Source organism: Candidatus Phycorickettsia trachydisci, from assembly GCF_003015145.1.
Taxonomy (GTDB): Bacteria; Pseudomonadota; Alphaproteobacteria; order Rickettsiales; family Rickettsiaceae; genus Phycorickettsia; species Phycorickettsia trachydisci.
In genome coordinates this window covers 519,043-576,713 of the sequence record NZ_CP027845.1, presented here as the reverse complement: position 1 = coordinate 576,713, position 57,671 = coordinate 519,043, and the positions used below count along the sequence as shown (strand labels likewise).

Sequence of the window (57,671 nt, the reverse complement as noted above, 5' to 3'; positions counted from 1 at the left end):
TGTCCGTTTTTACGTCTGTAATTGTGACGACGTTTTTTCTTAAATACTATAATTTTTGGATGTCTGTCTTGTGCTACAATTTCACCAACAACTTTTGCTCCTTCAACTGTTGGCTTGCCAACCTGCACTTTACCATCAGCATCTGATAACATTAGTACAGATCCAAATTCTATTTTTTTACCTTTTTTAGGGGTAGGTAACTTTTCTACTTTTAATAGGGAACCTTCAGCAACTTGGTATTGCTTACCGCCACTTTCAACGATTGCAAACATAAATTTTAACTTGCATTATTTTTAAACTATAAGAAATAATATTATTTATTGATGGCCAAGTCAAGAATATAAGAATATAATTGTAATGGATTGCTTGTTAGATAATTCTTTTTGACGATTTTTGCGTCATAATCGTCGCGGGATTCTCAAATATATTGAAATATTATCCGGTTTTCCGCGTGATTCTTCCTAAAAATCCTTCAAAAATAATCATCTAGCAAGCAATCCATCAATATGTTATTTAAGTAATATTAGGAAAAATATCAAAAATTATATGATAAAAATATTTTTTATTGATCAAAATGACAATAAAATTGAGGTCGAAGGTATAGAAGGACTTTCACTGTTGGAGGTTGCTCACAAGAATAAAATAGATCTAGAAGGTGCTTGTGAAGGTTCGCTAGCATGTTCCACTTGCCATGTGGTAGTAGATGATGATTGGTATCCTAAACTGAAAAAGCCGAAAGAAGAGGAAGAAGATATGCTTGATTTAGCTTTTGGATTAACAAAAACTTCGCGTCTTGGATGTCAGATTATTATTACTAAAGAGATGGATGGCTTAACGGTAATGCTACCTTCTGCAACAAGAAATATTAAAAACTAGGTCTTATCTTATGAATTTTGATGAATTATTTTTAAATCGTCGTACTTGTCATCTTTTTTCAGATCAGAAAATACCGGATAGTCTGTTGAAAGAAATTTATGATATTTCTAAATTTGGGGCTACTTCATTTAATGCGCAACCTTTAAGAGTGGTATTTGTTAATTCTGAAGCCCAAAAAAAACTTCTTTTAGATGGATTAATGCCGGGTAATATTGAAGCCACTAAATCAGCTCCTGTCACAGCGATTTTTGCTTACGATTTAAATTTCTTTGAAAAATTTAATATTACATTTCCTGGTAATGATGGAGTAAAGGGTATGTTTAGTTCAAATTCTACATTAGCTACTGATACTGCTTATAGAAATTCTACATTGCAGGCGGCATACTTTATGATCACAGCAAGGGCAAAAGGTCTTGAATGTGGTCCTATGTCAGGGTTTTATGAAAAAGTGATTAATGATAACTTTTTTGCTGGCACGAATTTTAAGGTTAACTTTTTGTGTAATTTAGGTTATAAAAAAGGTGAGGATAAATATCCAAGATTACCTCGTCTTGATTTTGATCTAGCGTGTAAAATTGTATAGATGAAACTAATTGTTCTTAACATTTTGATTTTTTGTGCGTCCATTTATTTTGGTGCTCACCTTTTGTATGGACCTAAAAATTATTTTCAATTTGTGGAATTTTCTAAAGCTTTTAAGGAAAAATATCGCAATTATTCTAATCTTAACGCAAATAGGGTAGTGCTTGAATCTAAAGCTTCGCTACTAAATAGAAGCGTTTTGGATCTGGATACTTTGGATGAATATGCCCGCAAAGTTTTGGGTCTTGCAAAACCTAATGAGTTGATAATTCCTGTTAAGAATAGGTTTTAGCCGCATGAGCAAGTTATACTTTATTGCGGGTGAAGCTTCAGGAGATTTTCTAGGAAGTAAAATCATATCAAGTTTGCTCGAAAAAAATAAAGATTTAAAAATTTATGGAATAGGGGGAGATAAGATGCTTTCAGCAGGTTTGAAGGAATCTTTGTTCTCAATGAATAAGATTAGCTTAATGGGTATTTTTGAGGTATTATGGCATGTTTTAGAAATTAGGGGCCTTATCAAAAAGACGGTAGAGCACATACTTAAAGTTAATCCTCAAGTGCTTATTACGATAGACTCTCCAGGGTTTAATTTTAGAGTTGTAGAGGAAATTAAAAAATTAGCTCCTCACATAGTGCGTATTCATATTGTTGCGCCTAGTGTATGGGCTTATAAGCCAGAGCGTGCTATTAAGACTGCTTGGATATATAACCACCTGCTTACCTTACTGCCTTTTGAGCCACCTTTATTTGAAAAATACGGTCTTAAGTCAGATTTTATAGGACATCCTATTTTTGAGCAAGACTTTGATAAAAAAGAAAACTCTGAACTTGCTGATTTTGTTTCATTAAGTAAAGAGCCCATAATCGCTATTACACCTGGTAGTAGGGCTTCAGAAATCAAGATGCATCTAAAAACTTTTACCTCTGCTGTGCTGCAGTCTGATTTTCCAGAAGCAAAATGTATTATTGTTTGCGTGTCAGAGGAGCATAGGTCATTGGTTGATAAAATGTTAAAAGGCACTAGACTTCAGTACATTACTACGCTAGATAAAATTGCAGCTTTCCATATAGCAGATCTAGTTATTGCAAAATCGGGAACAAATACTTTAGAAATAGCTGCGTGTGCAACTCCTATGATTGTTGGTTATAAATTCAATATATTTACGTGGCAATATTTGAAAAGATTGTTGAAAATCAAATATGCTTCTTTGATCAATATATTTGCTGATCATCCAATTATTCCTGAGTTAATTCAGAACAATTGTAATCCTGAAAAGATTTCAGAGAAGCTAAATTCGTTTATCAAAGACTCTACTTTAAGAAAGAATCAGATAACAAGATCATCTCAAATTTTAGAACAAATGGGGCTAAGACAAGATATATCTCCTACGCAAAAAGCTGCTGAACTGATAAGCAGATATATAAAATATTAACAAAATAACCTTATTGCAAAATTATTCACTCTTTTTTATACTCACTATCATAGTAAATTTATAATTTTATGATTTGCTTTTGCTTTGCCCAATATATTACAATAATGCTAGTAGATTAAAGAGTTAATTTATGTCAAATAATAGATCTAGGCCTACATCTCCTCATTTAGGTATATATAAACCCCAAATAACGTCTGTATTATCAGCTCTTCATCGTATAAGTGGAATTGCCACTTTTGGAGCTATGATTCTTATGACGTGGTGGTTTATTTTCGTAGTTTTTAGCGGTTTTTCGCCTTTTTTGATGAGCTTATTTGAATACACAATATTTAGACTTGCGCTTTTCTTAAGTAGTATAGCTTTCTTTTTTCATCTTGTTACTGGTGTAAGGCATCTTTTATTCGATATAGGAATAGGTTTTTCAATTGAATCGATTAATTTTAGCGGTAAGGTAGCTATTGCTCTTTTCGTGCTTATTAGTATTATTTTTTGGCTATTTATAGTGTAAGGATATATGGATTATCAATCAAAATCGATACAAGTAAGAAATGTTGGTGTAGGGAAAAGAGGCGCAGAGAAGTGTTTTGCAGAAAGACTTGCGGCTATATTTGTATTTCTGACCTTTTTTTGGTTTTTACACTTTTGTCATGGAGCGGCTAGCAAGAGCACAAAAATATTGCTTGAAGATTTAAAACTTCCGCATAATTTTTTAGGTGCCATGTTGTTTGTAGTTACTTCTTTCTATCATAGTTTATTGGGAATGGAAGTTGTGATAGAAGACTATATACATAATTTAAAATTGCGGCATGCTTTGATAACTTTACTAAGAATTTTTGTTGTTATTACTGTTGCAAGTTTTATTGTAGCGCTTATTTACTTACTAATATATTAGGTATATGCAAGGATATAAAGTTATACATCATGAATATGATGTTGTAGTTGTGGGTGCGGGTGGTGCTGGTTTAAGAGCTGCTTTAGGTATGGCTCAAAAGGGTTTAAGTACTGCTTGCATTAGTAAGTTATTTCCGACAAGAAGTCATACAGTGGCAGCCCAAGGGGGTATTAGTGCTGCTCTTGGAAATATGGGGCCAGATGATTGGAGATGGCATATGTATGATACAGTTAAGGGATCTGATTGGTTAGGCGATCAAGATGCGATAGAGTACATGTGTAAAAATGCTCCTGCTGCTGTTCTTGAACTTGAGCATTTTGGTGTACCTTTTTCAAGAACACATGAGGGGAAGATATATCAGAGACCTTTTGGGGGGATGACTACAGAATTTGGTCATGGTGCTCCAGCTCAGAGAACCTGTGCTGCTGCTGATCGTACAGGGCACGCAATCTTACATACTTTATACCAGCAATGTCTAAAAAATAATACAACATTTTTTATTGAATATTTTGTGCTCGACTTATTGATGGATGAAGGTGAGTGTAAGGGAGTTTTGGCGTGGAATCTTGATGATGGTAGTCTGCACTGCTTTAGAGCTCACACCGTAGTTCTTGGGACAGGTGGATATGGCAGAGCATATTTTTCTGCAACTTCTGCTCATACCTGTACGGGTGATGGTGGAGGCATGGTTCTTAGAGCCGGCCTTCCTTTACAAGACATGGAGTTTGTGCAGTTTCATCCAACTGGTATTTATGGTGCTGGTTGTTTGATTACGGAAGGTGCAAGAGGTGAGGGGGGATATCTTGTGAACTCTGAAGGTGAAAAGTTCATGGTAAGGTATGCTCCCTTAGTAAAGGATCTGGCATCTCGTGATGTTGTTTCTAGGGCAATTACTATGGAGATCAGAGCGGGTCGGGGCTGCGGACCATTAAAAGATCATATTCATTTATGTCTTAATCATCTTGATCCAGAAGTGATTAATGAAAGATTGCCCGGTATTGCTGAGACTGCTAAGATTTTTGGTGGTGTTGATGTTACTAAAGAGCCTATACCTGTAATTCCTACGGTGCATTATAATATGGGTGGTATTCCAACTAATTACCATACTCAGGTTTTAGACAAAAAAAATGGGGAATTAAAAATTGTACCAGGATTAATGGCAATTGGCGAAGGGGCTTGTATATCTGTACATGGAGCAAATCGTTTAGGATCAAATTCATTACTTGATATAGTGGTATTTGGTAAAGTTGCAGCAGAAAAGGCGGCTGAATTAATTAAACCTAATACGCAACATTCATCTTTAAGTTCTGATATAATAGATACAATTATCACTCGTTTTGACAATATTCGTCATGCAAATGGTAATATAGGAGCCGCTGCTTTAAGGCTTTCAATGCAGAGAACTATGCAAAACTATGCTGCCGTGTTCAGAACCGAGGAAACTTTAGTTCAAGGCCAGGAATTAATAGATCAAGAGCGTAAAAAATATACTGATATTAAACTCTCTGACAGGTCTTTAGTATGGAATACTGATTTAGTTGAAGCATTGGAGCTTGCAAACCTTATGGATCAGGCTGTAGTCACTATGCATGCGGCGCATAATCGTAAAGAAAGCCGAGGCTCTCATGCAAGAGAAGACTATCCAGCAAGAGATGATGCAGGGTGGATGAAACATACACTTATATGGCTTGATCAGGCTACTGGAAAGGTGCAAATAGATTATAGACCAGTTAGCAGTACTACATTAACAAATGATGTAGCATTTATCCCTCCGAAGAAGAGAGTGTATTAAGAATTATCTTTTCCTAATGCATTAAGATTGTTTGATTAAGTTTTGGGTTTTTAGCTATAAGAGCTGCTATTTAGATTTAATTTTTCAATTTTTTCCTAAAAATCACATCTAAATTTCTATTTAATTTCAGTTCGGAAGTGTCATGATCAACTTATGAATGATGAAATGGTAACAAATTTCTAAATTTAATAGTAAACCTAATATATCTTTACCTTATATAGAGCGAAATAGCTATACTTTAAGTACATAGCAATTGAAAAAGGTAATTTATTATGGATGTTGCACATGCAATGGTGCAAAATGCTTTGAGCTCGAATAAACCACGCGAACTCAGGGATCTTATACCTAAAATAGATTTAAATTCTAAGGATGAGAAAGGTAATACTTTATTACATCTTTTAATATCAAAGGGATGGTTAACAGAGATACGCCAAATCATAGGAAAATCTAACTTTAATTTACAAAATCAGGCTGGTAATACAGCTTTAATGCAAGCCATAGATACGGATGACATAGACTGGGTAACAAGAAGGTGGGTGGTACGATATTTAATTCATAAAGGAGCTAACCTAGATTTACAAAATACGCGTGGTGATACAGCTTTAACTTTGGCTGTGGATTATGGTTGGGTAGATGTGGTAGAATATTTAATTCATAAAGGAGCTAACCTAGATTTACAAAATCACGAAGGAGAAACGGCTTTAATAAAGGCTGCAGGTGAATGGGTCAAAAGTGGGGTTGCAAACGATTTGATAGTGGAATATTTAGTTGGTAAAGGAGTTAACCTAGATTTACGAGATGATTGTGGTAATACAGCTTTAATTCTTGCTGCGCACAATGGTAAGGTAGAGATATTAAAATATTTAGTTGATAAAGGAGCTAACTTAAATTTACAAAATGACGAAGGAGAAACGGCTTTAATGCGTGCTATGTATGCCGACACAAGAGACTTAGAGGAAATAAATTTCATGGTAGAGTGTTTAATTAATAGAGGAGCTGACCTAAATTTACAAGATAATGAAGGCTGTACTGCTTTAATGTATGCTGTGCGGCGTAATAGTGGTGATTTAATAGATTACTTAATTGATGCAGGAGCTGACCTAAATTTACAAGATAAAGAAGGCCGTACAGCATTAATGCATGATGCGTTGGATAATAGTGGTGATTTATCAGATTACTTAATTGATGCAGGAGCTGATCTAAATTTACAAGATAAAGAAGGCTATACTGCTTTAATGTATGCTGTGTTTCAAGGTAATGATGAGTTAGTAAATTATTTGAATGAATCAGGTGGTAAAGTAAATGTTAAGGCATATGAAAAATTGTTATCTCAAAATCAAATCTCCAATGAACGTCGTCAACTTTTGGAAAATATCACTATGGAGCAAATAATAACAGAGATTACGAATAAAGAATATGGAGATTTAGAAACTTTATCAAAACAGAGGGATATATTGCAAAAATTACAACCTAAATATCAAGATCGTCAGGATTTAAAAGATGTGACGGAAGTAATCGAGAGGCAAACCGCAGAACTTTTGGGAGATTCTTTGTTAGGAGCTTCTAAAAGTCAAGGGGCTTTAGGAGACAAGAATATAATGGCAAGAGTTTTGGCCTATTCGGAGCGTCCAGCTATTGGTAGTATAGCACAAGTCAGTAAACCAAATAAGGACCCGCATCAAGGTGAGCGGGATGTGCAACATCCGCCAAAAAAATCTAAAACAACATTTGTTGACGATGAAAAACAAAGAAGAGAAAATGGACAAAAGCCCAAAACCCCAGATAGGAGATAAGCATTAACATTGCCTAGATAGCTTGCTGTTTTACCAGTAATTTCTAGTACCAGTAATGATTTCTATGTAAGATTCTCTGCTATGTACTGAACCAATATAAGTAGTAATTGATACGTGTAGAGAGCATGGAACTTTCTCTGGATCAAAAGTTAAAACAAATACGTTTTCAGTAGTCTCAAAAAATATTTCTTGCTCTTGATAACATACCATAACGTTGTGTATAACAAGATCTTCATTGGTTTTGCCTATCCAATCATCGACGTATGCGTCCCTTGGCATCCATTCTACTTTGACTAAGTTATCTCTGATTTCATATTGTAAGTCAAAGGCTCTAGGGACGTAGCGTCTGTTCAAATAGAATGGCATTTCAGGATCTGTCCCAACTTTTAAATATAACTTTTCATCAGTCATTTTTTCATCCATTTCAAAGGAACATAAATTGCCCCCTATTAAGACAAAATCTTCATCCGATCTATGGAAGTGTATATATTCGTCGGTAGCCATTATACCTCTTACGAAATTGCTAATCTCATACATATCCTCGGAAAGTTGTACACACTTACCGAAGGTGACTATTTCTTTGCCTATTAAGGCCATAGTCTTGTAACCAAATAATTCAGTTTCATCATCAACGGTTGCAAGTTTATTTTTAGTGTAAATCACAACTGTTGAAACACGATCTATTGTGTAAGGTGAAGCATGTGAGGCATTGTTAAATCTGACCACTTTACCTAAAGTTGTAGCATTAGCAAGGACGCCTAGTTTTTCAAAATGATTAAGATTACTATCAGGGCAATTGCAGTATAGTCCTACAGGTTTATGCAAACCATATGCAACATCTAAGTATATGCCATCATTATGTTTTCGTGGTAAATATGGCAGTTCTACGAACGCATAGGGTGCTATGGGACTGCCTGGATAAATTGCGTTAGCTACTTTACGCTCGTAGTCAATTTGATATATTTTGATGTCCTCAGGAATGGCTGTGACTTTTATTGTCATTTTTTCCCATTTGATATCGATAATTCTCATCAGGTAACTACAGCCTGAAATTTCTATGGATATTAAGTCGCAAGGTGTCAATTCGAGATAAGTTATAGGCAAACAAAACGATATAGTTTTATTTTCGACCCTTGCATTATTTAAGATACTGAGGGCAAGATGACCTGCTTCGGGCTCCATAAGTGAAATAGGAAGATGCACAAAATGGATTCGGTGATTGGTGGTGAGATTACAGTTTGCATATACTTTATCAAAAGTATATTTTTTGTTGTTATTAAAAAAGCTTAATTGTATTTGGGTGAGTATTTGAGCGTCAGTAAACTGATTTAAAACAAAGTGCTGATTATTTTCAGGTATTATAGAACCTGAGTCAATATCACAAAAAATGTTTCTTCCTCTTTTATGGAATACGAGTTTATCTTCACGTTGATAAAAATCAAAAAAGTAGGAGCAGCGCAATAAATTTATAGCATCAAGAGCTGAAATATTTTTATCAAATATGACCCCAGTAACCGGTATGTCTAAATTAATAAATTCTAACTTTTCAGGAGCAATATCTGCATTTTGACAAATTGTACTAATAATAGAAGCTAAAGAATTGGTGATAAATTTATGATTGATCCAATGACCTTTTTCCCATAGGTAATTATCGGTCCAAACATTGTAGTATGGCCATGCAGGATAAGGCCTTGCATCCCAGGCCCATAAATACATTCCATCTATCATTGGGTCGCTTTGCCAATTAGTAATTGTATTGATAATACCTGCTTTTTGGATTGCGAAATCTGAATGTCCAGTTGAATTCTTAGGTATGTTGCCATCTATACATTTTGGATCAAAGAAAACGTTGGGTTGGTTTGTCGCCTTATCGATAGAGGGATATCCAAATTCAGTAAAGCAGACTTTTTTCATTCTAGGTTGCCAAGGTGTTTGGCTACCATCTGGATTAAAGTGTTCATTATTCCACCAATGTCTAAGATTTTTCCATGCATTTTCTGCGTCCATCATGATCTGGTTACCATGTTTATCAACCATATAGTCAAAGCCTGTATTACTAAACCAGCCGTTTTTTATATCTTCTTCCTCAATTATGGAATTAATGCTGCAAGTAATAGGAGCATAAAAGTCTATACCTACAAATTCTATATTCGGATCGGCCCATAATGGATCTAGGTAATACCACCCGTCTTTTGTGCTGTGATATTCGGTCCAGTCTGCTGCATAAGTAAGTTTAATATCTGGTCCTACAATTTTTTTGACTTCTTGTGCTAGATTAATTAGCTCATCTACTGCTGGAAATCTATTGTCGGCAGTGCGAATAGACGTGATTTGAGTTAGTTCTGAACCTATAACTAAACCATCTACAAGTTCTTTGGTGAACTCGGCGTAATGAAGTATGAATTTATTGTATCCATATTTTTTATTAAAGAAATCATGTACATCTTTTGCATCTCCTGTGACATGCCCCCTCCAAGGTTTCCCTGGTAAATCCATAAAAAACATGGGATAAAGAGTGACTTTGAGATTACGTCTTTTAAGTTCCTCAATATAGCGTTTAAGACTTTCGTCATGAACTGTTCCGCCGTATCTGGGATATAAACCTTCTTTAGCAATAAGTTTAGCCGATGGTCTATAAAACTTGTTTACTTTCCAAATTTCTGATGTTTCTGTATTATAATTAAAGTCTTCTACACCTGGTTTAATCTCACAATCTTTAATATTTAGGCTATTTCCAAACCAACATATCACAAGTCCTACTGATTCAAGATTTGGACAAGTAGAAAATAATTGGTCAAGATTGTAGAGAGCATCTGAAATATTGTCATAGTTATGTGAATTAATATTTTCAACATGAATAGAAAGTCCTTGGTTTGTAAGGAAGTTTTTCCTCTGTATTTTCGTGTCATATACGAATTCGCCACTGCCAGGGATGATTACAACGGATTTGATATCTTCTTGTACTTTATGGCCAACAGAATCAAGAGTTCTTACAACCTCAAACGATAAAGATGGTAGCTTGTTGTTAAACTCGGTTAATGGAAATTGCTCAAACACAATATATGCTAATCCTCGAAATGCGCAAGTTAATTCTCTCTCTGCCTCTGTGATTCGTGGATCGGGCATTTGATCTTGAGTTCCTCTGTAAAGTGTGTGTTTATATTTGGAGATATCCAGCAGCAAATCATTGGCCCAAATTCTTTCAATGCACTCTATTTCTCCTTCACATAATGCAATAGCAAAGTCTGCATGATAAACGTAGTTGGCTTGCTTTCTTCTTTCGGATCTGTCTCGTACTTTTGCTAAGTTAATGATTTGTTCTGTTTCTTGAATATGTGTTGCCCAAATTAGTTGTCCCTTTACCCTTGCTCTTCCGAAAACAACGGGGATAGATCTTCCGGCGGCTCCTGATTCTAGGTGCAATACTTCAAGCTGTTTTTTATAATGAAAATGTTCTTCTTGAGCTGAATCACAATCATCTAAATAACTGCCCAACAATCTTCCTGCAAAGCGACCTATGGTTCTAAGTATTCCTCCTCCTAGTGATCCTCCAATTGCGCCGCCAACATTTCCTAAAAAACTTAAAAAAGACATAAGATATACCAATAATTATGCCTTTTTATATTAGTTTGCTTTGGTAGTACCATTAATACTTATTTTAAGATATATTTCATGTTACTATATATTTAATAATGCCGATTTCTCTATGCTTCGTCTATTTTTGATCTTTTTATTAATTAGTGGTTGTGCTCAACGATCTAGTGAGTTTAAAAAATTTACATCTGTAGATGCCCTAGTTGCATCTGGTGGTTTTTCTAAGAAGTTAGTGAAAGGAGAGAATTTTTGGATCACAACGTTTGGAAAAACTGCAGATATCACTCAACCATATGTTTTTTATATTGAAGGTGATGGTTTAGTGAGTCGTGATGACCCAACGCCGCGTAATTTTATGTTGCTCAATTTAGCAATGCTAGACAAAAGACCTAACGTCTATTATGTATCGCGCCTTTGTCAGTATACCCCAATGCACATGAACCCTAGCTGTCACAAGAAGTATTGGGCAGAACATAGATACTCTGAAGAAGCTGTTAGAGAGTTGAATAGTGTTATTAATCAGCTAAGTAATTCTAAGCCTTTTGATTTAGTGGGATTTTCTGGTGGGGGAACTATGGCAGTTTTAGTAGGGGCGAGAAATAATAATGTGCGATCAATATTAACTATTGCGGCAAATCTTGATCTAGAAACATTTGTAAAATATCACAATATGCACATTAATCACCTGTCTGGTTCATTAAATCCTATGGATTATGTATCTCGCGTGCAACATATACCTCAACTTCATATTTTTGGCAGCAAGGATAAAATAGTCCCAAGTATTATAGGGTCTAATTTCGTTAAAAAAGCTGCAAACAAATGCGTTCAAATGAAAGTAATTCCAGGAGTTGAACATAATTATTATTGGTTAAAACATTGGGATGATATTTTAAGTTATAGGATAAATTGTAATAATTACTTAAATTAATAGTTAAAAATACTTGACTAATTTAGTAGGATAGTATGTAATTAAAATATATTTTATATTTTATTATATGAAACTTACTACTAAAGGCAGATATGCCGTTGCTGCAATCTTAGATATAGCTCTTAGAAAAAGAGTTTTGCCGGTATCATTAACTGATATTGCACTAAAGCAGAATATTTCCATAAGTTATTTGGAACAAATCTTTTCTAAATTACGTGCTGCAGGATTAGTTAAATCCATGAAAGGTCCAGGTGGTGGATATATGATTACTCGTTCATTAGACCAAATTAGTATTAAAGAGGTGATTGATGCTGTAGGTGAAAAGTTGGAAATGACAAAATGCGGCAAAGATTTCTCTAAGGGCTGCGTTGAAAAAGGAATAAGATGTTCAACCCATGATTTATGGGAAGAATTAGGTAATAGAATTAATGGGTACTTACGTGGTATCTCAATTGCTGATTTAATTTCAAAGCACTATGATATACCTAGATCACAATAGTACTACATTTTTAAACCAGAAAGTCTTAGAAGCTCTAAAGCCTTATGCTGATAGCTTGCCACTCAATCCTTCTTCCGTTCATCAATATGGTAGAGAGGCAAGAGCTCTATTTGAAGAAGCTAGATTCGGTGTAATTAATAGCTTAAATGCCTCTAACTATAACTTAGTTTTTACTTCATCGGGTACGGAAGGTAATAATTTAGTTCTCAAAAATTTTTATCAAGATCAAATTATTATCTCCGCTATTGAACATTTATCAGTGTATGAGCATATAAAGTATAATGACAATATATCTTTAATACCTATTAATGATCAAGGCTTAGTTGATTTAGAAGCATTAGAGCAGGCTTTAAAAAATAGAAAAAATTCAAGAGCGCTTGTGTCTATAATTTACGCAAATAATGAAACTGGGGTTATTCAAAATTTGACAGAGATTATTAAAATAGTTAGGGATTATGAAGCGTTGATACATAGTGATTTTAGCCAAGCAGTGGGTAAAATGCATGTAAATTTGAATAATTATGATCTAGATTTTGTGACCATCTCGGGACATAAATTTGGTTCGATGGTTGGTATAGGCGGGTTATTTTATAAAAAATCTCATCATCTTATTCCTGATATGATAGGAGGAGGGCAAGAAAAGGGGATGCGCTCGGGAACTCAAAATGTTTTGGGCGCTCTAAGTATGGCTATCGCATTAGAAGATGCTATTTTAGATTTAAAGGAAGAATATATACAAGATTTGCGGGATACTTTAGAGCAGAAAATTTTAGATTTTGATCCAGAGGTTCAGATTGCAAGTAATAAAGCTTTAAGACTACCAAATACTTCAATGATAATTATGCCGGGGTGTCAAAGTCAAAAACAGATTGTATACTTTGATTTAAATGGATTTGCTGTTAGTGCGGGATCTGCCTGTTCATCAGGTAAAATTACTTCATCTCGGGTTTTAGAAGCTATGAACTATGGCGTGGATAGTGCTTGTGGAATTAGGGTTTCATTAGCAAAAACTAATACTATGGATGAAATAGAAAATTTTGCGCACAGTTGGAATAAACTATATAAAAGACAAATAACATCAACAGGTACACAATGAGTAATATAAAACTACCTATATATTTAGATTACCAAGCCACAACTCCTCTGGATGAGAGAGTGTTTGAAATTATGGTTCCTTACCTAAAAGAAAAATTTGGTAATCCGCATTCAAGAAGTCATGTATTTGGATGGGAGGCAGAAGAAGCGGTTGAAAAAGCAAGAAACCAAGTTGCAAGCGTCATTAATGCAAATCCTCGTGATATCACCTTTACTTCAGGTGCAACCGAATCAAATAATTTGGCTATAAAAGGTTGTGCATACTTTAACCACAGTAAAGGAAAAAATCATATTATAACACTTAACACGGAGCATAAGTGCGTATTAAATACATGTCGTAAGCTGAAATTAAAAGGTTTTGATGTAACGTATTTACCGGTTGAAAAGAATGGGATTGTAGACCTTGCGAAGTTAAGAGATGCTATAACTGATCAGACTATTTTAGTATCTATCATGGCTGTGAATAATGAAATAGGGGTTATTCAGCCTTTAAAGGAAATAGGAAAAATTTGTCGCGCAAAGGGTGTATTTTTTCATTCAGATATCGCGCAAGCCTATGGTAAAATCCCAATTGATGTAGAAGAATGTAATATTGACCTTGCAAGTATTTCATCACATAAGATTTACGGTCCTAAAGGAGTGGGGGCTCTATACGTTAGACGTAAGCCTCGGGTGCGTTTAGAGCCAATTATTGATGGAGGGGGGCAAGAGAGAGGTTTGAGATCTGGAACGCTTGCACCTCATTTGATAGTTGGATTTGGGGCGGCGGCTCAGATCGCAAAAGAAGAGATGGAAATTGAGTATAAAAGAATTAAGGAATTATCTTCTCTATTTTTAAAGAAAATTTTTGATAATTTAGATGAAGTTTATCTCAATGGTGATAAGGAAAAGCGTTATGCTGGTAACTTAAACATAAGCTTTTCGTGTGTTGAAGGTGAATCTTTAATTTTAGGAATTAAAGACCTAGCAGTATCTTCAGGTTCTGCTTGCACATCTTCATCTCTAGAGCCTTCTTATGTTCTTAAAGCTTTAGGCGTTGAGGAAGAAATGGCACATACTTCAATTAGGATTGGTTTCGGGAGATTTACTACTAGAGAAGAGGTTGAATATGCTGCTAATTTAATAATAGAAAAAGTAAAGCATTTAAGGGATTTAAGTCCACTTTGGGACATGAAATTAAGTGGTATAGATTTAAAACAAGTTAATTGGACAGGACATTAATTAAGTAAAGTATTATGGCTTACAGTAAAAAAGTATTAGATCACTATGAAAATCCTCGCAACGTTGGATCACTTGATCAAGATGCGCCTAATGTAGGTACGGGTCTTGTTGGGGCTCCTGCTTGTGGTGACGTAATGAAACTGCAAATTAAGGTTAATAATAATGGAGTGATTGAAGATGCAAAATTCAAAACTTTTGGTTGTGGTTCTGCTATTGCCTCAAGTTCGCTTGCGACGGAATGGATTTTGGGTAAAAACGTAAATGATGCTTCTAACATTAAAAACACTGAAATTGCGGAATATCTATCGCTTCCACCTGTGAAGATGCACTGCTCGATGCTTGCAGAAGATGCAATTAAGGCGGCTATAGCTGATTATAAAGCAAAGAAAAAGTAGAATGCGTAAGCAAGTTATCTCCATTAGTCAGCGTGCTGCGGATAAAATCAAAGATCTTATTGCTCAGCGAAAAGGAGAGGCTATGGGAATTAGAGTAAGTGTAAAAAGCGGTGGATGTTCGGGATTATCCTATGTGATAGAATATGCAGATGATAAGCTATTATTTGAAGAAATAGTAGAAGACAAAGGGGTGCGTGTTTTATTAGATCCAAAGGCAATAATGTATGTTATAGGATCTGAAATGGATTATATAGAGGACGACTTTAAAGAAGGTTTTGTTTTTACTAATCCTAATGAAAAGATGAAATGCGGTTGTGGTAAATCTTTTAACGTATAAGAAATGCAAAATTATTTTCAAATTTTAAAATTACCAGAAGTTTTTGATATTGATTTGGCTGAGTTAGAGAGAAATTATTTTAATCTGCAAATAGAATATCATCCAGATAGGGCTCTTAATATAGAAGACAGAGGGGAGTTGCTAGTTATGTCTACGAAGCTTAATGAAGCTTATGAGAACCTCAAAGATGATTTCAAAAGGGCTAAAGCACTGCTTACAGTGTTAGGTGTTAATTTTAATGATGAAGAATTGAAGAGCAATTTGGACAAAGAATTCTTGCAGGCTAAGCTAGATGAGTTTGAGTTTATAAACAGTGCTCAGGATACTAAAGAATTATCTGAAATGTTGATTGCAAAATACTTAGAAAAAAAGGAATTAATTACTTCTTTAATTCATGCCTTTAAGTCAAGGGAATTGGATACCGCTTCTAAACGGACTATATCATTGAGATATGTAGATAACATCATCGATCAAATAAAAAATAAACTTCAAAACACTCAGCATGTATGAGCTTATTGCAAATACAAGATCCTAAAAAAAATCGCCTAGAAGTAGTTGTTGGAATTGATTTTGGTACTACAAATTCTTGTATAGCATTTTCTGATGATGCTAAACCTTTTGTATTAGGAGGTGACCAAAAGCTATTACCATCCGTATTATCTTTTGATGAAGGTAAATGGCAAGTAGGAAAGGCGAGAGGTATTAGTATTGCATCTATTAAACGAATTCTCGGAAAAAGCTATGACCAAATCATGGCATCCGATGCTATTGACCCTAAATTAAAAGAGATAATAAGCCATAAAGATGGAACTTTAAAAATTAAAGTAGATGGTAAATATTTTGAGCCAATTTATCTAGCAAGCTTAATATTTTCTGAATTAAAAAAAATCGCAGAAAGACACCTAAAACAAGAAATAAAAAAGGCAGTTGTCAGCGTTCCAGCTTATTTTGATGACAGACAAAAAAGTGCAATAAAGCAAGCAGCAAATATGGTTGGTTTGGATGTCATAAGACTGATCCAGGAGCCAACGGCTGCTGGTTTTGCATATGGTATCCAGTACAAAGACACTAAGGGTCAATATTTAGTTTATGATCTAGGTGGGGGGACTTTTGATGTATCATTGTTAAATATACAAGGCAAGGTTATACAGGTTATAGCTGTTAGTGGTGATGATATGTTGGGTGGTGATGATATAGATCATGCAGTTGGAAAGCATTTAGATATATCTCTTAAAACAGCTAAAAAATTAAAAGAGTTAGTATCACCGAGTAAAGATGCTACGGTAGATAAAACCAAGCTTACCTGGGAAGAGTATGAAAAGATAGCAGCGCCTATTATTGAGAAAACTATTAAACTTACATCATCTGTCGTTGGGCTTAGTAATAATTTAAGGGGTATCATTTTGGTAGGGGGTTCTAGCAAATCTCCCTTGATCAAAAAGATGCTTTCAAAGTTTGAGGTCGAAATTTTAGAAGGCATAGATCCTGATCGAGCGGTAGCGCTTGGTGCTGCATTGCAGGCTGAAAATCTGTCAAGAGCAAAAAGCCACATTCTGATCGATGTGTTACCTCTTTCTTTGGGTATAGAGGTTATGGGAGGTTTGAATGATAAAGTTATCATGAAAAATACTCCCATCCCAACTTGCGTAAAAAGAAACTTTACTACCTATGCTGATAATCAATATGCTATTAAATTTCGCATCATCCAAGGAGAGCGAGAATTTGCTAAAGACTGCAGGGAAGTAGGTTTTTTTGAACTATCAGGACTATCTCCGATGCCTGCGGGTCTTCCTAAAGTAGAAGTAAATTTTATGATAGATGCAGATGGTCTTCTGTATATTAATGCGTCAGAGTCAATAAGTGGTGTTAACAAAGAGTTAGTTGTGGAGATGCAAAATCTTAATCAAGATGTTACAGATATTTTGCAAGAAAGTTTTGAGAAGGCAGAAGAAGATTTAAATGCCAGAATCTTAAAAGAGCAAATTTTAAAAGCAGAAGACCTTATAAGTAAGGTTCATAAAATTTTGCATAAGTTATCCAAGGATCATGACTTAGGTACTTTTATCCAGAGGCTTCAAGATGCGATAGAATCTGAAGATACTAAACGCATCAAGGAAGCGTATGAAACTCTGGAAGCAAAATTCACTCCTATTTGCTTAGATCACTTTAACAATCAGATTAGTAAATTGCTCCAAAATACTAAGATATCTAAATTTGATTAGCTACTTCTAGCTTGAGCCTTTTCTAGAAAATCATTAATGATTTGTAGGTCCTGCTGACTTAATTCCTCTTCAACGCCAATTTGTTTAATCTTTTCGAGTTTGATAGTTGTTTGAATAAGCTTGTTAATTAGATCTGTAATCATCTTCTTGTCTTTTAATGCTAGTTCCTTACTAAGATCATGTTCAATTTCAGCAATCAGTGTTGAAATCAGCTTAATACAGCGGTCAAATAAATTATCTTTCATGCTTCTTCGGCTACTTTGTCGCCATTTTGAATACGAGGTAAGTTGGCCATAGCTCTTTTTTCATTGGCTGACATGAAATTAATATTATTTAAGTTAGACCAGAGTTTTTGACGTTTTTCTGTCAGCACTGATATGGAATCGCGGTCAAAATCGACGATAAATTCATCTTGGAACCAAAAAGAAAGCCAATTAGTAAGACCATCTGCAATTTTATCTAGTAGTGGTATAAGAGTTTCTTCCCAAAGTGCAAGACGGGCTTCTTGCATATTGCTATAGGTATTATCGCCGTTTATTCCAAGCAGTTGAGGAGGGACGCCGAAAGCAAGTGCAATCTCACGTGCAGCTGAATTACGAGATTCAATAAAGTCCATGTCTTTAGGACTAATGCTCATCTCTTTCCAATCTAGTCCTCCTTCCAGGAGCATAGGCTTACCTGCATTATTAGATCCGTAATATTTGTCGTTAAGCTCTGATCTAAGTCTTTCAAACTGATCTTCTGAAAGATATCCTCCATTATTTACAACTAATGCTCCGCTAGGACGTGCGCCATTTTTAAGTAAAGTATGGTTCCATTCTGTAGATTTATTATGTAGATCAATTAATTTACTTGCTGGGTCGAGGCATGAAAGGCCATATATAGGATCGGTAGGATGGTAATTCTTAATATGTAATACCTGACTATGCTTATTGACAGAATCTACAGGATAATATTTTGTGTTATTGTTTGTTATATATTTATATCCCACAATAGACCCTTTCTCGCATATAACTTGTACTGCCTGAGGATTTAAGGAATGCAGTTCAACGGGTTTGTTGTTATTACTTATAGCCAAAATATAGCTATTTCCGAATAAGAGTTTGTTTGCGATAATTTCGGCAAAAAACTCAGCGCCGGCCTTCATCGGATTAGGTTTTTTAAGTAGTCTTGCTAAATGATGGAACGTTACTTTTTCAAACCCGCTGGAAGTTTTTTGCATCACAACCCAAGGTACATGCCCTGCAGATTGGGCTATAACATTCACGCATCTATTAACAATGACGTTATTACGATAGCTTTCTATCCCAGCTTTTGGCTCATACGGATCTGAGAAATAGAAATTTTCAAGATAGTTCGTAGTACTTTTTTTAGAGTGAAAAAATTTTTGAATGTATTGAAGCATAAGAATATACGATTTAGCGAATCTAAACTATTAATATCTCAAAACATGTGCAGCATTAAGTAGCTATTGGTAATTTTAATATATTTGTAATTAATTTTTGTATTTCGTACTGATTATTAAGGGTTCGAAGGGTTTGATAAAGTATAATAGATGTATGATAATTTAATGGATAATTGTATGGTATTTTCTAATGATACACTTCAAGACTACAGGAAAAAAAGGGATGAATTAGAGGATTTTATGAAAAAAAAGAGTGAGGCAGATCCTTCTCATGTCAATTATTATAAAATAATTAAAGACCATATAAAAGAAGTTGATCAAAAGATACAAAGCTCATCTGAAGATCAGGTACTAAGTGATAATTTTTTGCAAATATGCTCAAGAGGTATGCAAAGTATAATTGAGGCCGAAAAAAGGGATTTCGGAGAGTTCAGGATGGGGGTTATTAAGGCTATTATAAACAATACCCTAACTAATCTAAATCAATCAGTTTTAGACAACTCATTACAAGATTACGAAGAAAAAAAGCATGAATTGGAAAATTTTGTAAAAAACGAGAAAACTAAAAATCCTTCTAATAGTAAGTATTATGTTTTAATTAAGGATTACATCAAAAAAATTGATGAAAGGATAGACAAAGCTCGTGAACTTAAAGTGTTGGACGAGGGTTTATTGTTTCAATGTTCACTTAGTATGAGTAATATGGTTAATGATGCTCAAAATATTTCATACTTTAGGAAAAAGAATGAAATTCAGATTCTTGCCAGTGCTGTAGAGAATAATATTAGAGATTTAGATGAAAAAATCTTTAAAGAAAAGGGAGTGAAATTAGCTACTTCAACAGCAAAAACTAAAAAATATGGAATTTTAACTCCTCAAAATTTTCTACCTTTAAGTAAATTAAGTAACGTGGCAAAGGAGTTGAAAATACCATCCGTTAAAAAAGCTGTTGAAGGTTTTGTGACAGCTGTGAAAAAAATTAAGGACGTTAAACTCACAAAAAAAGCATCAAGTGAACTCGTTTTTCCAGTAAAAGAAAAAGAATCTAGGCCTAAAAATATAAAATTGAAAACGGGACGTTGGGTGGGGATAAAAAATGCCATCAAAAAATTTCAAGGAGGTAGAAGTAAGTAGATTTATATCATTAAGTTCTTAATAATTTGGATATTTTGCTTGATATTGCCATCTTTATAAAGATAACTACCAACAACAAATGTATTAGCTCCTGCACAGCAATTTGGCTAATGTTTCGTATATTCACACCTCCATCAACGCTAAGTAGAGCGTTATATTTTCTTGACTTAATAAAATTTAGAACAGCAAAATTTTTTAATATATTGAAACATAAGAGTATACCGTTTAGCTATTCCAAATTATCGAGAGCGCAAAATATATGTAGGATTAAGTAGGTAGTTGTAATATTAATATATTTGTAATTATTTTTTGTGTTTTGAGTTGATTATTAAAGGTTTGAAAGGTTTGTCAAAGTATAATAGGTATGTAACAATTTAATAGGTAATTTTTATGGCAGATGAAAAAGAAAGAATATTAGAGGAGTTAGAAAGTATTGTCCAAAACATGGAAAAGGATGGTCGATGGGGAAGTATAATGTCGAGAGATATATTAGAGCAATATAAAGAATTGAGTAAACTAGATAAGGATGGAACATTATTAAGGGAAGCTAAAGATGTTATTCGTGATATTGTGGCTAGGGAAGTTGAAAAGAGTCTTTATGGTACTAAATTACCTTTGGATTATTGGACTTCTAGCCCAGTGGCGGAGGAATATCAAGATCAAAGTAGTCTCATTGAAAAATTTCATAAGCTTATAATGGAAGCACAGAGAAAAACTGCAGAACCTGCAGCAACAAAAATACAATCCGTATTTAGGGGTCGTCAAGCTAGAAAGTTAGCGCCGCAGAAAAGGAACGAAAAAGAAGGGGAAGGGATAGCGAAGAAAGTAGAAAGAAATAATGAAAGACCAGTGATAACAAAAACTAAAAATTTTGCTGAAACAGTAAGATCTGCTGTAAAAAGCATACCAGAAAAGGGTAGAGGAGGATAGTAAATTTACATTATCAAACTCTTGATATTTTGGATATTTTGTTGAATGTTGCCATCTTTATAAAGATAACTACCAACAACAAATGTATTAGCTCCTGCATCAGCGATTTGGCTAATGTTTCGTATATTCACACCTCCATCAACGCTCAGCAGTGTGTTAGCTTGCATTTTACTTGATAGATAACTTATTTTATTAAGTTGAGATTGAATAAAGGTTTGTCCTCCAAAACCTGGATTAACGGACATTACAAGAACTAGATCAATAATATCAATTATATATTCTAAGTTTTGAGGCAAACTTGAGGGTAGCAGAGCAACTCCAGCCTTAATTTTAAAGTTTTTAATTTGTCTGATTGTTCTATCAATATGTTTTACGGCTTCAAGATGAACGGTCAATATGTCGCTACCTGCATCTACAAAAGCCTGAATATGTCTTTCTGGATTTTCCATCATAAGATGTACATCCAAAGGTAGTTTTGTTATTTTCTTTAATGCTTCAACGGAGCTAATACTGAAGCCTAAATTAGGTACAAACGCCCCATCCATAACATCAATATGCAGCATATCAACACCTCCTTCTTCAAGTTCTTCTACTTGTTTTTGTAGGTTCAGAATATCTGCGGAAAGAATTGAAGCTGATAAAGAGCGTTTTTGCATGTATTAATTTCAAATAAATTTTGCCACATTATCACAATACTAATCCTGACATTGTAAAAAATCAAGTTTTGCACCTTGCACGTTGATGTTAAATTAGTTAAATTGGAAGAAGGTAGTGCTATCTATTTAAAATATTAATGTTTAATTAAAATGACAATTTACGGCAACGATAAGAAGACAGTGATTTGTTCTTTTTGTAGCAAAACACAAAATGACGTAAAGAAAATAGTGGCAGGAGCTAGTGTTTTCATTTGTAATGAGTGTATAGAGCTTTGCGCAAGCATTATTAAGGAGGAAAACACTCGAATGGTTAAGACTATCTCAAATAGCATACCTACTACTTACGAAATTTATAAGACGCTCAGTCAATATGCGATAGGGCAAGAGCATGCTAAAAAAGTTCTCGCGGTTGCCGTACGCAATCACTACAAACGCTTAGAGCATGCAGAGACAATTAATCCTCACAAAGTAGAATTAAATAAGTCTAATATTCTTTTAATTGGCCCAACCGGTTGTGGTAAAACTCTTTTGGCTCAAACGTTAGCAAAAACTCTTAACGTACCTTTTGCTATCGCTGATGCAACTTCCTTGACTGAAGCTGGATACGTAGGTGAAGATGTTGAGAATATACTTCTTAGATTGCTGCAGGCTGCCGATTATAATATTGAAAAAACCCATCAAGGTATAATTTATATTGATGAAATAGACAAAATTGCTCACAAGGCTAGCGGCACTTCAATTACACGTGACGTATCAGGTGAAGGTGTACAGCAAGCATTACTAAAAATAATAGAGGGTACGGTAGCATTTGTTCCTCCACAGGGTGGTAGAAAGCATCCACAGCAGGATTGTATTCCTATAGATACAACAAATATACTATTCATTTGTGGAGGTGCTTTTAAAGGTATAGAAAAAATAATCAGTACTCGTAAATCAAAGTCTTCTATAGGATTTAATGCTGACGTAATGAAGCCTACGCAAGATAACTATTCTGAGATTATTAAAAGCGTTGAGGCGGATGACTTGGTTAAATTTGGCATGATACCAGAGTTTATTGGTAGGTTGCCTGTAATATGTACTTTAGAGGATCTTGATCAAAATGCTTTAGTTGAGATATTAACTAAGCCAAAAAATGCTTTGGTCAAGCAGTATCAAACTTTAGTTGCTTTTGACGGAGTTGATTTACAATTTGAACAAGCTGCTTTAGAGAAAATAGCCTCAAACGCTTTAAAGAAAAAAACTGGTGCAAGAGGCCTCAGGGCTATTATTGAGAAAGCTTTGTTAGACACTATGTTTGATTTAGAAAATTATCAAGATAGCACCATCGTAATTACAGAAGAAGTAATTGCGGGTACTCAAAAACCTATCGTGCAAAAGAAAAAGAAGTTAAAGAAAACCAGCTAATTTCGTGAAAGAGGAAGCCTTTATCAAAAGGTGTGGTATAAGTGTTGATAAAAGTATTGCTCTTCCTCGAGATGCATCTACCAAAAGTTTTTATAGACTTTATATCAACCAAAATAATTCACCTGAGCATTTTAAGGGTATCGGTACAGCACTTTTAATGCATTATCCTAATGCAGGAGAAGTGTTTGATAAGTTCTTAGAAGTTGCAAAAATTTTCTCTCACCATGGATTGCGCTGTCCTTATATTTTTGATTATGATTCAGAGTGTATCTTGCTTGAGGATTTTGGGGATACGTCTATAAATAAATTTCTTGCAAATCGATCATCAAAAATTAAAATCCAGACTTATACAAATATCGTCCAAGATCTATATAAGTTGCAACAAATCTCTACTAACGAATTTCAAAATGCAAGTAAATTATCAAAAGAAACTTTGTTAAGGCAATTATCAAACCTATTTCCATGGTATTTAAGGTATTTGAATAAGTCAGAAGATTTCATGAATGAATATATTGTTGAATGGCAAAAGATTTTAAACGTATTGCCTAATTTAGGAGAAGTGCCAATACATGGAGATTTTCATGTCGACAATCTATTTATTTTGCCCAATAATAAAATCGGGATCATAGATTTTCAGGATCTGAGTCTAGGTCATCCTGTATATGATCTTGTTTCATTGTTATCTGATGCAAGAATTGAAGTTGAGAATAACTTAAAAACTCAGATGCTAGACTTATATATCAAGTTAACAAATTTTGACCCTGATAAAGTAAAAATCTCTTTTGATATATTAGGGGCTCAGAATTGTAGTCGTATATTAGGTCTATTTGCCAAAAAGGCCTTGAAAGATGGTGACATAAAGTATCTAAAATTCATACCTAGATTAGAGAGGTATTTGTACTATCATCTAAAACTACCAAAGTTGAACAAAATAGCAAAGTTAATGTTGCAACATGCCTATTTATGTGCAATGCCCTAAAATTCTATATGATGAATTTTTTATTCTTCTGGATAAGTCTCTTCTGAATCTATATAATGATATTCACTAATATATGACTACCTTATTTTTGAAAAACTATGATACATAAAGTTTTAATTATTGGATCTGGCCCGGCCGGATGTACTGCCGCTATTTATGCAGCGAGAGCTAATTTAGAGCCAACTATGATTTGCGGATTCGAAGCTGGCGGGCAGTTAACTACCACAACTGATGTAGAAAACTTTCCAGGCTTTGAGGATCCTGTACAAGGTCCTATCTTAATGCAAAAAATGATGGAGCAGAGCAAAAAAGTTGGAACTAGGATTATACATGATGAAGTTATTAAAGTTGATTTTGATAAGAAGCCTTTTAGCGTGTATACAGCTAAAGAGGAATATTTAGCACATAGCATAATAATTGCGACCGGTGCAAGTGCTAAATGGTTAGGGCTTGAGTCGGAACAAGAATTTCGTGGATTTGGTGTATCGGCTTGCGCGACATGTGATGGATTCTTTTTTAAAAACAAACACGTATTAGTTGTGGGTGGAGGTAACAGTGCCGTAGAAGAAGCATTATATTTAACTCATCATGCAAGTAAGGTAACACTTATTCATCGTAGAGACTCGTTAAGGGCTGAAAAAATTCTGCAGGATAGGTTATTTAAAAATCCTAAAATTGACGTGATTTGGAATTCGGAGCTTGCTGAGGTTTTGGGAACAAAAGAGCCTATTAAATCAGTTATTGGTGCTAAAATTAAAAATACTCAAACCAATCAAATTATGCAATTAGATATAGATGGTATATTTATTGCAATTGGTCATAAGCCTAATACTGATTTGTTTAAGGATTTTTTAGAGATAGATTCAGCAGGATATATTAAAACCAAGCCAGGTACAGTAAGTACAAATATTGAAGGAGTATTTGCCGCCGGAGATGTGCAAGATAAGATTTATAGGCAAGCTGTTACAGCTGCTGGCACTGGCTGTATGGCCGCCCTTGATGCAGAGAGATATTTAAGCAATTTATAAAGTTAAATTTGAAGATATAAGGTGACAGGCTGTAACTAAATATATTACGTCTAAACATTTTGAATTTTCTAATCTTAAAATTGATATATAGTACTTATAAGGAAAATATGACAATTACATAGCATCCTGTAAGCTTAAACTATTAATCAATTAAATTTAAATGTATGACTAAGGTATCAGAAAAGCTGAATCAATTTTTAGCAAATTCATTAGTATTATTTGCAAAATTGCATAACTATCATTGGAATGTTAAGGGCGTAGAGTTTTATGTTATCCATAAAAAGACTGAAGAATTATATAAATTCATAGAATCACTATATGATGATTTCGCAGAACGTATTTTGCAAATAGGGGGGACTCCAATTGTTACCCTAAAACAAGCTCTTGAAATGGCAACAATTGTTGAAGAAAAAAAGACAAGTTTTGATGCAAAATACGTAGTAAAAAATATTGTAAAGGATTTTGAATTTTTAGTAAAAGAATTAAAAATTCTTGCAGATTTGGCCAAAGAAGATATAGTTACAAATCTATATGTGGATGAAAAAGCTGCTTTCTTAGAGAAAGAGATCTGGACTTTAAAGTCTTTTGCTGCTTGAGAAAAATAGACATATCAGAGTATATTTGGGTATACAAATAAGTATCCCTGTCGATTTACGGAAGGATACTTATAATATTTTTAATTAGCTTCTTCCGGAATAATATCGCCAGTGATGTCGGTACTAGAGAACAAATATTTATCACAAAAAGTTGACATGTCTATATCATCATATTTATCCGCTGCTGCTTTTATATCATTTATATGATGCTGGTATCCTTTTTCTTCAATAAGCCACTTTATTACTTCTCTATTGCCAAGGGTGCCAAAATCATATTTATCGGATTTGTATCTTGTAAATCCTTTATCTAGATTAGAATCTTGAGATAAGTTTTTTTCATAATTTTCTATTACTGAGGATACGTCTATTAGTCCATGATAATTTTTTAAGCACAGTTTAAGAACTTCTATCATACCTTTCTTTCCAATCTCTGTAATAGTATCATCATGTGATGGTGATTGAGGATCTATATCAGGAATTTTCAAACCTTTAGATATTAAAGATTCAAGCATATTGAAACGATTATACTTATCAAAGGCAGTTAGAAAATCTACAGCAACGGGATATTTCAGTATTTCTGTTACTAAAGTGGGAATTTTTTCCAAAGTACCGTGCTTAATAGCTAAGTCTAGAGGAGTTTCGCCATTAATATCCCCGCAGCTGATAAAGTTAGTTAGTCTATAAACATATTTAAGATTTTGATTATCTGAGGCTGAAGGTGAAAAATCCGTTCTATTTTGACATAACCACTCAGCTATTTCAGGGTTCGAAGTTGCTGCTACATGAAGAATATTTCTGCCATTTTCATCTACAGCAAAACGTAAATATCTTCCAGTTTCATCAAACTTAGATAAAGTTTCTTTCATGCGCTCAAAATCTCCTGCTTTGACAGCATTAAATAATTGTTCCTTGACCAGATCATAGTCGATAGGTTTTGTAAATTGTAAAGATTGAGATTTCATTTTAATAATCTACCTTTTAGTTAAATTTTATACTCCTAGTATAATTAATTATATTACAATAGACAATATTTATTTGAAACAATTATCTTTTTATAGAATTTTTAAATATATGAAACCTTCTTTAAAAAGCTATATTACACTTCTTTGCTTGTTGTGGGTATAATTTCTTGCAGCTGTTTTGCGAGTTCAGAAATGTTACCAGGTAAATGAGATAAAAACACAGCATTACTTTTTGAATTACCTCCTATATCACGCATCATATCAAAATACTGAATGAGCATAATCATCTGCATAATTTTTTCACTTCTTAGCTCTGGAGTATTTTTTTGTAGTTCTTCAACCGAGCGTCCTAAACCGTCAATAATGGCTTTACGTTGACCTGCTATACCAATACCATGCAAAATATTAGATTCAGATTCTGCCTCAGCCTGTTTGACTCGCATAATCTTTTCGGCTTCTGCCTTTTGTGTAGCGGCCATTCTCAAGCGTTGAGCTGTATTGATCTCATTCATGGCATTTTTAACGTGTTCATCAGGCTGGATATCTGTTACAAGCGTTTTAATAATTTCGTATCCAAAATCAATCATTGTGTCATGCAGCTCCCTTTTAACGTCAACCGCTATTTCATCCTTTTTAGAAAACACGTCATCTAATAAAATAGCTGGTACTTTTGCTCTGATTGCATCAAAAACAAAAGATTGAATTTGGGCTGTATGATTTTCTAACTTATAAAATGCATCAAAGCATTTGTCTTCAATTGCTTTATATTGAACTGAAACGACAAGCTTTACGAAAACATTATCAAGGGTTTTTGTTTCAACTAATAAGGTTAGTTCTCTAATTTTAAGATTTACAAAACCTGCAATGTTATCTATGAAAGGAATTTTAAAATTAAGTCCAGGATGAGCAAGTTTAGTGAATCTACCAAAGCGTTCTACTATTGCTATAGTTTGCTGAGAAACAACAAAACATACTAAATTAAATAGGATGAATAAAACACCCAAAATAATCAATATTTGAGCCATAAAATACCTTATTAATGTTAATTTTATTCATTATAAACCTTATATCTTTAGTTGTCTAAATATATTGCAAAAAAAATTGTAATAGTTATTAAAATTTAAAATGGCTGCTTGCGGTTTGTTCTAGTTTTGGTATAATGCTTAGATGTGCTAATCAAAAGATTGTGATTAGATAGACTAAGCTACCATAGCTTTAAAAAAATAGGCCCCTTCGTCTAGCGGTTAGGACGTTACCCTTTCACGGTGAAAACACGGGTTCGATTCCCGTAGGGGTCACCATTTTTGAATGTAGATTTATGAAGACAGTTAGTTCATTAAAAAAATTAAAAATAAGACACGAAGACCTTCAAACGGTTAGAAGAGGGAAGAGAATTTACGTTATTGTAAAAAACAAAAAAGGAGTTAAAGACTTCAATAAGAGATTTAAAGCAAAACAGGGATACTAGTATCTATATCAACATATTATCCATGTTGATTAACAGATTGTATTCCTAGCCCTCTTCTTAAATTCCCTTGGCATCGTATTCACATATACTTTTATCACCTACTTTATTACTAGAGCATTAATCCTAATCCATAACTGATTTTTAGATGACCAGCAAATGCTTATTCTCAAGTTTATGCTTGCAATTTCACTCATTTGTAGGTAGAATGGCTAACGTACTTCATCTTTGCGCCCTTAGCTCAGCAGGATAGAGCAACGGATTTCTAATCCGTAGGTCAAAGGTTCGAATCCTTTAGGGCGTGCCACTTTTTAAAATTACTCTCCCCAATTTTTTATTTATATCAATTAAATTAAGCGTCTTGTTTATTTAAGCGTAAGAAGTTTGTTTATTCCTTAAATTGTGTTAAAATTAAAATATTTTACAATTAATTTTTATGGTTAAACTTATGGATAAGCCAAAAGCACTCACTTATGTCGAAGTTACAGAGGGTAGTGAGGTTGATGTGAATCAAGTATACGAAGGATTTCGCAGAGCTATTAAGCTCTATGATCTAGAGGGTATCAGGGATATTTATAATACATTTCCAAATCAATCCCGAAAAGTTATGATTAATGATTTTGATGGAAACGGCTATCCTCTATTACATTTTACTTTAAGCGCTGAGTGTGATGAAGATTATTCTCAAGATGATCCTAGCCTAATACAAAAAGAAAGTAAGGTATTATCTATAGTAAAGGAATTAGTGACATTAGGAGTCGATGTGAATGAAATATACGACTACGAAGACCAAGAATTCGAAGAAGACCAAGAACTATTAGAAGATTCTGACCAACACATTTATCCTTTATGCTTTGCTGTGCGTAAAGGTTTGATTCCGGTAATAGAATTTCTCTTAGAACACGGAGCCATTTCGCCTTATGATTATGACAGAGAGTTTAAAGAGCCCCAAACACCTTTGAATTGGTCTATGGAAATAGTTCGAAGATCTATTTGCAAAGAAGACGATCGCTGCAATCTTTCTATGATACAATCCTCTAAATATCCTACGAAAGAGATAATAGAATTGTTATTAAGATATGGAGCAAATATAGACGATGCAATAGGAGATGGTGGTTACACTTGGACGCTTTTAGGTGACGCTGTCCAGTGTGGTGATGTAGAGATGGTTAAGTTCCTTATAGATAAGGGAGCTAATGTTTCTGCTATACAGAATGAGTATGGAGATGGTACTTTAGCCCTTTTATTTCGTGAAAAAGATATAAATAATATAGGTGAAATTATAGATCTGTTATTAGCACAAGGAGCCGATCCTGCGAAGCCTAACGAATTAGGATGGTCTCCTTTAATTCTTGCCACACTTAAGGGGAATGAAAAAATTTTAGAAAAATTATTATCTCACGTAGATCTTTTAAAAGATGGTGAAAGCCCTATGGAGATAGGAAAAGGATTGCTCAAAGAATGTATCGAAAATAAACCTATATCGGCTCAAACCATTAGATACTTTGAGAGGGGCATAGATATGCCTAATTGCTTTTTTGATTTCCTATTTCAAAAGCATGATGATGCATTAGAGATATTTTTTCATGAGGATACAATAAGTGCCCTAGATCGTTCTTCTGAACCTAATCTCAGAAGTTTTATATCAGATTGTTTTAAAAAACAGAATTATAAAACAGTTGTGTATTTATTAGAGGTACATAGTCCTAATGAACGTATATCTATACCCCTTGAGATAGATGAATTTGTTCAATTATTAGATGAATCATTTATTTATAATCCAGTAAAGAATTTTTATTCTACGCGAGAAACGATTAAGAGGCTAATAAGTTACGATACAACAGTTACAGATGAACTAATTACACTAATGGTACAAATGACATTAATTAAATTAAAACAGCACGATACATTAAATAAACTAAAAATTTATATGGACTCACTAAATCCTAAATTACGTCATCATTTAAATTCGATCACGAAAGAAGTTAATCATGAAAAATTGTCCAGCGAATTTAAGTCTTTAAAACCGATAAAAGTTATAATGCAAAAATTAGGTGCAAAACCTACCAAACCTGATTTTGGACACGAGCGGGAGTTATGTGATTATACTGAAAATATACTGGAACAATTTAGTTCAGGTTTTTCCGTAGTAAAAGCAATTTATAACCCTTCCTCTTTTTATCTTTTCTTTACTCGCAATCAAAGAAGATTTGAAAAATCTGAAGAACAACCGGAAGTAAATGAGAAAGTTAACAATGATATGGAGAGTATAATTTCTAATACTTTGAGTTATTTAGATTTTGAAAAGGCCGCAGACTTCAGCCTTATTCTTGGCAAGAATTTTTCAAAAAATCTTGCCAGTTTTTTTACTACAAATAAAGAACTTGTTTCAACAAATTCTGGATTTGATGTAGACGAACACGACCTTTCATGTACTTCTCCTGTAGAAAAGCTTCCAAAGATAGGAGAACATGATGAATCATAATTGTTATACTTAAATCAGTTAATAGTATTAATATTGGGAGTAAGATATGAACGAATCAAAGGCATTTAATTATATAAAAATTGAGCAGGGGGTAGATGTTACAGAGAAACAAGTATATGAAGGTTTTTGTGAAGCAATCAAAGTTTGCGATGCGCAAGGTATCCGTGATATTTATCATGAATTTCCTAGTTTGGCAAAAAAAGTTATAGATAACGAATTTGATCACGAAAACTATCCCTTAATATATTTAATCTTAAGAAGCAGTTTAGGCTACCATTCCGAAGAGGGTTTTGGCTTATTACAAATCGAACAAAATACGTTAACAGTATTAACAGAGCTAGTAAAATTAGGGTTGGATGTGAATCAGGAATGGGACGATGATGAGCATTATCTTAGTGGTGATTGTGATGATAATTATAGGCTTTTGGATTATGCTGTATATGGGGGTTTTATTTCAGTAACAGATTTTCTTTTAAAACAAGGTGCTGCTTCGCATTATCATTGTGAAAGAGAATTGAAGGGAGCTATTAGAACACCCCTAAACCATGCTATGGATACATTTGTAGACGCTCTTGAAGCAAAAGCAACAAGTAATTTGTCTATGATAGAATCTTCTCAATATCCAGCGAAAAAAATGATAGAGCTTTTATTAAATTATGGCGCTAATATAAATGATACAATAGGATTTGGCACTGATTATTCGACCACTTTAGGTAAGGCTGTATGGGATCAGAATATAGATATGATTAATTTTTTGATAAGCTATGGGGCTAATGTTTCTGCTATACAAAACGAGGATGAAGATAGTATTTTACATCTTTTGTTTTTACAAGACATTAAGGATAATACGGGTCAAGTGGTGGATGTATTATTGGCAAATGGGGCGGATGCTATGAGACCTAACAAATATGGATGGAACACTATCGCCTTTGCTACACTTCATAAAAATGAAGAGATTTTAGAAAAATTATTACGAGGTGCAGGTCTTTTAGAGGTGGGCAAGAGTCCTATAGAAATAGGTATAAAATTAGTTAAGGAATGCGTTAAAAATTTTCCAGTATCAGATGATAATGCAAAATATTATGATATTCATCTACGTCGTGAATCGGGCAATCATCCAATTAAAATATTTGACTTTTTATGTAATCTAATTTCAGAGGGCCATAATGATTTGTTAGATACATTATTTAATCATTTTGTAACAAACTATGTTCATCCATTAGGTAGAATTTGTATAGAAAGCTGCATAACAAAACATAACTATAAGGCTGCGGTGCATCTTTTAGAAAAAATGCCTGAAAGTTTTGATACCATGCATTATCGTGGCAGGTCTAGTCTTCTTCTACTATTAGATGAATCATTTATTTATAATCCAGTAAAGAATTTTTATTTTGCGCTATTAGCGACTCGGAAGATACTAAATGAGAGTATAATAAAATCAAATGGATTAATAGTGAGATTAATTAAATTAGAAGATCACGAGGTATTAAAGTTAAAAACTTATATCGATTCATTAAATCCTAAATTATCTCATCATTTAAATTCGATTAAGAAAGAAGTTAATCATGAAAAATTGTCCAGTGAATTTAGGTCTTTAAAACCGATAAAAGTTATGATGCAAAAATTAGGTACAAAACCTATTAAGCCCGATTCTGGGCCTGATCGAGAGTTATGTGATTATATTGAAAATATACTGGAACAATTTAGTACAGGGTTTTCCATAGTAAAAGCAATTTATAACCCTTCATGTTTTTATCTTTTCTTTACTCGCAATCAAAGAAGATTTGAAAAATCTGAAGAACAACCGGAAGTAAATGAGAAAGTTAACAATGATATGGAGAGTATAATTTCTAATACTTTGAGTTATTTAGATTTTGAAAAGGCCGCAGACTTCAGCCTTATTCTTGGCAAGAATTTTTCAAAAAATCTTGCCAGTTTTTTTACTACAAATAAAGAACTTGTTTCAACAAATTCTGGATTTGATGTAGACGAACACGACCTTTCATGTACTTCTCCTGTAGAAAAGCTTCCAAAGATAGGAGAACACGATGAATCATAATTGTTATAACAATTTAGTATGGTCTAACTCTTGATTTTTATATAAAAAGCTCTAACTCTATAAATGATAATACATCAAGAGTAAAAGCTATGAATCTAGATAAATTTACAGAAAGCGTTCAAGCAGCTATCTTAAGTGCTCAAAATTTAGCAATTAAGCTGGAGCATCAGCAAATTTTACCTTTACATTTGCTAAAAAGTCTTTTAGATGATGAAACTGGCGTGGTAGGAGCATTATTTTTGCAAATGGAAAAAAATCTTACTGGTTTTACCAACCTTGTATCAAACGAAATTAATAAACTTCCTAAGGTACATGTCCAAAGTGGCGGAAAGGTATATTTTGCTACTGAGACTATTAAAGTGATAGAAGATGCAAAAGATTTAGCTCAAAAATCAGGGGATAGCTTTGTTACTGTAGAGCGACTTTTTGAAAGTTTAGTTTCATCAAGAGGGGATGTGGCTACCTTACTCAAAAATTATGGAATTACTTTGACGAACCTTCGAAATGCAATCATGCATCTTCGCAAAGGTAGGACAGCTGATTCAGCTCACGTTGAGCAAAGCTACAATGCTTTAGCCAAATATGGCCGTAATGTGACAGAGCTTGCTTTGAGTAATAAGCTTGATCCCGTGATAGGCCGTGAAGATGAAATACGAAGAGCTATCCAGATATTATCCAGAAGATCCAAAAATAATCCTGTATTAATTGGCGATCCAGGTGTTGGTAAAACTGCTATTGTAGAAGGTCTTGCTCAGCGTATTATAAATAATGATGTGCCTGAGTCTATTGCTGGATGCCAAATCTTTGAGCTTGATATGGGGGCACTCATTTCCGGCGCAAAATTCAGAGGTGAATTTGAAGAACGCCTTAAAAGCGTTTTGAATGAAATTAAGGAATCAGAGGGAAGGATCATATTATTTATAGACGAGTTGCATTTATTAGTAGGAGCTGGAAAAACCGATGGAGCTATGGATGCTGCAAACCTTTTGAAACCAATGCTTGCAAGGGGTCAACTTCATTGTATAGGAGCAACTACTTTAGATGAGTATAGAAAATATATAGAAAAAGATGCCGCTCTTGCCCGTAGATTTCAGGCGCTATATGTGACTCAACCATCTTTAGAAGATACCATATCTATTTTACGCGGGTTAAAAGAGAGATACGAATTACACCATGGTATTAGAGTTTCAGATAGTGCAATTATAGCTGCTGCAAATCTATCAAACAGATATATAACGGATAGATTTTTACCGGATAAAGCTATTGATCTGATAGATGAGGCAGCAAGTAGGCTAAAAATTCAAATCACTAGCAAGCCTGAAGAGTTAGATTTATTAGATAGAAAAATTATTCAGTTAAAAATCGAGGCTGAAGCTATGAAAAAAGAGACTAGCCAGTCAGCAAAAGCAAGATTAGAAGAGCTATTAACACAGATTGCTACTCTTGAGGCTAAAAAACATGAACTTGATAGCAAATTCGCTGTAGAAAAATCTAAAATCAAAGCAATTCAAAAAATTAAGGAAGATATAGATAAGGCAAGACAAGAATTAGAAAAAGCTGAACGCACGAGTAATTTGGCAAGGGCAGGGGAGCTTAAATATGGTATTATCCCAGACCTGGATAAAAAACTTGCCGAATATGAAAATAATAAATCCAGTGGTCTCGTGAAAGAAGTTCTGGATGAAGAAGACATCGCCACCATCATCTCTAGATCCACGGGTATACCTATAGATAAAATGCTATCTAGTGAAAGAATCAGGCTTTTATCTATGGAAAAGGTGTTATCGGAACGTGTTATAGGACAACAAGAAGCAATAGCTGCAGTTAGTGATGCGATAAGAAGGGCTAGAGCTGGAGTACAAGATGAAAATAAACCACTTGGTTCATTTCTATTTTTGGGGCCAACTGGTGTAGGTAAAACAGAGCTCGCAAGAAGTTTAGCCTGGTTTTTATTCGATGATCCAAATGCGTTATTGCGTATAGATATGTCTGAGTATATGGATAAGCACTCTACATCTAAGTTAATTGGAGCTCCTCCAGGGTATGTAGGTTATGAGCAAGGTGGGGTACTTAGTGAGTCTGTTCGTAGAAGGCCTTATCAGGTGATATTGTTTGATGAAGCTGAAAAAGCTCATGTAGAAGTATTTAATTTATTGTTGCAAATACTTGATGCTGGAAGACTTACAGATTCACAAGGTAAGATCATAGATTTTAAAAATACGATTGTTATCTTAACATCTAACCTTGGTTCAGAACTAATGTTGGAAAAACCTCTTGAAAAAGTGAAAGATGAAGTGATGGGACAAGTGCGCAGATTTTTTAAACCAGAATTTTTAAATAGGCTAGATGAGATTTTGTTATTCGAACCTTTGAAACAAGGACAAATAAGGCAAATTGCTGCTATACAGTTAGAAAAGTTTAAATCAGATCTATTAAATAGACATCAGATTCATTTAAATTATGATGATAAAGTGATAGATTATCTTGCTCAAAAAGGCTTTGATCCAATATATGGGGCTCGTCCCTTAAAGAGAGTTATACAAAAACTTGTACAAGATAAAGTTGCAAAAATTATTTTAGCTGATGAGGTAGGTCCTAAAAAAAATATTGATCTGTCTTTTATAAAAGGTCAAATAGAATTCAACATATTATAGGTGGCCATTTATCTTGCGTGTTAAGTGCATATCTAATTTTTGCTCCATCTCAAAATAAAACCTATAATAAAGTTTTCCTAAATCATAAAAAAATGTTTTGGATAAATAGGAAAATTACCTTGATATATACTAATTGTATTTATCACGCTATGTAAATAAGAATGCTTCAATATTGGGAATAGGGGTCCAAAACGGGGAACATTTGCAAATATTGAAAAAATATCTCAAGAATGCAAAAATTTATGGAATAGATATTGATCAGAATGTTTGTAAAATGGATTTAGGCAAAAATATTAAAACTTTTTGCTTTGACGCAACAAAAGAATAGCTAATTAATAAAAATTTACGAACTAATAGAATATTTTAAGTCTTTAGCTGATTTGTTGAACGTATATCATATTAATAAAAATGACAGTTTACGATAGTGTAATTGTAATCAAAAAATTTGGTGTCCCCAAATCAAATGTCTCTTATAAAAGAGTAGTTGTTGGTACTAAGCAACCTATAATTCCTATGATAGATATAGCTAAGGAACAAGGCGTCTATTATGGCAATGATGATTAGTAAACAGAGTTTTCAAAAATAAGTATTCTATTTTAAATCTTTATCGCAAACATTTTGAAGATGAATTTTCAATTTGTTAGATAGTTTGAATAAAACATAACCGAGTATTTTTGAAGTATTATAGCAGCGCTTTAAATTTTTTCTCCTTTAAGATCTAAAAAAATAGATATTTTTCAATCAATAGTTTTATCTTTAACGAGTGATATAAAATAACTATGAAAGATATATAAACTGACTTTATGCGGAAAACTAAGCTCAAAGATTGGGTTTTAATTTTAATTACTTTTGCTTTTTTGCTGTTTATAGGGGATATAATATTTAAAATTCAGATTACAACTTTTCAAAAACAAGTTCGTGAAACTATAAAAGAAGAGTTATATTTAAACGAAATACGTCACAATCTTGTCCAATTCTTAAAAGTATATACGGCATATAAAGATAAAATTCCCTTAAAGCTAGTTCGTTATGGTAGAGACAATGATGGTGGTTATATCATCCCAGAAAAAGCTTTGGAGCAAGCTGATGTACTGATTGGTTATGGTATTGATCAAGATAGTTCTTTTGAAGAAGATTTTGCAAGAATTTATAAAAAACCTTCGTATGGTTTTGATTGTGGAGTGGATTATAAGGGGGGCAAGAATCCTTTATTCACTTTCATCAATGAATGTATCTCAAGTGATAAATTTTTATTTTACGATCAAAAATCTTCTAATAGAATTTTATCTTTTAGTCAGCAGTTGGATAATCTTCAAATAAAAGATAAAAAAATTTTCATCAAAATGGATATAGAAGGTGGAGAGTATGAAGTATTTGATGAAATATTGGAATATAAAAATAACATTACTGGTATAGCTTTGGAATTACACCTAGATCTAAGTAAAACTGGCTTACTAAAAGCTTTGAAACTGTTAAGAGATTTAAGGCAAAATTTTGTTTTATTGCATGTTCATGGTAATAATTATTGTCCGGGGTATTTGATTGATGCTAATTCTTTGGGTCCAATACCCACTGTACTTGAGCTAACATATATCAATAAATCTCTTGTAACTAATTACCATATAGCCGCAAATCAATCTCATCCAACTTTGATAGATGCGCCTAATGACCCAACTAGAAAAGATGTATATTTTGAAATTTTGTCATCTAAAGCATGTTGTGAGTGAATTTTCTGGAATTGATAAAAAGTTTAAAACGAGTTATAATTAAATGTCTTGAGATATAATGGTCACGTTTTTAGAGTTTTTTGATTAAAGCGTAAAAAACCTCGATAATTCTACAAATGCCAGTTTATCTTTAACAAGTTATAGAAAATAAATTATATGTCTAACGATAATATAGACGATTTCGACATCGATCCAGATAAAAAAGATCCCAAAAATTTAGATAAAAATTTACGTAAGAAGAATCCAGATAGTGTTTTCAGTGACAACGCTGTAGGAGCTTTTTTGGATCCAGAAGAAGAGCAAATTGATTGTGGAGATGGTTTGACTATTTCTACTAGTTCTGTCAATACATTAGATGATGATGAACAGCAGACTGATACACGAGATGATCCAGTACGTGTTTATCTTCGAGAAATGGGGGGAGTAGAGCTTTTATCAAGGGCAGGAGAGGTTGCGATTGCTCAAAAAATAGAAGCAAGCCAGGAGCAAATGATGAATGCTCTATTTAGAATACCGTTTTCTATGCGTCAACTAATTAATCTTCATGCTGAACTTGTTGAAGGGTCATCGCTTCGTGAAATAATAGACCTAGATCCAATAGATGTGAATGAAGATACTGAAGCAAATGAGGAAAACCCCGCTCAGGCTATTGAGGAGCAAGTATTGCAGGCTACAGTTGAAAAATTTGAAGAAGTGGTTGCTGCTTGCGAAAAATTGATACAAGTAGCTCAAAGTAGCTATATGAAGTATAGAGATATTGGACAGTTTATTATGGGGCAGGAGTATATTGTTGGAACTAAAGAACTTTCTGAGCAGATTCAAAGTCTGCACTTAAATCAGAAAAAAATTCAGCAATTACTGGATATTTTCTATAACCACGATAAAAACCTTGCATCGTATGCTATGAATTTTAGTAAAATTGCTGAAAAATATGGTATTAATAGGACCGATTTTTTAGACCATTACATACCTAAAATTTACACTCATCTTAATAAAGTTACTGCTAATTTATTTGATAAACCAGAATGGAAAAAATTTGTTTCAGAACAACAGGAATTTATTGATGTTACGATAGAAAGTATTAAAGCTATAGAGCAAGAAGTAAGCCTGCCAATTTATGAGTTTAGAAATCTTTTTAGTGCAGTTTATGAGGGTAATCTGAAGACTATTAATTCTAAAAAGGAAATGGTAGAAGCAAATTTGCGTCTTGTTATTTCTATTGCTAAAAGGTATGCAAATAGAGGTCTGCAATTCCTTGATCTTATACAAGAGGGAAATATTGGTCTAATTAAAGCGGTAGATAAATTTGATTATCGCAGAGGGTATAAATTTTCTACTTATGCAACGTGGTGGATTCGTCAAGCAATTACCAGGTCTATTGCGGACCAAGCAAGGATTATCCGTATTCCTGTGCATATGATTGAAACAATCAACAAAATCATCAGAGCGTCAAGGCAAATACTAAATGAATTAGGGCGTGAGGCAGAACCTCATGAAATTTCGGAGAAGTTAGGTATTCCTGTTGATAAAGTTCGTAAAATCATGAAAATGTCTAAGGAACCTATTTCTCTTGCACAGCCTATAGGTGATGAAGATGAGGGGGGTAGTTTGGGGGATTTTATTGAAGACAAGAATACAGTAGTTCCATTTGATTCAGCAGCACGCGCTAACCTAAGTGGTATCACAACATATGTATTAATTAAGAAGCTAACCCCAAGAGAGGAGAGGGTGATTAGGTCTCGTTTTGGTATTAAATGTAAAGAGCAAACCTTAGAAGAGATAGGTTCCGACTTTAACGTTACGCGAGAGAGAATTAGACAAATTGAAGCAAAGGCTTTGCGTAAACTGCGTAGTGATGATAGCTCTCAGCGTTTAGGACAATTTGCTACAAAAATTGCTAAAGAAGGAGCCTATGATGATGAGGAAGAAGATTCAGATGATTTATTGATCTCCGGCTAGATTTGTGATTTACTTATTTTTTTGAATCTAAAAATTATATGTCAGTTACTCAGAACGTTATTAAAAAGACAGCTAAGCTTGCTAAATTAAGATTTGAAGGAGATGAGCTTGCAAAATTTGCCCAAGAGTTTAACTCCATATTAGACATGGTAGATAGCCTGCAGAACGTTGATACAAGTAACATGGAATGCTTAGAGTCTTTATCTAAAAAACAAATTACATTAAGGGCGGATGAGATTAAGGATGGTAATTTGCAAGAAGATTTGTTCAGTAATGTCAAAGGTCCTAATGCTCCACTGGCCAAAAAATTACATTGTTTTGTTACACCTAAAGTAGTAGATAGTGAAGAATAGATGAGCGATTTACATAAACTAACGATCAAGGAAGCTATTAGCGGATTAAAGTCAAAAAAGTTTTCTAGCCTAGAGCTAACAAAAGCTCATCTTGCGCAGATGGAGAAATATAAACGTTTAAATGCCTTTGTTGAAGAAAATGCAGAGCGTGCTTTAGAATCAGCTAAAGAGTCTGATAATAATATAAAAAACGGCACTTTTCGAAAATTAGAGGGAATACCACTCAGCATTAAAGATTTATTTTGTACTAAAGGTATAAGAACAACAGCATGTTCTAAGATGCTCAGTAACTTTGTGCCTACATATGAATCTACGGTATCTGGCAAAGTCTTAAATGCTGGAGCTGTTATGCTTGGTAAAAATAATTGCGATGAATTTGCCATGGGTTCAGGTAACATTACTAGCTATTTCGGGCCTTGCATCAATCCTTGGAGCTTTAATGTAAATAAAGACCTTGTACCAGGTGGATCTTCTGGTGGATCTGCGACAGCGGTGGCTGGATTTATGTCTATGGCTAGCCTTGGTACAGATACGGGTGGCTCTGTGCGTCAACCTGCAAGCTATACAGGTACAGTGGGTATTAAGCCTACTTACGGTAGATGTTCAAGATTTGGTATGATTGCATTTGCAAGCTCTTTAGATCAAGCTGGTATACTTGCGCGTAATGTATATGATGCAGCCTATGTTTTGGAAGTTATGATGGGTTTTTGTGAAAAGGATTCAACTTCTATAAAAAAAGATGTACCAGATCTTTTAACCCCTCAAACTAAATCTGTTAAAGGTTTAAAAATCGGTTTACCGGTTAACTTATTGAAAAAAGAGGGTTTAGATCCACAGATTCTTGATATGTGGCTTAAAAGCGCTGATATCTTAAAATCTCAAGGAGCAGAACTTGTTGATATAAACCTTGATTACATAGATCATAGCCTTGCAGTTTACTATATTGTAGCTTGCGCTGAGGCATCATCTAACCTAGCTAGATACGACGGCATTAGGTATGGTTTTACTCATTTTGATGAAGATTTAAATAACATGTATGAGCTAACACGCTCTGAAGGTTTTGGTCAAGAAGTAAAACGTCGTATTATGCTTGGTACTTATGTACTTTCTGCGGGATTTATGGATGCATACTATAGAAAAGCTCAGCAAGTACGTAAATGTATTTATAATGATTTTATGAATGCGTTTAAGAATGTAGATAGCATTTTGATACCAACTGCACCAACTGAGGCTTTTGCTACTGATTATAAAGAAACAAATCCAGTTTTGATGTACTTAAATGATATTTTTACCGTACCTGCAAGCCTAGCTGGTTTGCCAGCTATGTCAATTCCAGCGGCATTATCTAAAAATGGTCTTCCATTGGGTATGCAAATAATTGGCAAACCTTTTGATGAAGAGATGATAGTCAGAGTTGCAGCTGAGTTAGAGCGTGGCATTAACATTAATTTTATACCAAAAGGTTTTTAGTATGAGTTTAGGTAATGGTTGGGAATATGTTATAGGTCTTGAGGTTCATGCTCAAGTTAAATCTAATTCTAAATTATTTTCTTCATCTCCTGCAACGTTTGGTCAAACTCCTAATTCTTGCGTAGCTTTGTTTGATGCGGCTCTTCCTGGCATGCTTCCAGTGCTAAATGAGCATTGCGTGAGGCAAGCTATTAAGACTGGTCTTGCGATAAATGCAACTATCAATAAGGTATCTGCTTTTGACCGTAAAAATTACTTTTATCCAGACTTGCCGAGCGGTTATCAAATTTCTCAGTTTTACCATCCTATAGTTTCTAATGGATATCTAGATATAGAAATTGGTGATCAGGTTAAAAGAATTAGAATTGAGAGAATACACTTAGAAAAAGATGCTGGAAAAAGCTTACATGACCAAGATCCTACCAAGACTTTTATTGACCTAAATAGAGCCGGTATTGGCTTAATGGAAATAGTAACAGCTCCTGATTTGAGCTCACCAGAAGAAGCTGCTGAGTACTTGAAAAAATTGCGTAGCATTTTAAGGTATTTAGGTACTTGTGATGGTGATATGGAAAAGGGATCTATGCGCTGCGATGCTAACGTATCGGTTAGAAAAAAAGGGGCCCCACTAGGAACTAGGTGTGAGATAAAAAACCTTAATTCCATTAAAAACATAGTAAGTGCTCTTGAGTACGAAGCAGAAAGACAAATAGAAATCATTGAAGCTGGAGGTGTGATTGAGCAAGAAACCAGGCTTTTTGATGCTGAAGTTGGAGAAACTCGCTTAATGAGATCAAAAGAAGATGCTTTAGATTATAGATATTTCCCAGATCCTGATTTACCACCATTGGTTTTAGAGCAAGACTATATTGATCAAGTCAAAAAAGAAATGATAGAATTGCCCGACGCTAAGAAGCAAAGGTATATTGATTCTTATGGTTTAAGCAAGTACGATGCTGGAGTTTTATCTGCTGATAAGGCTGTTGCTGACTATTTTGAGATAGTCGCTAAAAATTCTGATTATAAGCTTGCTGCTAACTGGATTATGGGAGAATTATTTAGCTATCTCAATGATAACGACCTTGAAATCGTTAATGCTCCTATTAAGCCAGAGCATTTAGCTGAGTTGATTAATCTAATTAGTGATAAGACTATCTCGGGTAAGATTGCAAAAGATATCTTCAAAGATATGACGACAAGTAATATGACTCCTAAAGAGATAGTGAAAGCTAAGAATCTTGGGCAAATTTCTGACCCGAATCAACTTGCTGAAATTATAGATGAAGTGGTAAAAAATAATCCCGAGACCGTGCAAGAATATTTATCGGGTAAAACAAGACTATTCGGCTTTTTGGTAGGTCAGGTGATTAAGGCAAGTGGTAATAAGGCCGACCCTGTGCTTGTAAATAAGTTGCTACAAGAAAAGCTTCAAAAATTATGAAGTTATACCTTCAAAACACATTATCAAAAAAAAAAGAACTTTTTGAACCATTAAATAATAAAGCTGTAGGAATGTATGTATGCGGTCCTACAGTTTATGACTTTATACATATTGGTAATGCAAGATCCCTTGTTGTTTACGATACATTATATCGTCTTTTGTCTTATATTTATGGTAAAGATCATGTGATTTATGTTCGCAATATTACGGATGTAGATGATAAGATTAACAATCGAGCAAAGCAATTAGGAATACCAATTTTTGATCTGACAAAAAAGACCATTGCAGATTTTTATGAAGATGCATCTTATCTAAATTGTTTATCTCCAAACATAGAGCCAAAAGCAACAGACCATATGCCTCAGATGATTGAGATGATTCAGCGGCTTTTGGATAATGGTTGTGCTTACGTCAAAGAAGGTAATGTATATTTTGATGCTAAGAGTTATAAGGATTACACAAAGCTATCTGGACGTAAAATAGCTGAGGCTAAATCTGGTACTAGGGTAGTTGCTGCTGATGATAAGATACACCTTGAAGATTGGGTTTTGTGGAAAATTGGCAAACATGGCGAATATGAATCACCATTTGAAAGTCCCTGGGGCAGGGGCTATCCCGGATGGCACATTGAGTGCTCTGCTATGTCTTACCAATATTTAGGCAGCGATTTTGATATACATGGAGGTGGTATTGATTTAATCTTTCCACATCACACAAATGAAATTGCTCAAAGTTGTTGCGCATTGCCAGGATCTAGATTTGCACAATTTTGGGTTCATAATGGATTCTTGAATGTAGAAGGGGAAAAGATGAGTAAATCTTTAAATAATTTTATTACAGTGCAAGATGTAAGAAATCAAGGTATAGAAGGGGATGTATTAAGGTATGCTCTTCTTAATGCGCACTACCATAAACCGCTAAATTTTTCCAAACAATTACTTAACGAAGCAACCAAAAATATTTCTTTATTGCGTAGAGTGACGCAAGATGTAAGACCAGAAAAAAGCCAAGAAGCAGATGATTTTTTTGCTGCGTTATTTGATGATTTAAATACACGAAAAGCTTTGCAATATCTCGTCTCTTTAGCTAAAAAGTCTGATCTTAAGTTAAGCAGCTGTATAAAATATTGCGCAAATTTTATAGGCTTACTTGAAAAAAATGTTAAGCTAGAAATTAGTACCAAAGAAATTGAGCAATTAATCCAAACTCGTCTGCAAGCCAAAAAAGATAAAAATTGGGCTTTGGTTGATAGAATACGAAACGACTTAAGAGAAAAGGGAATAATATTGCAAGATTTAAAGGACGGCACTACATCTTGGTATAAAGAGTAATGGGGTTTCAAATATCAAGCAAATTTAAGCCAGCAGGCAGCCAACCAGATGCCATTAGCGCACTAACAAAAGGTTTGAGAGAAGAGCAAAAGGATCAAGTGCTGCTTGGTATTACCGGATCTGGTAAGACTTTTACTATGGCGAACGTCATACAAGCCGTAGATCGTCCAACTTTGATTATGGCCCATAATAAAACTCTTGCTGCTCAAATTTATCAAGAAATGAAAGAATTTTTTCCAGATAATGCAGTAGAGTATTTTGTTTCTTACTATGACTATTACCAGCCAGAAGCATATATTCCAAGTTCCGATACTTATATAGAAAAAGATTCATCCATTAATGAGCAGATAGATTTATTGCGGCACTCTGCAACAAGATCGCTACTTGAGCGTAGAGATGTTGTAGTGGTTTCATCAGTTTCTTGTATTTATGGTTTAGGCTCTCCTGAATTATACCAAGAAATGACAATGCGTCTGCAAAAAGGACATAATTATAAAAGATCTGAATTACTGAAAAGGTTAGTACAATTACAGTACGAACGCCACGATACAAATTTCGAGAGAGGTAGTTTCAGGGTTAAAGGTGATAATATAGATATTTTTCCAGCCCACTACAGCGAAAAAGCATGGAGACTTAGTTTTTTTGATGAACAATTGGAAGAAATATGGGAATTTGATCCTTTAACAGGTCAGAAGCTGGCTCCACTAAGCCAAGCGGTAATTTATGCGACTTCGCATCACGTAACCCCTCAGCATGTTATCGAAAAAGCTGTAGAGCAAATTAAAGAAGAGTTAGTAGAACGCTTAGAATTTTATAAGGCAAATTCAAAATTTATTGAAGAACAACGCTTAAGGCAAAGAGTGGAGTTTGACATAGAAATGATGATAAGCACTGGTACTTGTAAAGGTATTGAGAATTATTCCAGATATTTTACTGGTCGCAAAGCTGGCATGCCTCCTCCGACGTTATTTGAATACCTTCCTCCTGATGCATTATTATTTTTGGATGAAAGCCATGTAACAGTCCCTCAAGTAAGGGCTATGTATAATGGTGATAGGGCTCGTAAATCAGTGCTCGTTGAGCATGGTTTTAGACTTTCTTCTGCCTTAGATAACAGGCCTCTTACTTTTGATGAGTGGGAGAATTTTAGGCCTCAAACTATATACGTATCAGCTACTCCCGCATCATTTGAATTACAAAAAACCGATGGTAAATATATAGAACAAATCATAAGACCTACAGGTCTTCTTGATCCGTTATGTATTATCCGGCCAGCTCAAAATCAAGTTGAAGATTTAGTTAAAGAACTAAAGGTTGTAATAGAAGCTAAGGGTAGGGTGCTCGTTACTGTTTTAACAAAAAAGATGGCAGAAAGACTAACGGAATACCTATTAGAGCAAAATTTTAAGGTTACATATCTTCATTCAGAAATTCATACACTAGAGCGTACAGAGATTATTAGAGATCTTCGCAAAGGTGATATTGATATTATAGTTGGCATTAATTTATTGCGAGAAGGTCTAGATATTCCGGAGTGTATGTTAGTTGCGATTTTAGATGCAGATAAAGAAGGATTTTTGCGTTCAGAAGTTTCGCTAATTCAAACTATAGGTAGAGCGGCACGTAATGCTAATGGAAGGGTTTTGTTATATGCTGATGTTATTACTCAATCTATTAAAAATGCTGTTGATGTTACCCATAAGCGCAGGAGTATCCAGGAGCAGTATAACAAGGAGCATAATATTAAACCTATAACCATAGATCGCAGTATTAAAGCATTAATTGAACTGGAGAAATTGGATAAGGTAGTGGATAGTAGCGATCATGAAATAATCCATAATGAGAAGAAGCTAAAGTCATATCTGACGAAACTTAAAAAAGAAATGCTCAAGGCTGCAAGCGACCTCGATTTTGAAAAGGCTGCTGAATTGAGGGATAAAATTAAAGCTTTAGAGGATGCTGCGATGAATTTAAGTTAAATTTATCACCACACCCTTTTCAAGATGTATATTTTGTGATTTAATACATTTTAGTAAATTGCAAAGTGTCTATGTTCCTGCGATATATATTTTTTCTTTTTTTCTTCTCAAATAGTTTAGCCATTCCGATTTATAACATTAAGGATGTGGATTTTTTTCAATCTACTACTGGTGGAAATAAGATAGCCGCAAATTATTTAAAAAAAAATCTTTCTCGTTACGAGCTAATGCAAGATATATATGAAGCTAAAAAGCCTTCAATTATGCATTACTACGATAAACCTTTAATTCCCAAAGTTATGCATCACGTTTGGGATGGAGATCTGCCCCCTTTATATCAGAATTATCTTGATGAATGTAAAAAGGTTCATCCAACCTGGGAATTCAAGATATGGACCGACAAAGATATTAAATCTCTCAAATTAAACTATCAAGATGTCTATGATAAGGCGCGAAATTACGCCGGCAGATCCGATGTAGCAAGATATGAGATTTTATATAGATTTGGAGGGGTTTATAGGGATATGGATGTTAAGTGCTTAAGGCCCATTGATGATCTTAATCACATGTACGATTTTTTTGCACCTATTGATTATCCAAGAGTGGGGTGGCAAATGATATTAAATAATGGGGTGATAGGAGCTGGACCGAAACATCCTATTTTGAAAACTACTTTGGAGGTATTGAGAGATAAGTATGATGATTTTTGGAGAGAATTTGACGAAGGAGAAAATGACATAGATCTTTTTGAAGCAATGGTACCCCAAACTTCTATGCTACCCTTAACGGAAGGTTTTGTTGCTCATAGTAGTATAAATGACAAAAGTATTGCACTACCTACAACATACTTTTGGGCTTTTGCAAAAGTTAAGTACCATACGTTTTGGAGTGGTTTAAAATTAAGGTTTTTTGGTATTAACGAAGAACTTAAATCTACATTTCATGAATTAAAGCCAGAAACTTTAATGCATCACAACTTACTTAAAGAAGAAATTTTTACCTCTAGTTTTGAATACGGAAATGGTATGTATGATCCTCAGGTGAGAAAATTTTTTCACGATTTACAAAAACCAGATCAGCGTAAGATAAAAATATTTCAACAGGTATATAACCATAACCAGCCTTCAAGAGTAGGATTTAATAAAAAAAGCAAGATACCTCAAATTGTGCATTTTGTTGTTTTAGATGAAAATGAATTAAAAGTTTTAGAGCAAAATTTAGAAAACTGGCAAGTTTTAAATGCTAATTTTGAATTTAAAATTTGGGATCAAGATAAAATAAAATTAGAATTCAAAAACCTTAATTTATCTGATAAAGACAATTTAAGGTTCTATGTTGGTCTAAAAATCTTAGAAAAATTTGGAGGCACTTATGCTGACTTTAGAGCAAAGCCTCACAAACCAATATTTGAATTGAATAATAAGTATAACTTTTATTCAGGGCTTGTTCCTTTAACCCATGGAGGATCAAAAATATCTATCTCGCAAAAACTAATTGGATCAAGTATTAATCATCCTATTATATCTACAACGCTAGATAAACTTAACGCTCAAAATTTAGAAAAAATCAATGAAATTTTAGTACAGCAAGTATATCAAAAAATACACCTCTATGATGCAATTAGTGCAAAAAATATTGTACTACCTGCCGTTTATTTTGAACCGTTTGCAAAGTTAGAAGCAGATTCAAGGTGGAACAAAATTTACAGATCTATTTGGCGGGTTAATAGACCTTTTTCTCAGCTAACAGATTTTGTGGTGGTAGAATAAAATAATGCTTTTACGTTTAACTGTTTTGTTTTTGATATTAAATAGATTCTCTTTCGCTGTTCCTTATAACAATGTTATTGATGTAGATTTTATCCAATCTATGACGGACGGCAATGAAGTTGCTACCAAATTTTTAAAACAAAACGCTGTTAATTATGAATTTTTGAAAAATACCTATGAGGCTAAAAAGCCTTCTAAAATGCCTTATCTAGATAAACCCTTAATTCCTAAAGTAATGCATCATGTTTGGGATGGTGATCTGCCTCCTTTATATCAAAATTATTTTGATGAATGTAAAAAACTTCACCCAGATTGGGAATTTAAGTTTTGGAGCGACGAGGATATTAGATCTCTTAACTTAGAAAATCAAGATCTATATGATAAATCTAGAGATTACGCTGGTAGGTCCGATATTGCAAGGTACGAAATTTTGTATAAATTTGGTGGTGTTTATAGGGATTTGGATGTTAAATGTTTAAGGCCTATAGATGATTTAAATCATAAATATGATTTTTTTGCTCCGATTGAATACCCTATCACTTATTGGCCTGCGGTAATAAATAATGGCATCATTGGAGCCAATGCAGGTCATCCCGTATTAAAAAGAACCCTTGATATTATTCGCCAAAACTATGATACACAATGGGAAGTATTTGATTTAGGAAATGAAAAAACTGCTGACGAATTATATATGATGGTAGCAAAAGTATCAATGCTCCCACTAACTCAAAGCTTTATAGAGCAAACTAAACCCGATGACAAATCCATAGCATTACCTGCGAGTTATTTTTATGGTATATCCAATGTCTCATACTATACATTTTGGGAAGATGTTAAATCAATCATGCAAAACCGCTCTCCAGATTTTTCTACAGCTTTTCGTTTTTTTAAACCCGAAACCTTGATGCACCATAACGTCAAAAAAGAAGAAATATTTTCATCAGATTTTTTTGAGGGCAATTGTTTTAAAGATCCTCAAATTAAGAGTTTTTTAGATAGTTTATCTAAACCTAATAAAAGGAAATTGAAAAGTTTTTTGCATGTATATAATGATTTGTATCCTTCAAAAATTTCGTTCAATAAAGTTAGCAAAATAACGCAAGTGCTACATTTTGTAATTTTTGACAGAGCTGAATTAAAGATTTTAGAAACTAATCTTGATGATTGGAAAATGCAAAACGCTGCCTTTGAATTTAAAATTTGGGATCAAGATAAAATAAAATCAGAATTCAAAGAATTTGATAATAGTGATAATTTCAGATTTTATATAGGTTTAAAAATTCTTGAAAAATTTGGTGGCAGTTATGCCGATTATAGAAGCAAACCCCATAAACCAATATTTGAGCTAAATAATAAGTATAATTTTTACGCAGGATTTATGCCGTTGATTGATAAAGATTCAAAAATATCGCTTTCTCAAAAATTAATAGGAGCAAGTCCAAAACATCCTATTATTTCTAGTACGCTTAGTAAGGTTAATTCGGAAAATTTATTTCAAATTAATGACGTTCTAACAGCACAAGCTTATGAAAAAATTTATCTATATAATGAGGTAAATGCAAAAAATATAGTTTTTCCTGCCATTTATTTTGAACCGTTTGCTGATTTACCGAAGGATACTTTGTGGAATAAGATCTATAGGTTTATTTTCAGGATACCTAAGGCTTTTTCAAAATTAACGGATTTTGTAGTAGTAGAATAATTTTATGTTTTATCTTATTTTTTTATTTTCTTTATTGAACTATGTATCTGTTGCTGAGCCTTATAATAATATTTTAGATGTAAAAGATTTTGTAAAGTCTGTCACTGATGGAAATGAAGTTGCGATTAAATATTTAAAGCAAAATCCTGAAAATTTTAAGTTCTTCCAAGAACAATACGAACTTAAAAAACCCTCTAAGATGCCTTATTCTGAAAAACCTCTTATACCTAAGGTGATGCATCATATTTGGGATGGTGATCTAACTCCCTTATATGCTCATTACTTAAATGAGTGTAAGGTATTACATCCAGACTGGGAATTTAAGATATGGGGAGCAAAAGATATTGCTGATCTTAAATTAGAGTACCAAAATCTATATGATAAAGCTAGAAATTACCCTGGAAGATCTGATATTGCGAGGTATGAAATTTTGTATAGATTTGGGGGAGTTTATAGAGATATAGATGTTAAATGTTTAAGGCCAATAGATGATCTTAACCACAAATATGATTTTTTTGCTCCAATTGAATTTCCTATGACCGATTGGCAAGGAGTACTTAATAATGGCATTATAGCAGCTAGACCCAAACATCCTATCTTAAAATCAACTCTTGATGTCATAAGTAAAAATTCGGAGCAATATTGGGAAGAATTTGACCAAGGTAATGCTAAAATAGATCTTTATCAAAATATAGTAGCTAAGGTCTCTATGTTACCTCTTACCGATGGATTCAAACAACAAAGTCAGTCTGGTGATAAATCTGTTGCGCTGCCTGCATCATATTTTTGGGGATTGGGGCAGGTAAAATATCATAGCTTTTTTACAGGATTAAGATATATGATATCTAAAGATAGTAGCGAAGTTATTTCTGCATTTAATTCAATAAAGCCAGAAACTTTAATGAACCATAATTATTCTAAACAAGAAATTTTTGTATCAAATTTTGATTATGCTACCAATATGCACGATCCGCAGCTTAAAAGATTTTTCCGAAGTTTGTCAAAAGCAGATCAAAGAATTATAAAAAGTTTCAAACAAGCATATGATTCTGTCAAACCTTCATATGTAAACTGGAACAAAAAAAATAAAATTCCTGAAGTCCTTTATTTCCTTGTTTTTGATGATAAAGAAAAAGAAAAATTAGAAGAAAATTTACCTAATTGGAAAGTCTTAAATGCTGATCTAGAGATACAAATCTGGGATAAAAAAAGGTTAGGAGATAATTTTAAGGAATTAGATATTTCTATACCTAAGGATTTAGAAGAGTGCTTTAGATTCTTTGTTGGCTTAAAGATTTTAGAAAAATTCGGAGGCAATTATGCTGATTTTAGAGCCTATCCAAGAAAACCCTTGTTCGAGCTGAGTAATAAGTATAATTTTTATGCAGGATTGATGCCTTTAACTAAATTAAACTCTCAAGTTTTGTTTTCCCAAAAATTAATAGGAGCAAGTCCAAATCATCCAATTATTTCTAAAACTTTAGCAACAACAGATTTAAAGGACCTGTCTCTTTTAGAAGAAATAAATGCAAAATTAGTACGGCAGGCCCATACAAATCTTTACCTTTATGACGAAGTGAGTGCTCGTAATATTATTTTGCCAGCAGTATACTTCGAGCCATTAGCAAAGTTGGAAAAAGACTCTTTTTGGGACAGGGCTTATAGGTTTATTTTCAGAATACCTAGAGCTTTTTCAAAATTAACAGATTTTGTGGTAGTAGAATAATTTTTATGTTTTATCTTATTTTTTTGTTTTCTGTATTAAGCAATATATCTCTTGCTGAGCCTTATAATAATATTTTAGATGTAGATTTCTTTAAAGCTATAACTGATAACGACAAGGTAGCGACTAAATACTTACAAAAAAATCTCCCTGATTATAATTTAATGAAGAGTATTTATGAGACTAAAAAACCATCGAAGATGCTTTATTCTGAAAAGCCTCTTATACCAAAAGTGATGCATCAAATATGGTTTGGTGGTGATATACCCGCCTTGTATTTACATTACTTAAATGAATGTAAAATATTGCACCCGAATTGGGAATTCAAAATATGGAATGTAAAAGATATTAATGACCTCAAATTAGAATATCAAGGTTTATACGATAATGCTAGAAGTTATGCTGGACGAGCTGATATAGCAAGATATGAAATTTTATATAGATTTGGAGGAGTATATAGAGATATGGATGTTAAATGCTATAAACCTATAGATGATCTGAATCATAAATATGATTTTTTTGTTCCGATTGAATTTCCTACAGTCGATTGGCAGATGGTATTCAACAATGGAATTATAGGATCAAAACCTGGTCATCCAATTTTAAAAACGACTCTTGATCTAATACGTACTGAATTTGATAAACATTGGAAAGATTTTGATTCAGGAGATGAACCAATAGGAAAACTTTCTATAATGATTTCCAAATCTTCTATGCTACCTCTGAAGGATGCATTTGTTACTCATGTGACTTTAGAAGATAAAGCTATTGCATTCCCTCCAACATATTTTTGGTCTCTGGCGAGAATGAAATATCATACATTTTGGAGTGGTTTGAAATATATGATTTGGAAAGATAGTCAAGATTTGCCTTCCGCATTTCATGAGTTAAAACCTGAGACTTTAATGCATCACAACTTGCTCAAAGAAGAAATTTTATCATCAACTTTTGAATATGGAAATGGCATGTATGATCCACAAGTTAAAAGATTTATTCAAAATCTCAAAGGATTTGATGCTGTCAAGTTTAGAAGCTTTAAGCAACTATATGATGATCATAAACCTTCTAAGATAGGATGTAATCAAAAAGGTAGAATGCCTTATAGTGTGCATTTTGTGGTTTTTGATAAAGAAGAATTAAAAATTTTGGAAAAAAATCTTATCAATTGGAAACTTCAAAATGCAGATTTTGAGTTTTATATTTGGGATAAAGACAAAATTGCTTCCGAGTTTAAAGATTTAAGCGTAAGTGTACCAAATAATTTGCAAGAAAATTTTAGGTTTTATTTGGGCTTAAGAATTTTAGAGAAATTCGCTGGAGCATATGCCGATTATAAGGCAATACCTCATGCACCTATTTTTGAATTAAATAATAAACATACGTTTTATGTTGGTCTTATGCCTTTTACAAGTAAAGACTCAAAAATTAGGTTTTCGCAAAAGCTTATAGGAATCAGCCCGAATCACCCTATTCTCATTGAAACCTTAAAGCAAATTGATCCAAAAAATTTATCGACTTTAGAGAAAATAAATGAAATTTTGGTAGATAAAACCTATGAAAAAGCATACCTATATGATGCTGTCAATTCTAGGAATATTACTCTGCCTGCAGTTTATTTTGAGCCGTTTGCGAAGTTAGAAAATGAGTCATTTTCTAATAAGTTATCCAGGTTTGTGTTTAGAACAACAAAGGCTTTTTCAAAACTAACAGATTTTGTGGTAATAGAATAAATTTTATAAGTTATATAATATGTTTTTGCGTTATTTGATATTTTTACTTTATATAAACACTGCTTTAGCGCAGTATAATAATCTTCTTGATGTTGATTTTATTCAATCTCTGACAGATGGAGATGAGGGAGCAAAAGAACTAATCCAAAAAAATCCAAATAATCTTAAGATCTTAAAGGAGCAATATGATTCTAGAAAACCTTCTTTGATGCCTTACTCAGAAACACCTTTAATACCTAAAGTTATGCATCACGTTTGGGATGGAGATTTGAATCCTATTTATAGAAATTATCTGGAAGAATGCAAAAAAATTCATCCTGATTGGGAATTTAAGTTTTGGAGTGATAAAGACATAAGAGAATTAAACCTAGAAAATCAAGATTTATATGATAAATCGCGAAATTATGCTGGGCGTTCCGACATAGCAAGATATGAAATTTTATATAGATTTGGAGGGGTTTATAGAGATATAGATGTGAAATGTTATAGGCCAATAGACGACTTAAATCATAAATATGATTTTTTTGCGCCGATTGAATTTCCTACAAATTATTGGCAGGTAGTACTCAATAACGGAATCATAGGAGCCCGTCCTAACCATCCTGTTTTAAAATCTACACTTGAATTTATTAGGACTCATTTTGATGAACGTTGGAAAGCATTTGACGAAGGAGAGGAAAAAATTGTGAACAAGATATCTATGATGGTTGCAAGGACTTCAATGTTGCCACTGACTGATGGATTTATAAAAGAATATGAACATAACGATAAATCAATAGCATTACCTGCCAGCTATTTTTGGGCTCTTTCTAATATCAAATATCACACAATATGGGCAACTCTAAAATACATGATTTCAGGTAATAATTTTGATTCTCCTTCAGCTTTCAAATCATTAAAACCTGAAACTTTGATGTATCATAACTTTATCAAGGAGGAAATTTATTCTACAGGGTTTGATTACGCAAGCGGAATATATGATCCTCAAATAAAACGTTTTATTAAGTCTTTAAATAATTCTGAAAAAAGAACATTTAATGTTTTTAAGCAAGTTTATAATGAACATGCTCCATCAGCGGTACGAGGAGTTAAAAAGAGTAAAATGCCCGAAGTAATACATTTTATAATTTTTGATAATGAAGAATTAAAAGAGCTTCAGAGTCATCTACAAGACTGGCAGATACGTAATGCTGCTTTTGAATTTAATATTTGGACTAAGGATAAAATTTTCAACACTTTTAGTGAATTAAATATTGAAATTCCTGATAATCTTAAAGAACAATATAGGTTTTACATAGCCTTAAATATTTTAGAAAAATTTGGGGGTGCATATGCAAATTATTCTGTGATACCTCATAGACCTATATTCGATCTAAATAATAAATATAATTTCTATGCAGGACTAATGCCTATAATAAATAGTAATGCGCAACTTTTATTTTCACAAAAAATGATAGGTTCAAGTCCTAATCATATAATATTGTCTAAAACTTTAGAGCAAGTAAAATTAAAAGACTTATCTACCTTAGAGAATATAAATAGGACTTTAGTAACTCAAACATATAAAAACATATACCTATACGATGATATAGGCGCTAGAAATATTGTATTTCCAGCAGGTTACTTTGAGCCCTTTGCAAAATTAGATGACGATTCCTTAATGGATAAGTTAACTAGATTCATATTTAGAGAAGAAAGAGCTTTTTCTACACTTCCTAATTTTGCCGTATTACAGTGAGTTATAGCGAAAGATCTTTTTGATAGGTCTCTTGAAAGTATTTCACCATTATTCCGATACTGCATGTTACTAAAAAGGCAAGATATATGCCCATAGAATATACGTTACCTGTAGCGTTTATTAACATCATTGCAACCATTGGAGCCGTACCTCCAAAAATTGCCGCAGCTATATTATAAGATAAAGCTATGCCCGTTAATCTAAAGCTAGTTGGAAATATTTCTACTAATACTGTAGGAATTGGTCCCATATAACTTCCAAGAAGTATGCCAAAAATTATCTCGGCACTTAAAGCGGACCAAAAATCTTTCATTCCAAAAAGCAAAAAGATAGGATATATACATAAGGCTATCATGATACCACTAAAAGTCAGTACTGGTTTTCTTCCTATTCTATCCGTAATTAAAGCTGATATAGGCATAACAACAGTCATTGTTACAATGCCTGTGATATGGATTACGGTTGTCTGCCATGTGCTGTAATGTAAAACCTTATGCAAGAAAGTCTCTGTATATACTGTAAGAGTATAAAATGGAGCTGTAACCGTTATATACATCAATGAGCTCAGTAGTAAAGCTGGCCAGTTTTCTTTCAAAGTTTGTTTAGTTGGGATTGCTGAAATACGTCCTGCTGATTTAGCCTTAATGTAAAGAGGACTTTCGGTTAAACGTTTTCTAATATAAAGACCAACAAGTCCTATTAAAAAACCTGCAACAAAAGGTATACGCCAAGCCCATGCTCTTAATATGTTTGCTGGTATATAAAGTTTCATAAAATATGATATAAAAGACCCTAAGAGGATTCCTAAACACATACTGACAAATGGTATACTACCGATTAATCCACGATATTTACTTTTTGGTGCGTGTTCAACTAAGTATGAGATACACACGCTAAATTCTCCTCCTAAAGACAATCCTTGTAATAGACGCATTGAAGCAAGTATTATAGGTGCCATTATTCCAATTACCTGATAACTAGGTAAAATTCCTATAACTGCCGTAGGAATTGCCATGCTCATAATGCTAAGACTTAAAGCTACCTTACGTCCAAATTTGTCTCCTATAAAACTGAAAATTAATGCTCCAAGCGGTCTGATTACGAAACCTAAGGCAAAAATTGCAAATGTAATAATGTGTTTGGTAGAATCTGATGCTCCTCCTAGGAAAGTGTCACCTATAATGTATGCAAATTGAGCATATAAAGCGTAATCATACCATTCAAGTGCGTTGCCTAACATGCCAGAGATAATAACTTTTTTCATATATGAGTTTTAAAATTATAAAAATAAATTGTTCTGCATAAAAATTTTTCTTAAGTATGCTGCCGAAACTATAACTTAGATATTTAGATTGTTCCAAATAATAAAAGCTCAAAAAATATATTAAAATTAAGGTGTATTAAACTTACACATAGCACTTCTAATAAAGCAGTTTCTTTGGTAAACATCGTTAATGTTTCTATGTGTCTTTGGGTTTTTAAAAATATCTGGATGAGATTTTCTATAAATTTTTAACTCGGCGCTTTGTTAATAATCTCTCTAAAATGCGCTTTCATTCTACGACGATTAATATTTTTAATCAACCTAGTTTTAAAAGATATATACACATATCCTTTGAAGTATCTTTCACAAGGACTTTAAATAAGTGTGATAAAAATATCACACCATGAGTAATTCGTAAAAAAAAACAAATTGTGGCAATTTAGCTACTTGTTTTTACGAAAAAATATTTATAGTCTTTCAGGTGTACCTTAATTAACACATAATTAATTTTTAATATGAAACAAATTACTTTAATTCTTGCTACCTCTATGCTAATAGCTGGAAGCTCTTTTGCTGCTTATGAAGGACATCATGGTCATCATAAAAGTCCTCACCACAATCATCAGCATAAATCTAAACCGGCTGAGTCAAAGTCTAAAGCAGTAGTCAAGAAGGAAGAAGCTAAAGATGCAGTTAAAAAAGACGAAAAAGAAGAAAAGGATAGCGTAACTTCTCCTTTAAAAATTAATGCTTTGTTCGATTTTACAACTGGCACAAGATGGCAAGGAGGAAAAATAGATAATAAATATAAAAAGCTTACAGCGCATAATAAAAAACTATTTTTTGGATCAAATGCCAGCGTAATAGCAAATATCGAGCAAAAAACCGATGATTTAACATATGGTGCTAAAATTGTAATTAGTACAACCGCTGCTCCTAAAATGAGTGCATCTTACAATGGCTCTCACTTATATATTGAAAGTGCTGATTTTGGTAAAATTGAAGCTGGTGCACCAATTAACGTAAATAAAAGTATGTTAATCGATGCTGGTTCAGTTGCTGCTAATATGGCTGGAGCATCATGGTCAACTTTTATGGTGCTAAATCCTCAAGGTTTAGCAGGCTTTGATATAAATAATGAAGATTTTTATTTGTCTGAAATTAAATCCTCTGACTTAGGTGCTGTTGATAGGGAACCTTCAAGAAAAATAAACTACTATACACCGAAAATTAATGGTTTTCAATTTGGTGTAACATGGTGTCCCGACACAACAAATGGAGGTTCACATAAAGCACACGAAGCTAAGGCGTTTAATTCTAGAAAAGTTCAATACATTGATGGTACTGGTAATAGAAAATTCTATAGCATCCGTCATGGCGCAACTAACGCTTTTGCTCTAGGTGCAACTTACGAACAACAAGTAAATGAAGATACTTCTTGGAAAGTTGCTTTAACAGGTGAGTTTGGAAAAGCAATACAAGCGGCAGCTTACGAGCAACAAGGTGCGAATCCAGCCGAATTAGTCGATCCATCTGCAGTTAACAATACAAATGATAATATTCTAACTGGTGATCATAAATTAAAAAATCTGAAAGCTTATAATATAGGCGCTCAAGTCACAACTGGTAAATATAGTTATGCGGTTTCTTATGGTAATTTAGGAAAAAGTTTCACATCTAACAACGATGCTAAATTTTCCAAAAACGGAAGCAGAAGAAGCTATTTCTACTCTGCTGCTGTAGCTTATACTGAAGGTCAAATGAAAGTTAGCTTAACATATAGAGGTAGTAGCACTAGAAAAAATATAGCTAATGTCTTTGCTTTAGGTAGCGATTATCAGTTTAAAGAAGGCTTACAAGGTTATGCCGAACTAGCTTACGGTTATGGTAAAGGTAGAGGTAAAAAGGTGGAAGCTGGTCAATGGGTTGATGCTCGCCAAAAATTAAGAGGCGCAACTCTTTTACTGGGCTTAAGAGTTAAAGTTTAATTCTTAAAGCAAATACCTTGCAACTATGAATCCTTTGAAGCTGATTTTAGCTTCAAGGGATTTTTTTTATCTGGAAAA

47 protein-coding genes and 2 tRNA genes (1 of these 49 running past the window's edge) are annotated in these 57,671 nt (G+C 33.6%); 41 read left to right on the top strand and 8 right to left on the bottom strand.

The features are described 5' to 3' along the window. Positions 1-272: the 5' portion of a 50S ribosomal protein L21 gene (gene rplU, locus phytr_RS02515; protein WP_106874322.1), read on the bottom strand. 46 nt of this gene lie to the left of the window's left edge; 272 of the gene's 318 nt are visible here — the first part of the coding sequence; the start codon lies at positions 270-272; the stop codon falls past the left edge of the window. 274 nt (positions 273-546) lie between these two features. On the opposite strand from rplU, the gene phytr_RS02510 reads away from it, so the two are divergent. From phytr_RS02510 to phytr_RS02475, 8 genes are all read left to right on the top strand, one after another. Then, entirely contained in the window at positions 547-876 is a 330-nt protein-coding gene (locus phytr_RS02510; protein WP_106874321.1) for a ferredoxin family 2Fe-2S iron-sulfur cluster binding protein, read from the top strand. Between the two features lie 10 nt (positions 877-886). Beyond that, positions 887-1,459, top strand: coding sequence for a malonic semialdehyde reductase (locus phytr_RS02505; RefSeq protein ID WP_106874320.1), 573 nt, complete (start codon positions 887-889; stop codon positions 1,457-1,459). Beyond that, a complete protein-coding gene (locus phytr_RS02500) occupies positions 1,460-1,750 on the top strand; it encodes an FtsB family cell division protein (protein ID WP_106874319.1) in 291 nt (96 codons plus the stop codon). 4 nt (positions 1,751-1,754) lie between these two features. Beyond that, positions 1,755-2,894 (top strand): lipid-A-disaccharide synthase, encoded by a 1,140-nt coding sequence (lpxB, locus tag phytr_RS02495; protein ID WP_106874318.1) that lies wholly within the window; start codon positions 1,755-1,757, stop codon positions 2,892-2,894. A 130-nt stretch (positions 2,895-3,024) separates the two neighbouring features. Beyond that, positions 3,025-3,402: a succinate dehydrogenase, cytochrome b556 subunit gene (gene sdhC / locus phytr_RS02490; protein ID WP_106874317.1), complete on the top strand. Its 378-nt coding sequence runs from the start codon at positions 3,025-3,027 to the stop codon at positions 3,400-3,402. Positions 3,403-3,408: 6 nt separating this feature from the next. Beyond that, on the top strand, positions 3,409-3,786 hold the full coding sequence (sdhD, locus tag phytr_RS02485) for a succinate dehydrogenase, hydrophobic membrane anchor protein (RefSeq protein WP_106874316.1): 378 nt from the start codon (positions 3,409-3,411) through the stop codon (positions 3,784-3,786). 4 nt (positions 3,787-3,790) lie between these two features. Further along, positions 3,791-5,578: a succinate dehydrogenase flavoprotein subunit gene (gene sdhA, locus phytr_RS02480; protein WP_106874315.1), complete on the top strand. Its 1,788-nt coding sequence runs from the start codon at positions 3,791-3,793 to the stop codon at positions 5,576-5,578. A gap of 272 nt (positions 5,579-5,850) precedes the next feature. Next, positions 5,851-7,371 (top strand): ankyrin repeat domain-containing protein, encoded by a 1,521-nt coding sequence (locus phytr_RS02475; RefSeq protein ID WP_106874314.1) that lies wholly within the window; start codon positions 5,851-5,853, stop codon positions 7,369-7,371. Between the two features lie 30 nt (positions 7,372-7,401). Here phytr_RS02475 and phytr_RS02470 read toward each other — a convergent pair whose 3' ends face one another. Continuing rightward, positions 7,402-10,965, bottom strand: a complete 3,564-nt coding sequence (locus phytr_RS02470) for a glycoside hydrolase/phage tail family protein (RefSeq protein WP_106874313.1) — start codon at positions 10,963-10,965, stop codon at positions 7,402-7,404. A gap of 112 nt (positions 10,966-11,077) precedes the next feature. Here phytr_RS02470 and phytr_RS02465 point away from each other — a divergent pair, with 112 nt between their 5' ends. From phytr_RS02465 to phytr_RS02430, 8 genes are all read left to right on the top strand, one after another. Next, complete coding sequence (locus phytr_RS02465; protein WP_106874312.1) at positions 11,078-11,893, top strand: alpha/beta hydrolase family protein; 816 nt, start codon at positions 11,078-11,080, stop codon at positions 11,891-11,893. Positions 11,894-11,960: 67 nt separating this feature from the next. Beyond that, positions 11,961-12,392, top strand: a complete 432-nt coding sequence (locus tag phytr_RS02460) for an Rrf2 family transcriptional regulator (RefSeq protein WP_106874311.1) — start codon at positions 11,961-11,963, stop codon at positions 12,390-12,392. Beyond that, positions 12,370-13,488 carry a cysteine desulfurase family protein gene (locus phytr_RS02455; protein ID WP_106874310.1) on the top strand — a complete coding sequence of 373 codons (1,119 nt, stop codon included), beginning with the start codon at positions 12,370-12,372 and terminating at the stop codon, positions 13,486-13,488. Before phytr_RS02460 ends, phytr_RS02455 begins: the two co-directional genes overlap by 23 nt. After that, positions 13,485-14,708, top strand: coding sequence for an IscS subfamily cysteine desulfurase (locus phytr_RS02450; protein WP_106874309.1), 1,224 nt, complete (start codon positions 13,485-13,487; stop codon positions 14,706-14,708). Before phytr_RS02455 ends, phytr_RS02450 begins: the two co-directional genes overlap by 4 nt. 14 nt (positions 14,709-14,722) lie before the next feature. Continuing rightward, on the top strand, positions 14,723-15,103 hold the full coding sequence (gene iscU / locus phytr_RS02445; protein WP_106874308.1) for a Fe-S cluster assembly scaffold IscU: 381 nt from the start codon (positions 14,723-14,725) through the stop codon (positions 15,101-15,103). 1 nt (position 15,104) lies between these two features. Further along, positions 15,105-15,440, top strand: coding sequence for a HesB/IscA family protein (locus phytr_RS02440; protein ID WP_106874307.1), 336 nt, complete (start codon positions 15,105-15,107; stop codon positions 15,438-15,440). Between the two features lie 3 nt (positions 15,441-15,443). Further along, complete coding sequence (hscB, locus tag phytr_RS02435; RefSeq protein ID WP_106874306.1) at positions 15,444-15,950, top strand: Fe-S protein assembly co-chaperone HscB; 507 nt, start codon at positions 15,444-15,446, stop codon at positions 15,948-15,950. Beyond that, the gene (locus tag phytr_RS02430; RefSeq protein WP_106874305.1) at positions 15,947-17,662 is read left to right on the top strand and encodes an Hsp70 family protein; all 1,716 of its coding nucleotides are present in this window, start codon (positions 15,947-15,949) and stop codon (positions 17,660-17,662) included. Before hscB ends, phytr_RS02430 begins: the two co-directional genes overlap by 4 nt. Here phytr_RS02430 and phytr_RS02425 read toward each other — a convergent pair. Both phytr_RS02425 and phytr_RS02420 read right to left on the bottom strand, forming a co-directional pair. Beyond that, positions 17,659-17,907 carry a hypothetical protein gene (locus tag phytr_RS02425; RefSeq protein WP_106874304.1) on the bottom strand — a complete coding sequence of 83 codons (249 nt, stop codon included), beginning with the start codon at positions 17,905-17,907 and terminating at the stop codon, positions 17,659-17,661. The genes phytr_RS02430 and phytr_RS02425 overlap by 4 nt on opposite strands. Further along, entirely contained in the window at positions 17,904-19,067 is a 1,164-nt protein-coding gene (locus phytr_RS02420; protein ID WP_106874303.1) for a phage portal protein, read from the bottom strand. The genes phytr_RS02425 and phytr_RS02420 overlap by 4 nt, the downstream gene beginning before the upstream one ends. Positions 19,068-19,217: 150 nt before the next feature. Between phytr_RS02420 and phytr_RS02415 the strand changes: the two genes are divergently transcribed. Further along, the gene (locus phytr_RS02415) at positions 19,218-20,201 is read left to right on the top strand and encodes a hypothetical protein (RefSeq protein WP_106874302.1); all 984 of its coding nucleotides are present in this window, start codon (positions 19,218-19,220) and stop codon (positions 20,199-20,201) included. Between the two features lie 390 nt (positions 20,202-20,591). Next, positions 20,592-21,131, top strand: a complete 540-nt coding sequence (locus phytr_RS02410; protein WP_106874301.1) for a hypothetical protein — start codon at positions 20,592-20,594, stop codon at positions 21,129-21,131. Between the two features lie 5 nt (positions 21,132-21,136). On the opposite strand, the gene rpe is transcribed toward phytr_RS02410, so the two are convergent. Beyond that, complete coding sequence (gene rpe / locus phytr_RS02405) at positions 21,137-21,787, bottom strand: ribulose-phosphate 3-epimerase (RefSeq protein WP_106874300.1); 651 nt, start codon at positions 21,785-21,787, stop codon at positions 21,137-21,139. 150 nt (positions 21,788-21,937) lie between these two features. Between rpe and clpX the strand changes: the two genes are divergently transcribed. From clpX to phytr_RS02385, 4 genes are all read left to right on the top strand, one after another. Further along, positions 21,938-23,191: an ATP-dependent Clp protease ATP-binding subunit ClpX gene (clpX, locus tag phytr_RS02400; protein ID WP_106874299.1), complete on the top strand. Its 1,254-nt coding sequence runs from the start codon at positions 21,938-21,940 to the stop codon at positions 23,189-23,191. A gap of 4 nt (positions 23,192-23,195) precedes the next feature. Continuing rightward, a complete protein-coding gene (locus tag phytr_RS02395; protein WP_106874298.1) occupies positions 23,196-24,170 on the top strand; it encodes an aminoglycoside phosphotransferase family protein in 975 nt (324 codons plus the stop codon). A gap of 98 nt (positions 24,171-24,268) precedes the next feature. Beyond that, positions 24,269-25,198: a thioredoxin-disulfide reductase gene (trxB, locus tag phytr_RS02390; RefSeq protein WP_106874297.1), complete on the top strand. Its 930-nt coding sequence runs from the start codon at positions 24,269-24,271 to the stop codon at positions 25,196-25,198. 164 nt (positions 25,199-25,362) lie between these two features. Next, positions 25,363-25,794: a Dps family protein gene (locus tag phytr_RS02385; RefSeq protein ID WP_106874296.1), complete on the top strand. Its 432-nt coding sequence runs from the start codon at positions 25,363-25,365 to the stop codon at positions 25,792-25,794. 80 nt (positions 25,795-25,874) lie between these two features. On the opposite strand, the gene phytr_RS02380 is transcribed toward phytr_RS02385, so the two are convergent. Both phytr_RS02380 and phytr_RS02375 read right to left on the bottom strand, forming a co-directional pair. Next, positions 25,875-26,756, bottom strand: a complete 882-nt coding sequence (locus phytr_RS02380) for an ankyrin repeat domain-containing protein (protein WP_106874295.1) — start codon at positions 26,754-26,756, stop codon at positions 25,875-25,877. A 134-nt stretch (positions 26,757-26,890) separates the two neighbouring features. After that, on the bottom strand, positions 26,891-27,781 hold the full coding sequence (locus tag phytr_RS02375) for an SPFH domain-containing protein (RefSeq protein WP_106874294.1): 891 nt from the start codon (positions 27,779-27,781) through the stop codon (positions 26,891-26,893). A gap of 201 nt (positions 27,782-27,982) precedes the next feature. On the opposite strand from phytr_RS02375, the gene phytr_RS02370 reads away from it, so the two are divergent. The 18 genes from phytr_RS02370 to phytr_RS02285 all read left to right on the top strand — a co-directional run bounded on the left by phytr_RS02370 (position 27,983) and on the right by phytr_RS02285 (position 54,341). Beyond that, positions 27,983-28,057: transfer RNA gene (locus tag phytr_RS02370), tRNA-Glu, on the top strand. Positions 28,058-28,451: 394 nt separating this feature from the next. Next, positions 28,452-28,528 (top strand) — tRNA-Arg (locus tag phytr_RS02360). A 141-nt stretch (positions 28,529-28,669) separates the two neighbouring features. Beyond that, a complete protein-coding gene (locus tag phytr_RS02355; RefSeq protein ID WP_106874292.1) occupies positions 28,670-30,706 on the top strand; it encodes an ankyrin repeat domain-containing protein in 2,037 nt (678 codons plus the stop codon). A 46-nt stretch (positions 30,707-30,752) separates the two neighbouring features. After that, positions 30,753-32,765, top strand: coding sequence for an ankyrin repeat domain-containing protein (locus phytr_RS02350; protein ID WP_106874291.1), 2,013 nt, complete (start codon positions 30,753-30,755; stop codon positions 32,763-32,765). An 89-nt stretch (positions 32,766-32,854) separates the two neighbouring features. Further along, the gene (gene clpB / locus phytr_RS02345) at positions 32,855-35,419 is read left to right on the top strand and encodes an ATP-dependent chaperone ClpB (RefSeq protein WP_106874290.1); all 2,565 of its coding nucleotides are present in this window, start codon (positions 32,855-32,857) and stop codon (positions 35,417-35,419) included. 408 nt (positions 35,420-35,827) lie between these two features. Beyond that, entirely contained in the window at positions 35,828-35,983 is a 156-nt protein-coding gene (locus tag phytr_RS06385) for a hypothetical protein (protein WP_158706831.1), read from the top strand. 239 nt (positions 35,984-36,222) lie between these two features. Continuing rightward, positions 36,223-37,146, top strand: a complete 924-nt coding sequence (locus phytr_RS02340) for a class I SAM-dependent methyltransferase (protein WP_106874289.1) — start codon at positions 36,223-36,225, stop codon at positions 37,144-37,146. A 156-nt stretch (positions 37,147-37,302) separates the two neighbouring features. Further along, the gene (rpoD, locus tag phytr_RS02335; RefSeq protein ID WP_106874288.1) at positions 37,303-39,105 is read left to right on the top strand and encodes an RNA polymerase sigma factor RpoD; all 1,803 of its coding nucleotides are present in this window, start codon (positions 37,303-37,305) and stop codon (positions 39,103-39,105) included. Between the two features lie 38 nt (positions 39,106-39,143). Next, complete coding sequence (gene gatC, locus phytr_RS02330; protein WP_106874287.1) at positions 39,144-39,458, top strand: Asp-tRNA(Asn)/Glu-tRNA(Gln) amidotransferase subunit GatC; 315 nt, start codon at positions 39,144-39,146, stop codon at positions 39,456-39,458. Next, positions 39,459-40,928, top strand: coding sequence for an Asp-tRNA(Asn)/Glu-tRNA(Gln) amidotransferase subunit GatA (gene gatA / locus phytr_RS02325; RefSeq protein ID WP_106874286.1), 1,470 nt, complete (start codon positions 39,459-39,461; stop codon positions 40,926-40,928). 1 nt (position 40,929) lies between these two features. Then, positions 40,930-42,369 (top strand): Asp-tRNA(Asn)/Glu-tRNA(Gln) amidotransferase subunit GatB, encoded by a 1,440-nt coding sequence (gene gatB, locus phytr_RS02320; protein ID WP_106874285.1) that lies wholly within the window; start codon positions 40,930-40,932, stop codon positions 42,367-42,369. Continuing rightward, positions 42,366-43,700, top strand: coding sequence for a cysteine--tRNA ligase (gene cysS, locus phytr_RS02315; protein WP_106874284.1), 1,335 nt, complete (start codon positions 42,366-42,368; stop codon positions 43,698-43,700). Before gatB ends, cysS begins: the two co-directional genes overlap by 4 nt. Beyond that, positions 43,700-45,679 carry an excinuclease ABC subunit UvrB gene (gene uvrB, locus phytr_RS02310; protein WP_106874283.1) on the top strand — a complete coding sequence of 660 codons (1,980 nt, stop codon included), beginning with the start codon at positions 43,700-43,702 and terminating at the stop codon, positions 45,677-45,679. The genes cysS and uvrB overlap by 1 nt, the downstream gene beginning before the upstream one ends. A gap of 146 nt (positions 45,680-45,825) precedes the next feature. Next, positions 45,826-47,448, top strand: a complete 1,623-nt coding sequence (locus tag phytr_RS02305) for a glycosyltransferase (protein ID WP_158706830.1) — start codon at positions 45,826-45,828, stop codon at positions 47,446-47,448. 4 nt (positions 47,449-47,452) lie between these two features. Then, positions 47,453-49,150 (top strand): glycosyltransferase, encoded by a 1,698-nt coding sequence (locus phytr_RS02300; RefSeq protein WP_106874281.1) that lies wholly within the window; start codon positions 47,453-47,455, stop codon positions 49,148-49,150. A 4-nt stretch (positions 49,151-49,154) separates the two neighbouring features. After that, the gene (locus tag phytr_RS02295; protein ID WP_106874280.1) at positions 49,155-50,876 is read left to right on the top strand and encodes a glycosyltransferase; all 1,722 of its coding nucleotides are present in this window, start codon (positions 49,155-49,157) and stop codon (positions 50,874-50,876) included. A 5-nt stretch (positions 50,877-50,881) separates the two neighbouring features. Next, a complete protein-coding gene (locus phytr_RS02290; RefSeq protein ID WP_106874279.1) occupies positions 50,882-52,603 on the top strand; it encodes a glycosyltransferase in 1,722 nt (573 codons plus the stop codon). Between the two features lie 19 nt (positions 52,604-52,622). Next, the gene (locus phytr_RS02285) at positions 52,623-54,341 is read left to right on the top strand and encodes a glycosyltransferase family 32 protein (RefSeq protein WP_106874278.1); all 1,719 of its coding nucleotides are present in this window, start codon (positions 52,623-52,625) and stop codon (positions 54,339-54,341) included. 1 nt (position 54,342) lies between these two features. On the opposite strand, the gene phytr_RS02280 is transcribed toward phytr_RS02285, so the two are convergent. Beyond that, positions 54,343-55,605 (bottom strand): MFS transporter, encoded by a 1,263-nt coding sequence (locus phytr_RS02280; protein ID WP_106874277.1) that lies wholly within the window; start codon positions 55,603-55,605, stop codon positions 54,343-54,345. A 515-nt stretch (positions 55,606-56,120) separates the two neighbouring features. Between phytr_RS02280 and phytr_RS02275 the strand changes: the two genes are divergently transcribed. Further along, positions 56,121-57,593 carry a porin gene (locus phytr_RS02275; RefSeq protein ID WP_106874276.1) on the top strand — a complete coding sequence of 491 codons (1,473 nt, stop codon included), beginning with the start codon at positions 56,121-56,123 and terminating at the stop codon, positions 57,591-57,593. The last annotated feature ends 78 nt before the right edge of the window (positions 57,594-57,671 follow it).

Excerpts from the sequence above, each read along its gene's own strand:
- phytr_RS02510 (WP_106874321.1), top strand. The coding sequence starts at position 547 with ATGATAAAAATATTTTTTATTGATCAAAATGACAATAAAATTGAGGTC.
- phytr_RS02505 (WP_106874320.1), top strand. The coding sequence starts at position 887 with ATGAATTTTGATGAATTATTTTTAAATCGTCGTACTTGTCATCTTTTT.
- phytr_RS02500 (WP_106874319.1), top strand. The coding sequence starts at position 1,460 with ATGAAACTAATTGTTCTTAACATTTTGATTTTTTGTGCGTCCATTTAT.
- lpxB (WP_106874318.1), top strand. The coding sequence starts at position 1,755 with ATGAGCAAGTTATACTTTATTGCGGGTGAAGCTTCAGGAGATTTTCTA.
- sdhC (WP_106874317.1), top strand. The coding sequence starts at position 3,025 with ATGTCAAATAATAGATCTAGGCCTACATCTCCTCATTTAGGTATATAT.
- sdhD (WP_106874316.1), top strand. The coding sequence starts at position 3,409 with ATGGATTATCAATCAAAATCGATACAAGTAAGAAATGTTGGTGTAGGG.
- sdhA (WP_106874315.1), top strand. The coding sequence starts at position 3,791 with ATGCAAGGATATAAAGTTATACATCATGAATATGATGTTGTAGTTGTG.
- phytr_RS02475 (WP_106874314.1), top strand. The coding sequence starts at position 5,851 with ATGGATGTTGCACATGCAATGGTGCAAAATGCTTTGAGCTCGAATAAA.
- phytr_RS02470 (WP_106874313.1), bottom strand. The coding sequence starts at position 10,965 with ATGTCTTTTTTAAGTTTTTTAGGAAATGTTGGCGGCGCAATTGGAGGA.
- phytr_RS02465 (WP_106874312.1), top strand. The coding sequence starts at position 11,078 with ATGCTTCGTCTATTTTTGATCTTTTTATTAATTAGTGGTTGTGCTCAA.
- phytr_RS02460 (WP_106874311.1), top strand. The coding sequence starts at position 11,961 with ATGAAACTTACTACTAAAGGCAGATATGCCGTTGCTGCAATCTTAGAT.
- phytr_RS02455 (WP_106874310.1), top strand. The coding sequence starts at position 12,370 with ATGATATACCTAGATCACAATAGTACTACATTTTTAAACCAGAAAGTC.
- phytr_RS02450 (WP_106874309.1), top strand. The coding sequence starts at position 13,485 with ATGAGTAATATAAAACTACCTATATATTTAGATTACCAAGCCACAACT.
- iscU (WP_106874308.1), top strand. The coding sequence starts at position 14,723 with ATGGCTTACAGTAAAAAAGTATTAGATCACTATGAAAATCCTCGCAAC.
- phytr_RS02440 (WP_106874307.1), top strand. The coding sequence starts at position 15,105 with ATGCGTAAGCAAGTTATCTCCATTAGTCAGCGTGCTGCGGATAAAATC.
- hscB (WP_106874306.1), top strand. The coding sequence starts at position 15,444 with ATGCAAAATTATTTTCAAATTTTAAAATTACCAGAAGTTTTTGATATT.
- phytr_RS02430 (WP_106874305.1), top strand. The coding sequence starts at position 15,947 with ATGAGCTTATTGCAAATACAAGATCCTAAAAAAAATCGCCTAGAAGTA.
- phytr_RS02425 (WP_106874304.1), bottom strand. The coding sequence starts at position 17,907 with ATGAAAGATAATTTATTTGACCGCTGTATTAAGCTGATTTCAACACTG.
- phytr_RS02420 (WP_106874303.1), bottom strand. The coding sequence starts at position 19,067 with ATGCTTCAATACATTCAAAAATTTTTTCACTCTAAAAAAAGTACTACG.
- phytr_RS02415 (WP_106874302.1), top strand. The coding sequence starts at position 19,218 with ATGTATGATAATTTAATGGATAATTGTATGGTATTTTCTAATGATACA.
- phytr_RS02410 (WP_106874301.1), top strand. The coding sequence starts at position 20,592 with ATGGCAGATGAAAAAGAAAGAATATTAGAGGAGTTAGAAAGTATTGTC.
- rpe (WP_106874300.1), bottom strand. The coding sequence starts at position 21,787 with ATGCAAAAACGCTCTTTATCAGCTTCAATTCTTTCCGCAGATATTCTG.
- clpX (WP_106874299.1), top strand. The coding sequence starts at position 21,938 with ATGACAATTTACGGCAACGATAAGAAGACAGTGATTTGTTCTTTTTGT.
- trxB (WP_106874297.1), top strand. The coding sequence starts at position 24,269 with ATGATACATAAAGTTTTAATTATTGGATCTGGCCCGGCCGGATGTACT.
- phytr_RS02385 (WP_106874296.1), top strand. The coding sequence starts at position 25,363 with ATGACTAAGGTATCAGAAAAGCTGAATCAATTTTTAGCAAATTCATTA.
- phytr_RS02380 (WP_106874295.1), bottom strand. The coding sequence starts at position 26,756 with ATGAAATCTCAATCTTTACAATTTACAAAACCTATCGACTATGATCTG.
- phytr_RS02375 (WP_106874294.1), bottom strand. The coding sequence starts at position 27,781 with ATGGCTCAAATATTGATTATTTTGGGTGTTTTATTCATCCTATTTAAT.
- phytr_RS02355 (WP_106874292.1), top strand. The coding sequence starts at position 28,670 with ATGGATAAGCCAAAAGCACTCACTTATGTCGAAGTTACAGAGGGTAGT.
- phytr_RS02350 (WP_106874291.1), top strand. The coding sequence starts at position 30,753 with ATGAACGAATCAAAGGCATTTAATTATATAAAAATTGAGCAGGGGGTA.
- clpB (WP_106874290.1), top strand. The coding sequence starts at position 32,855 with ATGAATCTAGATAAATTTACAGAAAGCGTTCAAGCAGCTATCTTAAGT.
- phytr_RS06385 (WP_158706831.1), top strand. The coding sequence starts at position 35,828 with ATGACAGTTTACGATAGTGTAATTGTAATCAAAAAATTTGGTGTCCCC.
- phytr_RS02340 (WP_106874289.1), top strand. The coding sequence starts at position 36,223 with ATGCGGAAAACTAAGCTCAAAGATTGGGTTTTAATTTTAATTACTTTT.
- rpoD (WP_106874288.1), top strand. The coding sequence starts at position 37,303 with ATGTCTAACGATAATATAGACGATTTCGACATCGATCCAGATAAAAAA.
- gatC (WP_106874287.1), top strand. The coding sequence starts at position 39,144 with ATGTCAGTTACTCAGAACGTTATTAAAAAGACAGCTAAGCTTGCTAAA.
- gatA (WP_106874286.1), top strand. The coding sequence starts at position 39,459 with ATGAGCGATTTACATAAACTAACGATCAAGGAAGCTATTAGCGGATTA.
- gatB (WP_106874285.1), top strand. The coding sequence starts at position 40,930 with ATGAGTTTAGGTAATGGTTGGGAATATGTTATAGGTCTTGAGGTTCAT.
- cysS (WP_106874284.1), top strand. The coding sequence starts at position 42,366 with ATGAAGTTATACCTTCAAAACACATTATCAAAAAAAAAAGAACTTTTT.
- uvrB (WP_106874283.1), top strand. The coding sequence starts at position 43,700 with ATGGGGTTTCAAATATCAAGCAAATTTAAGCCAGCAGGCAGCCAACCA.
- phytr_RS02300 (WP_106874281.1), top strand. The coding sequence starts at position 47,453 with ATGCTTTTACGTTTAACTGTTTTGTTTTTGATATTAAATAGATTCTCT.
- phytr_RS02295 (WP_106874280.1), top strand. The coding sequence starts at position 49,155 with ATGTTTTATCTTATTTTTTTATTTTCTTTATTGAACTATGTATCTGTT.
- phytr_RS02290 (WP_106874279.1), top strand. The coding sequence starts at position 50,882 with ATGTTTTATCTTATTTTTTTGTTTTCTGTATTAAGCAATATATCTCTT.
- phytr_RS02285 (WP_106874278.1), top strand. The coding sequence starts at position 52,623 with ATGTTTTTGCGTTATTTGATATTTTTACTTTATATAAACACTGCTTTA.
- phytr_RS02280 (WP_106874277.1), bottom strand. The coding sequence starts at position 55,605 with ATGAAAAAAGTTATTATCTCTGGCATGTTAGGCAACGCACTTGAATGG.
- phytr_RS02275 (WP_106874276.1), top strand. The coding sequence starts at position 56,121 with ATGAAACAAATTACTTTAATTCTTGCTACCTCTATGCTAATAGCTGGA.